The following is a 57,671-nucleotide window of genomic DNA, read 5'->3' as shown; positions in this document are numbered from 1 at the left end:
CCAAAATAGCCAATGTGACTACTCTCAGCGCATCATTTCTGACCCACAGCCACCGCTAAATGTGCGATCGGGCGCAGGACAGGACTTTGCGATCGTTGGCACGCTGGACAATGGCACGCAAGTAAAGGTGGAAGGCGAGAAAAAAGGCTGGTTACAAATCTCGACCCCGATCACTGGTTGGGTTGCCGCCAATCGCACCAAATCTCTTTGCCTCTAGTCAAGATCAAACCTTAGAAATTTTCTAAAAGACTTGCCTTGCAAGTCTTTTAGAAAATTTCTAAGGTTTTAAGAAAGCGCGAAGCGCTGTAATCCACTTGAAGGTAGCTATGCAAATCAAAACCCAGAAGACGAGTTGCGGCACTTCGCGCCGCAACTCGTCTTCTGGGTTTTGATTTGTTCTAATGCAAGTATCTAGCAATAAAATCTATTTAAAACACTCGTGATAAAGAAAATTGGATAGAGTAAAAGCAAAGAAGAATAGCCAAGATAAAGTCTAGATATTTCTCTAAATACTTATATTCATTGACCAAGAGAGCCAACATTATAAACAATGTAAACATTCCCGTGATATAGCGAGGAGCGCTCAAAGCCCAAGTCGGCGAGTAAGAGATGATAATGTAAAAGAAAGAAAAAGCTGTGTAAGACAATCTGATTTTATTGACTGTATAAATAAGAAGACCAAAACCCATAAAGAATAGAAATATGTGCGGTATCCATACATTTACAGCCATAACTTTATTCATTGTAAAAATACTAATGAAACTATTTTTTAAATTCTCCGTAAAAAAGCCAAGATTTTGTCCCCAATGCTCTTTTTGATAAGTTAAGAACATTAACCAGTTTCCAGACACCAATTTATTTATTAATAAGTATGTAAATGTACCGCATGGAATTAGAAGCAAACTAACTATAGTTCGTAAAGACATTAAATTACGTCTTTTTCTATGATTTGATTTTGATTTTATTTGATATTTTAAATCTCGATATTCATACAGTATTTCAATAAGAAGCGGTATTACTAGAAGTATTCCTTGAGATCTTGTGAGTGCAGCAAAAAAGCCCATTATTCCTGCTGATAGCCATCTCTTCTTTCTGGCGAAATAGAATGTCATAATACATAGATATATAAATAGGCTTTCTGTATAAACTATGCTAAAGAAAAAAGAGAGAGGAAAAAGCAACATATATTTTGCTGTATTAAACGCTATCTCTTTTTTCTGGAATTCTATTAAGACAAGCTTATAAATATAATACAAACTAAGAACTAAAAAAATATTTGATACAATTATTCCTGACAAAAAATAATCATTAATTATTTTATTAAAGATGCTTATTGTAACTGGATATAATGGATAAAAGACAATTAAAAATCTTTCATCTCCTTGACCTTGATACCAATTTTGAGCAATTGCCAGATAATTTACTGTATCCCACTTTCCCCATATTTCTCTTAAAATATTAAGTCCTGAAGTTTTGTTTTCGTTTTCTAAAATATAAAATACATAATTTGATATAAAAATCGAGGCTCTGTTAATCAATAAAAAAGGCAGAAAATCAATTAAAATTGAAATATTTTGGTAGAACTTAAAGTTAGTAATTGGTGAATTTAAATAATTTAGGCGTTTGACTATTTCTTTATCTCTCTGTTCTTTATTGATTTGATTAATATCTTTTTTGATTGATTTATCATCTAAGAAAAAAGTATATATCAGCCTATAAATCAATAAGATAAAGCATGTTATGGTAATAAGAAATGCTAGAAATGGAATGAAAACGGCAAAATTCTGCATGTGATTGCATAAAGTATAAAAAACATAATTCTAAATAATTTAAGAGAATACATTCCTTCGAGGCATATTTTCAAAATTTATTTAATCTTATACATGAAATAGAATTGATATATTTCAGCATTAAACTTGAAATATATCATGTCATAATTGCCATTTTGCTTTTTAGGTACTGACAGTTATAATTCTCTTACATTAATTTTTGATTGATTCTGTGACAGAAACTTCTGATTGGAGCGACTTAGAAACTCAACTCCAAGAAACTAAAAAACTATTAGCAGAAATCGAACAACGGTTTCTGCAAGTTCGGCGCGACTCTGTAGAACAGCAAGATTTGCTTAAACAGCAAGAGATTATCAAACAGCAATTGCAAGAAGATCCTATCGATCGCCTGAATGCGAATAATAACTTCAATAATAAAAGCAATAGTCAAAATTCCCAAAGCAAAATTCGCCGCAAGCCTTCTCCCACCGATCAAACCTCGACAGATTACCTTAAAGACGAACTTAATCTAAAGTTACAAGAAATTAGCGATCGCCTCGAACAAATTGAAGCTGATCTGGAAAGTCGGCTACTTTCATGGAGCAGTTTTCGGGAGCCTTTTTGGCAAATTGTGCGGTTTGGTGGGCTTGGTATAATTATTGGTGTAATTTTACGCAGTTGCGTTAATTAAAAAGTGCAAAACTTTGAACCTTTTGGTTTGGGCTATTGTCCAAACCCTCGTACAGATAATTAAGCCTTCCACAAAAAGGGGAAAACCAATGTTTCTTAATATCAAGCAAGACATTAAAAAAGTATTCGCGATCGCTTGTGTAAGTATGGCTGTAGGGGCAGCTACACTTCCCAGCCTCGTCTCGGCACAGAATTCTACCTCAAACAGCAATTCCACTCAAACCGAAAAGCGCAAACCTCGTCAAGGTGATGCTTTCAAGAAATTAAATTTGACCGATGCTCAAAAGGCGGAGTTGAAGAGAATTCGCGAGAGTGCCAAAACAGAGCGTCGCAATGTACTTACTCCCGAACAACGGGCAAAAATTGAGCAAGCTCTCCAATCTGGCGATCGTAAGGGAGTTCGTAAAGAGTTGAATTTGACCGATGCTCAAAAACAGCAAATGCGTACTATTGGTCAAGAAACCAAGAAGAAGGTTGAAGGTGTTTTGACTCCTGAGCAAAAGCAACAACTTGAGAAAATGCGTCAAGAACGCCAATCTCAGCGCAACAATCGTCGCGCTCGCTAATATCAAATGAAGAAATGGCGTAGCCATTTCTTCATTTGATATTAGCGTTGCGGCGCTTCGCGCCGCAACGCTAATTTTTCACTGGGAAGGAAGTAACTTATTTTGAAAATACGACTAAACCCCAAAAGCTGCGGCGCGAAGCGCCGCAGCTTTTGGGGTTTTAGATTATTCAGCTTGAGGAATTTCTTTCCATAGTGTAGAAACTTCGCGAATACTTGAAAAGGTTCCATTACCTAAGATCAAGTGATCTAAAAGAGGAATATTTAACATTCTGGCGGCTTCTAATAATTGGCGGGTGAGCGAAATATCCTCAGGGCTAGGATTCGTATTACCCGATGGATGATTGTGCGCCACAATTAGCCTCACTGCACCACTTTTTAAAACTTCCCGAAAAATATCACGGGGATGGGCGATCGTCTCAGTCGCCGTGCCGATGGAAATAATGCGTTGCGCGATAATGCGATTTTTATTATCGAGCATCACTACGGCTAAACGTTCCTGCTGTTGCCACATCAAATCTTGACTAAGCGCCGCCGCCGCAATACTCGGATCAGTTACCTCCGTTAAATCTGGGGGCTTGGCATAAAGGGCGCGTTTCCCCAACTCGATCGCCGCCAAAATCGTAGTCGCTTTGGCGGGTCCCACCCCCTCAATTTGCATTAACTCCTGTGGTGATACATTTTGCAAAGCGGCTACGGGATCACTGGTACGATCCTTGCCAATCGTCTGCAAAATTAACTGCCCCAATCCCACTGCCGATAGCTTACCTGCCCCCTGCCCCGTCCCCAATAAAATAGCAATTAACTCGGCATTAGATAAGCTGCGAACTCCTTGACTGAGTAGCCTTTCGCGGGGGCGATCGCTCTCCGCCATATCCGCGATCCGCAGAGAATAAGTCATTAAAATATTACCTAAAAATACAAAAGTTTTTATATTTTAGGATATAGCTATCCCTAGTTAAGCTAGAAAGCCCAAGGTAAAAATATGGCGCAAGCGCCACATTTTTACAAACTCCAGAAATAGGCGCACAAATATTCGCTGAGGGTGGGAATTGCAATCCCTGTTCTCTGAGCATCTATATTAAAAATTTGGGGTTGCAAAATCGTCTTGCATTGAGCAATATACTTTGGCTTTTCGGGAGCTTTTGTTTTTAACTGCTTCAATAGCGTCACGGTATTGGGATTAATATTTGCGGCGACTGTCTCCGATCGCTGCTGGATTTCTACCCATTTGCTAATTTGGACTAACTCATTGCGATAGGACTTGAGAAGAGTTTGGGCGTTAGGGTATAAAAGCGAATCTGGAGGGATTTCTCCTAAAAGCTTTAAAGCCTGTTGACGCTTTTCTTGAGCAGATTTCCACACTGTAGAGCGATGGGGAGGACTTTGGACTAACTTGGCGGCTTCAAGGGTGGTCATTTTAGCCGATTCCAATTTTTTATTAGCAACCTGCTCAAGCTCAACTTTGCGGTCAAAATCCGCTAATTTTGGACGTAAGTTTCCTAACTCAGATTGCGCTTCACCATATAAAGATGCGGGGCGATCGGGGATTTCATCTAATTGGGAAATTGCCGACTGTAATTGATTGCGGGTTTCGGTTAGCTCTGCTAAGTTGGTCACTTTTTGGGGATTGAGGGGTTGATTTTCCAAACGACGGGCTGATTCTAGATATTTTTGCTGAGAAGATCGATCTACTAATACCCATCCGCAAATGCCAAAGACAGCGATCGCCACCATTACAAATGCTCCTGATATTAACCAAGACTTTTGCTGACGCTCGGCTACCGTTTCCACTTGAGGTGTTGGCTCAGGTTCGGTCGTTGGTTTATTGACGATCCGCTTAGTGGGGGGCAAAGGTGGTGGTAAAGGCATCGGCATCGCTACCGTGGTTTCGTCTAGGTTAAAGTCTTCATCTCGCCAGCTATTGCCATTACTGCGCCCATTACCATTGCCATTAATATTGCCATTGCCATTTTTATTATTAGGCGATTGCCTTGCGGAGACTGGATGCTCAAGATCGAAGCTATCGGTATCTAGCTCCCCTAAATCAAAATCGCTGCTTTGCTTAAAGCTATCTAATTGAAATTCACTTAAATCTAATTCCCCTAGATCAAAATCCTCAACTTTGGGGCGATCGCGCTCTTCACTAGTTCTTTGGAGATCTTTCTCCAGACTCTGCTCAAAAGTGTCAAAAGTATCAAATCGAGCAGGCATAGGGGGATCAAAACTACCAATTTTGATATCTCCGTCCTCAATTTCAGACGGAATGCTTAAGCTGCCTAATTCGCCAATATCCCCAAAATCATCTAATTCTTCGAGATCAAACTCGATTAACGGCAGTGGCGGCTTTATCTCTACAGTCTTTTGCCATTCAGGATGTTTTGCTTTAGCCAGTCTGCCATAGACGACTAAAGTATCTACCCCATCGATTACAAAACTATCAATACGGCGTTTCACAATATCATAGAGAGAATCATAATCTGGCTGATCACCCTCTGCTCTCGTAATCAGAACGTGAAGTTGAGATTCTTTACGGCGGATTTGGGGTTTTACCTTATAGTTTTGAAGGTCTGACTGTAGCGCACTGACAATGCTATCCTCATCCATCTTGAGATCCTCACCCTTGCGTTTCGATCGCACATATTAAACGAAAAGCCATACAAATAAACCACAATGCCTACAAAAAGATGAACTTTTTGCTTCAAATTTACACAGCACCTCGACGTTGGTGGACAGAGTTTTCATTGCAAACCAAGCTAATGGCTCTGATTACGCTGTTAGTATCTTTGCTCATGAGTGCCGTCACATTTTGGGCAGTTAACGATATTCAAACCGATGCTCGTCTCAATGATACGCGCTTTGGCAAAGATTTGGGATTACTGCTTGCAGCTAATGTTGCCCCATTAGTCGCCAAAAACGATCTGCAAGAGGTAACTCGCCTATCTCAAGAATTTTACGACAGTAGTTCCAGTATTCGCTACATCCTCTATGCCGATCCTGATGGCGAAATTTTTTATGGGATTCCTTTTACCTCCAATGAGGTACAAAATTCGTTAAGTATCAGGCGACGCATTCAGCTACCTGAAGACCCCATGATGCGCCCCGATCGCCCGCTTGTGCGTCAGCATATTACGCCACAGGGTGAGGTGACTGATATTTTTGTGAATTTGCAGCATGATGGCAAATCTTTGGGGATTATTGCGATCGGGATCAACCCCAATCCCACGGCGGTTGCCTCTTCCAGCTTGACCCTAGATGTGACTACGGCAGTATTTGTGTCGATCTGGGCGATGGTAATTTTGGGCGCAGCCTCCAATGCCGTGACGATTACGAGACCACTCAAGGAATTAGTGGCAGGGGTGCAAAATATTGCTAGTGGCAACTTTAAGCAACGCATTGATCTACCCTTTGGTGGCGAGTTAGGGGAATTAATTCGCAGTTTTAATGAAATGGCTCAACGCCTCAAAAAGTATGAGGAGCAGAATATTGAGGAGTTAACGGCTGAAAAGGCAAAACTAGAAACCCTAGTTTCGACCATTGCCGATGGGGCTTTGTTATTGGATTCGGATATGCGGATTGTGCTTGCCAATCCTGCGGCGATCAAGATTATGGGCTGGGATCAAGATTTGGAGAAAAATGGCTGGCAAGGTAAAAGTATTCTGAATGTTTTGCCAGAACGCCTCAGCGAAGAATTGGGGCGATCGCTAATGCAAATTGCTACAGGCGATCGCGAGGGCGGCGAATTTCGGATCATGGCTTCGGGCGAAAAGGGGGACTCGGTATTAGCCCATGCTTTTAGAATTTGGATTACCAGTGTATTAAGTTCTAGCAATGCGATTAAGGGTATCGCCATCACGATCCAAGACATCACCCGTGAGGTAGAACTAAATGCGGCTCAAAGCCGATTTATTAGCAATGTCAGCCATGAATTACGCACACCTTTGTTTAATATCAAGTCCTTCATTGAGACTTTGCATGAGTATGGCGATGATTTGAGTGATGATCAGAAAAAAGAATTTTTGAGTACGGCAAATAATGAAACCGATCGCCTTACCCGTTTAGTTAATGATGTGCTAGACCTCTCGCGTTTAGAGTCAGGTCGTCAGTACCATTTCTCGGCGATCGACCTCTCGGAAACCGTAGAACAAACCGTCCGCACCTATAAGCTCAATGCTTCATCGAAGGGAATTGAGATTGTAAGTCAAATTGAACCAGACTTAGAAAGAATTTGGGGTAATTACGACTTAATTTTGCAGGTTTTATCAAACTTAGTGGGCAATGCGCTCAAATTTACAGAGATGGGAGGTAAGGTGATCATCCGCATTTATCCTTGGCAAGATCAAACCACCACCCAGCCCCATCGCACCGTTAATTATGTGCGGATTGAGGTGGAAGATACGGGCTGTGGCATTCCTGCCGAAGATTGCGATCGCGTATTTGACCGCTTCTTCCGCGTTGAGGATAAAGTCCACACCCTCGAAGGCACTGGCTTAGGTTTATCGATCGTCCGCAATATTATCGAGAAGCATCACAGTACCATTCATATCAAGAGCGAGGTCGGGGTGGGGACAACTTTCTGGTTTGACCTGAGCGTCTATCAAGATCGTTGTGATCTACCAGTTGTAGGCGCGATCGCTGCCCCCGTCCAAGCAATGTCAGTTTAGTTTTGATCTCTTTGCCTTAGGAGCTTAGCCAGTACAAACCAAAACCCCAAAAGCGAGTTGCGGCGCTTCGCGCCGCAACTCACTTTTTGGGTTTTATGTCCTAAGCAAAACTTACATTGCTATATCAAAGGAAGAAATGGCGTAGCCATTTCTTCCTTTGAAAACCTTTAGAGGTAGCGATCGCGATACCATGAAAAAAGTCAAAATAATCAAGCCAAACCAAAAAGCAATTTATGTCGAAAATTTGGGAGTTAGATTTTTATTCCCGTCCCTTACTAGATGCCAATAATAAAAAAGTTTGGGAACTGCTGATCTGCGATCGCGATCGCCAGTTTGAATGGGTACGTGAATGTCCACCCAACGAAGTTAACTCCGAATGGCTTGCCAAACAACTAACTGAATGTGTCGCGACTACGGGAGAAACCCCGATCAAGATTCGTTTCTTTCGCCCTAGCATGACCAACATTATTATTCGGGGCTGTACCCTTGCGGGGATCACAGGACAAGCCTCGCGGCGCGTATTTACGATGTCCTCATGGCTTGCCGAAAGAATGGCAAGTATTTATCCTAATCGCGAAGGTTTTCAGGCTGTCGATCCCAACCCTCTGCCCTTAAAAGTATTAGCCGCCCAAGATCCCAAACCTGTCCCCGATGCCTTATCGGGCGAGAGTTGGATTTTGGTGTCACTCAAGGCAAAAGACTTTGCGGACGCGAATGAATGGTCGATGGACTTTAGCGAACTACTGGATATCAGTAGCCTCGATCCTGAAACCCTTGTTTCGGGGATTATTATTATCTCGGCGAGAGCCACCGCGCTGGCGGCTTGGATGTCGGGAGTTGATCCTGTATTTATTAAGTTTGAGCGCTTATTAAGCGATCGCACCCAAATGTTGCTTGAGGCAAGTGCCGATGCGCGTTGGATTTTAGCGAACTTGCAAGCGCCCAAGGATAAACAGGCGATCGCGCAAGGTAACACCTTTGAATCTGCCAAACAGAAGGCTCAAGGCTTCCACTTTTTAGCCGTACAAACTAACCCCGACGAAGAACATTTTGCAGGTTTTTGGATATTAAAAGAGGCTATATAACAATCCTAAATGGCTTGTGGAAGCGCACACTTCCGCAAGCCTCATCCTTGGGGGGAAGGGAGTAAAAGTCTATAAATGATTTAGAAATGCTATATAACGATAAAATAAAAAAAATCCGATAATTTAAGGCAGAGTAGATGTTAGGCAATTGGATATTACAGAAAGGAGCTTTTAGATTTCTTATTCTCAATCTGTTAGTAGCAATTGCCTATGCCTATGGAGTGCAATTCAGCCATGAGTTTGCCACCTTGCGTGGCACTGTAGCATCGGTTTGGTTTCCATCGGGAATGACCTTAGCCCTCGTTTTTCTATTGGGAAAGCGCGTATTTTTAGGAATTATTTGTGGTTCCATCTGGGCAATTTCTCGAAGTCTATTTGAAACCACCACTTCATTATCTATTCCGAACTATGTATTGCTGAATGTAGCTTGTGCCTTAGGAAATACCCTCCAGCCCCTAATTGCCACATGGTTAATTAAAAAATTTGCTCCCCACCCCAATATTTTTAGTCATGTCCAAACGATTGTGGTATATATTATCGCCGCCATTGTTTCGCCCACAGTATCCGCTACATTTGGCATTACCAGTCTTGGTTTGTCAGGGCTAATTTCATGGAATAGTTATGGCATTAGCTGGACGACATGGTGGCTCGCCAGTGCCTTGGCGCACTTGATATTTACACCCACTCTCTTATTATGGAAAAACTTTAAACCGTTCCATCGTCAATCCAATATATTAGAAATTAGCTTAATATCCATCTTATTTGCGATCGTGAGCTTCGCAAGTTTTGGATTTAGATATCGTCTGGAATATTTATTTCTGCCTATTTTAATCTGGATCGTTTTCCGTTATGGTAGTTTTTTCGCCAGCTTATTTGTGAGCTTAGTTTCTCTGATTGCGATTTATGCTTCAGGGCAAGGTTATGGCTTTTATAATAGCGTCTCTCCCAACGAATCATTACTATTATTGCAATCTTTTATGGGGGTGTTTTCGTTAACTTCACTCATTCTCTCGGCTGTCATTGATGAGAGATCCACAGCCAGATTATCTCTCAGTCAAGCTATGGAAAATCTTGAAGCTCAAGTAATGGAGAGAACTCTGGAACTTCGACAAAGTGAAGCCCAGATCAATGGTTTTTTCTCGGCTGCACCGATTGGCATGGGCATCATTGATAGTGATCTTCGCTATATTCGCGTAAATCAAGTCTTAGCTAAGTTCAATAACAAGCCCATAAAAGCGCATATCGGACAAACTATTCACGATATTTTGCCTGATATCAGCCCCTTAATCAAAGTTTTTTTTCAGCAAGTCTTATCTACAGGCAAGCCTGTTTTAAACAAAGAGAATACTAGTAATGCTTATAGCCCTAATGGAATTGAGCAGACTTGGCTTGCCTCGTTTTTCCCAATTTTTGATATTCATGGAATTCCATTTCTAGTAGGATTTGTAGTGATTGATATTACCGATCGCAAAAAAGCCGAAGCCGATTTGCAATATGCTGAGTCGATTCTACGCAAGGCAAATTTAGAACTAGAAAAGCTCGTAAATATTGATGGATTGACTCAAGTTGCAAATCGGCGTTGCTTTGATGAAAGAATAGAATTGGAATGGGATCGATTACATAGGGAGCAGCGACCTTTATCTTTACTACTGTTTGATATTGATTATTTCAAACGTTATAACGATTACTACGGACATCAAGCGGGGGATGATTGTCTGACGCAGATTGCTCAAAATATCAAAAAAACTTTATGCCGACCTGCGGATTTAATTGCTCGCTATGGTGGAGAAGAGTTTGCGGTGATCTTGCCAAATACAGATTTACAAGGAGCCATCACTGTTGCTGAACAAATTCGGATGGCTGTTAAAAAACTCAGTATTCCTCACCAAAATTCTGATATCAGCGATATAGTTACGATTAGTCTCGGAGTTGCTAGTCTGTTTCCCAGCATCCTCGAAGCCCCATCATTGCTGATAAAGCAAGCGGATGTGGCGCTATATCGTGCTAAGCAACAGGGACGAGATAGTTTTTTCGTTTTCTCTCCCTGAGCTTTGTCAATTGCCATGTCACATTTGCGCCAAAACCTAATCACTAAAGACTGGGTGGTCTTTGCTACTGAGAGAGCGAAGCGTCCCCATGAATTTGCCCGATCGCAGGAAGATACTCCTCTCAAGTTACCGATTTACAAACATAATTGTCCTTTTTGTATGGGTAATGAAAACCCTTCAGAACCAGAGAGTTTGCGAATTACCGATGAAAGGGGCTGGCGCGTTAGAATTATTCCCAATAAATATCCTGCTCTATCACCGACGGGCGAACGCCTTCGCCAGAGCGAAGGGATTCATCGTTCCATTAATGGAGTTGGCTATCATGAAGTTATCATTGAGCATCCTGAGCATAATGCGAACTTAGCCATGATGGAAGTTTCTGATGCGATTAACGTCCTGCGATCCTATCGCGATCGCTATAACGTCATTAGCAAAGATTCGCGAATTGCTAGCATCATCATTTTTAAAAATCATGGAGAGAGTGCGGGCACTTCCCTAGAGCATCCTCACTCCCAAATAGCCGCCACCCCCGTTGTACCTTCCCAAATTCGCTATCGCATGATCGAAGCGACGAGCTTTTTTGATGATATGGGCGAATGTTTATTCTGTTATACCCTCAATGACGAGCTAAAAGCGAAGGAAAGAATTGTTTTAGAGACAGATCATTTCGTAGCTTTTATCCCCTACGCGGCTCTGTCTCCTTTTCATATATGGGTTTTTCCCCGTCGGCATAGTTCTAACTTTGGGGAAATCAATGACGATGAAGTAAATGACCTTGCCTATAATCTTAAGACAGTGCTTTCCAAGTTGTTTTATGGGCTGAATAATCCTGCCTATAACTACACAATTCGCTCAATGCCAACGGATGAGAAAAAATCAGATTATTTCCATTGGTATTTGGCGATCGTGCCTCGTGTGTCGCAGGCGGCAGGTTTTGAGTTGGGTAGTGGCATGTATATTAATACAGCCATGCCTGAAGATAGTGCTAAATTTTTGCGCGACTTAGAAATAGAATAAGGCGACGCAATGCGTCGCCTTATTCCAGAAAGTAATGATCACTTTCAAAAACCCAAGAAGCGAGTTGCGGCGCTTCGCGCCGCAACTCGCTTCTTGGGTTTTTGAATGGCAACAGCTATAAAACCCAAAATGGCTACGCCATTTTGGGTTTTAGAACTTAATTTGATAATTAGTGACACTGTTACTTCTCGCGATAGTTAATAGGGCGATCGCGGGACGTTGGGATAGATAGCTCGTGATTTGCTGAGGATCACGGATAGGCGCACCATTTAGCCCGATGAGGCGATCGCCTTTTTGCAGCCCCATACGGCTTGCGATGGAATTAGGCTGAACTTCATAAACCATCAGATTTCTAGGATTTAGAACTAGACCCAATTGTGGACGAGCCGCATTAATATCCGAATTGGCAACGGGAACTACTGGAGATGGAGCCACGGTCGTAGAAACTACTGGCGCAATGGTCGAAGTGCGGGAGGAATTGGGAAGACTGGCGATCGGGCTTTGGATGATGGCAGCACTGCGGGTGATGAAAGCCTTAGCAATAGGAGCGCTAGTAGCAAAGCCAATTCCTGAATTAGAGCGACCATCGGGGCTGAGAATTGCTTTATTAACGCCAATCATTTCACCACGGGAGTTAAGCAAAGGACCTCCTGAGTTGCCGGGATTGAGACGGGCATCGGTTTGGAGATCACCACCTTGGGCGACACGGCTCAGAATTCCTGTGGTGAGGGTTCCCGACAAACCAAAGGGACTGCCGATCGCAAATACCTTTTGTCCAACCAGAATATTATTTTGGTCAGCCAAGGGCAGGGTGGGAAAGCGATCGCTAGCCAGAATTCGCACCAGTGCTAAATCATTTTTGCGATCAATGGTGAGAACCTGCGCGTTATAAGTTTTACCTTGAGTATTAATGATACGAACATTGCCATTTTTTGCATCGCGAATTACATGCTCGTTTGTAATTACCAAGCCTTCAGGGGTGATGATGCTGCCTGAGCCTGTACTAGTTGCGGTTTTAATCGTGACGACCGCAGGATTTGCCGAGCGATAGACTTCCATCGTCACTTTTTCTTCGGAATCAAAATCTATGGGTGCGGCGGCGACTGGGCTAATTTTGCTAAAGCTGGGAATGCTAACTAAGACGGCGGAGAGGATACTTAAGGCGATCGCTTTTGATTTTGCTTGGGATGTCATTGGGTGGGTCATGGACTTAACTCGGCATACATAATTCCTGATAGCAGTTTTGACGCGAGGGGCGATCGGGCTGTTCCAGTAAGCATCTAGGCTATTTGTCGTAACTTCTAGCAGTTATAGCAAAGCAAGAATTAGCCAGCACAAACAAAAACCCAAAAAGCGAGTGGCGGCGCTTCGAGCCGCCACTCGCTTTTTGGGTTTTATGTCCTCAGCAAAACTTAAATTGCTATAGCACTTTGCCTGTGGCAAAGTGCCAACTGTTATAAGTTACGAGGATTGATTTTTTGTTTTCCTATGAGTACATATTCAAGGAAAATCCGCTATAATTCTCCCGAAGATGGTAGGGCAAAGCTCTGCAATCCTTTGGGAGTATAGAGTAAAATGTTTTTGCTGACAGTTAGGCTCACTTAAGGCTCTATCTATGCGAGTTTGTATCAACCCAGACTGCAATGGCGATCGCCAAAATCCAGACACAGCAGAGTTTTGCTTACAGTGTAAGTGTGAATTGATAATTGATGGTACTTATACTGTAAAAAAACTGTTAAGTGATAAAAGTGGTTTTGGAACGATTTATGAAGTAGAAGATCTTCACCAACAACCGAAAGTCCTCAAAATACTTAGCCACGAATTTAACAATCAGCCTAAAATAGTTTCCCTTTTCCAACAGGAAGCATTTTTGTTAGGAAAAATTGATTCTGCGGGTTTGCCTAAAATTGCAGCCTATATTCATCATAATTTGCCCAATAAAAAGATGCTTCATGGCATTGTCATGGAGAAAATCGAAGGAATTAATCTCTATGAATGGATACGGAGTCATAACCCACTCACCGAAAAGATGGCGATCGCTTGGATGCGTCAAATCACTAAAATATTAAAAGTAGTGCATCAAAATGGCTATTTTCATCGTGATATTAAACCTTCCAACATCATGATCAGACCCTCAGGACAGCTAGTACTGATCGACTTCGGCACAGCCCGCGAAGCTAGCTATACCTACCTTGCTAAAGTTGGGAGTGTGGGCGGCATCACTCAAATTACCTCCGCAGGATACACCTCTCCTGAGCAAGAGCGAGGTTTTGCCGTCCCCCAATCAGACTTTTATGCATTAGGGATGACTTTTTTACATTTAGTTACGGGCAAGTATCCCCTTGATATGCATGACTCCCATACTAATACCTATACTTGGCGAGATTTTGCGCCAAAGATATCTGAGGATTTTGCGAAATTCCTAGAGCAACTGATAGCCCCTAGACCTGTTGATCGTCCATCGGACTGTGAGATGATTTTACATACATTGGATGAGATTGATCGCTTGCAAAAAGAGCGTCAAACGAAGCGTCAGCAGGAAGCACAGCAAAAAATAAATCAACAGGAACAACAACTAAATTTTAATAAGGTATGGTTAGGAATAGCATTTATCTTAGTGGGCTTAACGACCTATGCGATCGCTATTTTCTATCGCATTTTACCTTCTCCTATTCCCTTAGCCACTCCTACAGTTCAAACCAAATAATCCTATGAGTCCTTTACCCATAGCCCATGGCGAAATTCTTCAGAAACGCTTTCGGATTGTTCAAATTCTTGGACAGGGAGGATTTGGGCGAACTTATTTAGCTTTGGACGAACAAAGATTTAATGAACAATGCGCCATCAAAGAATACATTCCCATTAAAGGAGATGAGTACACCCTCTCTAAATCTAAGGAACTATTTCAAAGAGAAGCGGCTACTCTCTATCAAATCCAGCATCCTCAAATTCCAAGTTTTCGAGCGATTTTTGAGGAAAATGCAAGGTTGTTTTTCGTGCAGGATTTTATCCAAGGCAAACCCTATAGTCATCTACTACAGGATCGGCTAAAGCAAGGTGAAACTTTTTCGGAAGAGGAAGCGTTACATTTTCTAGATCGCCTTCTACCTGTACTCTCCTATATTCATAGCCAAAATTTAATCCATCGTGATATCTCGCCAGACAACTTGATCCTCAGAGATAGCGATCGCTTGCCTGTACTCATTGATTTTGGCGTGGTTAAGCTAGCGGAGTTAGAAAAATCCCTTGCACCACAGGGAACAGCCGTAGGTAAATCTGGATATTCTCCTATTGAGCAGTTAAAAACGGGTAAAACCTATCCCAGTAGCGATTTGTATGCTCTTGCAGTGACAGTCATCGTTTTATTGACGGGCAAGCATCCTGAATATTTGTTTGATGAGATGACTTGCTCGTGGCAATGGGCAAAGTACTTGCCCACTCTTAATCCCCAGTTCACGAGTATTCTCAAAAAAATGCTCAGCGATCGCCCCCAATATCGCTATCAATCTGCCGATGAAGTCTTAGCCGCTTTAGCTCCATTACTTCAACAAATCCGTCAATTCCCATCAACCGATCTCATAACTGCCCTACCCCTTAATTCATCAAATTTGCGATCGTCAGTTATCACCGTGGCTCCTACGCAACCAGACCGTTCTGGCTATAAAACACAAAGGCGTAGTCCAGCGTCTACCGTGATGCAATCCCATAATTCCATAGCATCAAAGTCCTCTTCCCCTAAGAATTTAGGACTATGGATTGCTGCTATATCCCTAGGAATAATCACTAGTGCTTTATCTATTCTGTTCTTTATTAATGCAAATTCCAAGTCAAATCAAAAGAACAGCATCGCAGTTTCTAGTAACACAAGAGATTCAATTAACGAAACTTCGACTCAAAATGTGAATGCGATTTCCCCCTCACCCTCCCCAAGTAATACCGTAACATCGCAACCTAGTAAGGCGATCGCGCCGATAAGTGGAACTTCTTCTCAAAATGTAAATGTACCTACCCAAGCAACTCCCAAAAGTAATATCGCAACATCGCAGCCAACTATTATAAACACACCGCCTAGCGAAACGCTTCCCCAGAATTCTCCAGTTAATAACTCTAGTTACATCGTTTCTGATCAGATCTTTCCTAATCAGCCTAAGCAATATAATATAGAAGGTGCTTCAGGGAGGGGGATTTTTATTAAGCTTCTGTCAGGTAAACTGAGCAAAATTTCGATTCTGCATCCTGATGGAAGTGTTCCACCGGGAGATCCGAATCTATTAATGGGAAGTGGTCGATATTTTTTCCCCGATGCAGGAACCTATACAATTACTGTGCTATCCAATGAAGCAAGTAACTTTTCCTTTGAAGTATGGATGATTAAGGGAAAAGCGCCCAATAGACCCTGAGGTAATGGTGATTGCTAACTTGAAGCTTAGAGCCAATGCAAGCGCTGATATTTGTAAGTAAGTTAATGTAAGTTTTTTGCGGAAAAACTTTTGTGAATTGAAAGCCAAACCCCATAATACCAAAGCACAAAATGGCATAGCCATTTTGTGCTTTGGTATTACAATTCACCATCGCTATATATAAAAATTGAGAAAATTTATATGCTTGATGATGCCTTTATGCGATGATTTATAGCATTATCGAACTTATTCCGAGGTTATCCTATGCCAAAAGCGATCGCCGAAGCAGATACATTTCTCAAGAAAAAGCTGCTTGGGTCTACGGATTTAGCCGATTCCGAAAAAATTTTTATTAAGAAAGGGCAGACTTTTTTTGTCACTGAATATGGTCCTGATCGCAATCAACATTTGTCAATGACCTTAGCTTCCCCCCTTCCTGCCAAAGATGGGAAGACCATGTTGCAAAAGGTCTATGCTTACGATCCCCATGTCAAAATTGAGGGAGAAGACCTCAATCGTCTCATCAAGTTACCAGTTAAATACTGCTGCCAACTAGATAACGATGAAGCGGTTTTTGGTCCCGGATGGCGACAATGTAACACCACTAGCAATACGATGTTGGCTGACTTTCTGCTCGGTGGTGAATTAACCCGCCAAGCACAAGCACAGGGATTTCCTGAGCCTGAATCAGTTTATATGCGAATTGTGGGTAAGTATGGTGATACCACCGATCACGATGCTCAAACATGGGCTTTAAAGGAAATAGGGATTGATTCTTATTTCAGCTATTCTCTTTCTGCTAATGATTTACTGTTATCCCTAAAGGCAAATATTCCTGTAGTTGTAGGCTTTGCTTACAAGGGGAGTGGACATATTTGTATTATCGTTGGTCACGACCCTGACAAGAAAGTATGGCTAGTCCATGATCCCTATGGAACCCGTCATGGTGCGGATGATAGCTATGATGTTGGTGTGGGTGGGCAGTATGATCCCTATGACTATAGCGTGATGCAACAAATTTTCTGGGACAGTGGTGGTGAAGCGGGCTGGGGCAGAATTGTCACTAGTGTTAAAGGTAAGCCTACGGGTTTGCCCTCTGGTTTATAAAATAGAAAGTCCGCAGTATTGTTTATTAATTTAAAAATCCTTTCTGGGTTTTATTTTAATTCACAAAAGTGTGATCACACTTTTGTGAATTAAAACAAAAAAAATGCCGCTTCGCGGCATTTTTTTTGTTTTTTTAGTCAGCTTTAAACTTGTTGCGTAATTGGCTGCTGATTGCATCAATAGAAGTAACTACTACCAGCAAAACTAACATCATCGTAGTTGCCTTGTTATATTCAAATCCTCGGATATAGCTCACCAGTTCAAAGCCAATTCCTCCCGCACCCACTACACCTAAAACGGATGCGGCGCGAATATTGTATTCAAACATATAGAGGGTATAGCCGAGACAGAGGGGCAGAACTTGCGGCAAAATTCCATACTGAGCAATTTGCCACCACGAAGCTCGGCTGACTTGTAATGCTTCTAGCGATCGCCGATCTACTGCTTCGATCGCCTCTTGATAGAATTTTGCTAAATAGCCAATGGTGTAGATGCCCAGCGCTAAAGTACCTGCGGGAGCACCTAAACCCGTAGCGGCTACAAAAAATAATCCCAAAATAATCGACGGAACTGAACGCACGGCATTTTGTAAGAGGCTTGCTAGCCAGCGTAACCAGAGGGGCGATAAATTCCGAGCAGACAACAATGCAAGGGGAATCGATAAAATTGCACCGATGGTGGTTCCCCAGAGCGACATCTGCACAGTTTCGATCAGCGCCTTGATAGCAACATCTAAAATACTGAGATCAGGGGGCCAGAGCCGCATCAAAAAATCCGCCATGTAGGGCAGACTAGTTTTGATTAATTCAGGATTAACTTTAAGCCCCTTGAGCGACCAGATATAAGCCCACCCTAGAACTACTATTGCGATGCCTCTGATCAACCAAACATGATAGCGGCTAGAAGTGTAGGAGCGAATCTGATCGAGAAGTTTCATTAGGCGGCGCTAGCGGACTGGACTAAAGAAAGATTTTGCAGTCTCGCAAATTGCTTTTCAAGGTTTTGACAATCTCCATCATACCAGACCTGCCCTTCTTGCAATACGATCGCCCGCTCTGCGTACTGGGCGGCAAGGGCTAAATCATGCAATACGACCACCACGGTTAAGCCTTTGCGATGCATTTCGGCAAGGCTTTCCATGACTTGTTCGATTCCTGACACATCTAAGCCCGTCGTGGGTTCGTCCGCAAGCAGGATTTGGGGTGACTGGATGAGGGTACGGGCGATCGCTACTCGTTGACGTTGACCGCCACTTAGTTGTTTAGCTTTTTGGTAGATTTGCTCTTGAAGTCCAAGTTTTTGCAATAACTGCATGGCAAGGCGGCGATCGCGTTTCGGAAAGCCCCAAAGACTTTGCCATGTGGTCAATTCTCCTAAACAACCACAGAGGACATTATCTAAAGAGGAAAGCTGATCCACCAGTCCGCCCCCCTGAAAGAGAAAGCCAACATTTTTGCGAACTTCGCCAATATTCGCAGAGCTAACTGGATTTCCATAAACTTGAATTTCACCACGCTCGACGGGGACTAGCCCCACTAGCGATCGCAATAGGGTCGATTTGCCAGCGCCATTTAAACCAAGTAGAGCCACAAACTCCCCTTGGTTAATTTGCAAATCAATTCCATTTAAGATGGGGCGCTTTAAGGATGCTTGATAACCAGTACGCACATTTCGACAGGCGATCGCAGAGCTTTTAGGAGATTGATCCGAGCTATGGGAATGATCTTTAACAGAGTTAAGCATGATTTTAAATGGGAAGTAAAAAATTAAGGCTTCAGCCCAGCGCGTTGTAAGGCTGTTCGCATACTTGCTAAGTGGGTTTCATGGTCAACTTTGACTAGTTGCGTAGAGTTGTAGAGGCTACGGAACAACTCATTGTTTTGAGGCTCATTGAACTTCAAAAAAGCCGTAACTAGCTTTTCGCGCACATCCGCAGGCACACTGTCATCAATAGCAATCCCATGAGCAGGAACTTCGGAAACAGAATGCAGAACTCGCAATTTTTTACCTTCTTCTTCGGTAATCCAAGGCGGTAGCAAAGCGTATTCAGAAACTACGGCGACATCAGCTTGTTCGCGCAAAACTGCTTGCAAGGCGCTACTATAGCCATCCCCATAGGTAACTTGTCCAAAGAATTGATCTAGGCGATCGGGCCCATCAACTAGCTTGCGTCCAACTAATTCACTCACTGGGAAAATGAATCCCGATCCCGATGAGCGTGAAGTGAAAGCCATCCTTTTGCCGCGCAACTGTTCGACATTCTTTTGGGGATCGTCTAGAGTTTTGAGCGGACTATCGACAGGAACTACAAATATGGATTTATAGGTTTTGCCCCCCGAATAATCAGCACGGACTTCCGCTAAATACATTTTTGCGCCTGAGAGTTGTTCCGCCTTGAGCGCAGCACGACCACTGACAAAAGCGACATTCGCTCGATTAGCTCGGAGGGCTTCTACGGAAGCGGTTTCATCGCCAATTACTCCCTTCACGGGCATTCCTAGTTCCTTAGACAAAATCGCAGTTGCTTGATCGACTTTTGCTTGTAAATCTTTCGTATCACGCCGAGTCGCAAAGGCGATCGTAATTTCTTTGACAGGGACTGGGGCGGCTGCGGTAGTTGCTTTTACATCTTTGGCAGGATCTTTATCCGCAGCTTTAGTAACTGTCGTTGTGGGATTGCTGGGGGCTGTGGATTGCTGATTACTATCACCACAGGCTGTTAAACCTAGTAATACTAGTAAGCCTGCGGTTATAGATAGATTAACGGACGAAAATAAAACTTTTTTCATTAATTTCGGGAAACCAAACAATATACTAAGGAGGACACTAAAAGGAATTACTTGCAATAACTATTAAACATAGCTTAAACCTATTTGAGAATTTAAGTCAATAACTAAAGCAAAAATTGAGGAGATTTAGCTTTACCGTAACTTTCTTTGGGGGTTGCGATAAAACGATAAAATGAACTACAGCAACGCACTTGCCGAACAAACGAGCTATAAGAAAATTTTGGAAAGCGATGCAAAGCATCGCTTTCCAAAATTTTCTTGGCTTGGTGTTACTCACGAAACCAATTTATTTAAGTAGCCTAAGTACTGCTATGAGCGAAAATCAGACTCCTCAAGGAATAGAACGGGAAGTAAAAACGATGGGTGGTGCGGCGATCGATGGCGCACCGATCGCTTACATTATTGTGCTGGCATCTGTAGCTACCGTATTGGCTTTTATTCCCTTTTCGATTGTGTTAGGTTCAGGCAAAGGGATTCCCCTAAGCCAAAGCATTTATCCTTTGTTGGGTTGGTTGCTGGGCCCTTGGGCTGGGGCTTTAGCTAGTGGTATGGGTACTTTAATTGGTGTATTTCTTGCGCCCTATACGGCTGGTGTACCTGCGATCGCTATTTGGGGAGCAGCGATCGCCAGTTTTGCGGCAGGAGCGATGGGCGATCACCCTAAACGGAAATATTGGTATTTAGTTTTAACAATTTTATTTATTCTCGAACTTGCGGCTTATGCCTATTTGGCGATCGCCCGCAATGGGATTCCTGTAAATACTTTTATTCTCGGTGCTTTTGTCGATTGGTCAGCCGTAATTCTATTTGTGTTGCCAACACGGACATTATTTGCGCGGTTGATTGGCAACAGCAATTTTGTAGAAGTAGCGATCGGGATATTTGGTGGTACTTGGATGATTTGCGGATTGGCTCATCTTAGCCAAGTTCCATTTACCTATTATCTTTTCAACTGGCCAGAACCAGTTTGGAATATGTTGATTCCCGTTATTCCCATCGAAAATACGATGCGCGGTTTATCGGGTGCGGTGATTGGTACGGGGGTAATTTCAGGCTTGAGAGCGATTAATTTGGTCAAACCCAAGGAAGCTATTTATTAGGAGCTTGTCTTAGGATATAAAACCCGAAGACAAGTGGCGGCGCGAAGCGCTGCCACTCGTCTTCGGGTTTTGTGATTTAACCAAAATGGCAACACCATTTTGGGAATAGGGATTAAACGTTATGATGATAATGGTGGCTAATTTGTCCGAATTAATGATATGACTCAAACCTCCCTTCCCCCTTTACCAACCCAAGAACCTCAAGTTGAGCAAGTTACACCTTTAACTCCCCGTTCTTGGACTGCGGATTTTAGTCAAGAAGTGGCGGCTCTGACCACAAGGCTATTTATCCAATTGCGTCGCCGCCCCACTACCTTAATTGCTGGGGTATTACAGCCCTTGATGTGGTTGCTACTTTTTGGTGCGTTGTTTAGTGGGTTACCCAAAGGTTTAGTTGGCGATGATCAGACCTATGTGCAGTTTTTGGCGGCGGGGATCATTGTGTTTACAGCCTTTAGTAGTGCGCTCAACTCAGGCTTACCGATGCTATTTGATCGCGAGTTTGGTTTTCTCAACCGCATTTTAGTTGCCCCCCTTGCGTCGCGATTTTCAATTATTACGGCTTCGGCAATTTTTATAATTGTGTTGAGCATGGTGCAGACGGTGGCGATCGTCTCTGTGAGTGGTTTGATGGGGGCTGGTTTGCCAACTTTGAGTGGGCTGGCGATGATGGGAATGATTTTGACTTTACTGATTGTCGATTTCACGATGTTGAGTTTAGGGCTTGCCTTTGCGATGCCCGGACATCAAGAGATGCTTGCTTTTATCTTCTTGGTAAATTTGCCTCTCATGTTTTCTAGTACGGCCCTTGCACCTCTTACCTTTATGCCGACTTGGCTGCAATGGATTGCTAGCTTGAATCCACTTTCTTGGGCGATCGAGCCGATTCGCTATGTGTATAGCCACAGTACTTGGGCTTGGGATAGTGTCGTATTTACTGCGCCTTGGGGAGATATGTCGATCGCTAAGGCGGCGATCGCTTTACTTAGTTTTGGGGTGATTGTGGCGGGATTAATCCGTGGAACTTTGCGCCGAGGCGTAGCATGATTGGGGAAGTAGGTGAAGTTCCTTCTTTACCTGAAGTACAGCCCTTTGCGGATAACTGGTCATACCTCAAAGCAGAATTGGCATGGCTAGATCGTGTACTCATGCGATCGCTGTCGAAACAACGGCAGACTAATCAAGAAGTGGAGCGAGTAGCAAGAAATCCCGCCGATCGCTCCACTAGTCATTGGTGGAAAGGCTTTATTGCCCTTGATCCCTCTAAAGGTGGCAGCATCCCGCCTCAAAATCCTCCCGCTCAACATCCCCTTGGGCGCTATGGCAATCGCATCGAAGTTAGTCGATATCAGAATATTCGCTTAGCGATTCCTACCCTTTGCGATCGCCTTGAATTGGGACATTTTGAGCGTGATTTATTAGTGCTTTGTCTCGCTCCTGAGATTAGTCGGCGTTACGATCGCCTCTATTCTTTTTTGAATAATGATGAAACTAATTGCAAGCAACCGACGGTGGATTTGGCGCTAAGGCTATTTTGTCGCTCCGATGCGGAATGGCGCACTGCGCGGGAGACTTTTGTGGCGACTTCGCCATTAATTAAGCGCAAAATCCTTCAGCTTTATGTACCGAATTACAGCACGGCGCGATCGCTACTTTCGCAGGCGATGTTGCTGAGTCCTAAGGCGGTGACCTATCTCTTAAGTGAAGATGTCCCCATCGAAACGATTGTGGCAAAGCCTAGAACCAAGAAATAAAAAAGAGTCGCGTTGCGACTCTTTTTTATTTCTTGGCTAAGGTCGTTAATTTCCGATCAAAAAACTGTTGCTGAAATTTTAGTTCATTAACCGCTTGAATAAACTGGGATGTGGCGATCGCCTCACCCTCACCCCTAGCCCCTCTCCCGCAGGAGAGGGGAATAACAGAATAATATGGGTCTTGTTCCCCTTCTCCTGCGGGAGAAGGGGTTGGGAAATGAGGGCGAAGCTTCACATCAGTTAATGGATTAGTCGGCTCGATTTTATCTTCTGCAATCTGTACCTCATAGCCATAAACTGACAGTTCATCTAAGCCAATTTGCAAAACTTGCACATCATCAATTCCTAGCTTCTCAATTAGTTGCGATCGCCTAATTTTTTTGCCTGTGCGACTGAGGTATTTCGCCAGCCCGATCAGAGTTTGCCAAGCGATCGCCCCATTGAGCTTATCAGGATGAGCATAAACAAGGGCAAGGGCTTGCTGAGCTTGCGCTGCCTGATGGGTAATGCTATTGAAATCATGCCAACTATGGGGACAGCGATCGCATAGAATTGCGGCTTCCTGTTCTAATTCGGTAATATCACGACCTCGCCAATCAATGATTTGCAAATTTGAGGCGATCGTTAGCGAAGTTGTATCAAGACTGGGCAACTCGGCAGATAAGGGAACATTTTGAGCATGGACATCAATGAGGCGCACATCATAGCTGCGGCGAAAAGCATTATCCACTAGCTCAACTACAACATCGCAGGGCGTGTCAGGTAACTCATAGCTGTAATGTCCCCACCAATCGCCCCGAATTTGATTACCTTCGCGATCGCTTATGGTGAATTCTGTCTTGATATATTCAACTTTCTGTCCCTTTGCCGTGCGGATATTAGCATTGAATTTATGGATAAACTCACAATTCCGAACTAACAATTTTGGATAGGGATTACCCATACCAAAGGGTTCTAGCTGTTTTAGTTGATTAAATAAATCTTTATTCAAATCCGCGATCGTGACTTCTAAATCAACGATCACACCTTTATTTTGCAATTTCCCATATTGGCTCCAAAATCGCTGATCGAGTGCTTCCATTAAGACCTGCAAGTTCTCTAGTTTAAAGCTCAAACCTCCTGCGAGGGGATGTCCGCCAAAGCTCTCTAAAAGATGTTCTTGCCCCTTGAGTAACTCATAGAGATTGATACCCTCAAGCGATCGCGCACTCCCCTTTGCGATTCCATCCTCAACCGTACAGAGAATCGTGGGACGACCATATTCCGCCACCACCTGTCCCGCCACCAATCCCAAAACGCCCACCGACCATTGCGGATCAGCAAGGATAATAATTCCCGTTGTGGATAGATCGATCTGTTCGATTTTGGATTCTACCTGTTTAAACACCTTTTTCTGGAGCGCCTTACGCTGGGTATTCGCCAATTCTGTTTGTTCTATGAGATTCTTGCCAACCTTCTCATCTTTAGTTGTTAAAAGTTCCACACATTTACGCACATCGCCCCAGATCCGACTCACCGCATTAATGCGTGGTGCAATTCCAAAGCTAATATCAATCGGGCGATCGCCAACTCGTTTGCATTGATCTAAAAGCATCCGCACGCCGAGGCGCTTCCTTTGGCGCAATATATCAATTCCCTTTTGAGCCAAATAGCGACAATCTCCCGACAGATTAACTAAATCCGCAACTAAACCGATCGCCACTAAATCCAGCAAATCCTCTAGAGGTTTGGTCGGTACTTCGGGCAAAGTAGTATAGAGCGCTTCCATTAACTTATAAGCAACTGCTACTCCCGACAAATGGAACAATGGATGCTCTTTGCTTAAATAGCGCGGATTAATAATCGCCACCACGGGCGGACGCTGATCGGGTAAGGTGTGATGATCGGTGACAATCACATCAATTCCCAAAGAATTAGCGTACTTGATCGCCTCTAAGCAAGTGCTACCCGTATCACAAGTAATAATCAAATCTAGATTCTTTCCTGCTAAAGCGCATTGCGATCGCAGTTCATCCAAACCCCGTAAGGATATTCCATGCGACTCCTTCAGGCGATCGGGAATATAAAAAAACAGGCGATCACCTTGAGCAAAAAACTGTCCTAATCCCTCCCATAATACCGATGTCGCCGTAATTCCATCTGCATCAAAATCTCCCCAAATCGCGATCGTTTCTCCTTGAGCATAGGCTGTTTCGATACGGGCGATCGCTTGATGCATCTCTTCGCCAAACTCAAAGGCGCTAGTCGGTTGATAGGCTTCAATAGATAAAAAAGCTTCTACCTGTGCAGGTTCCACAATCCCACGCTGACAAAGTAACTGCGCGGCAAACTTACCAACTTTCTCAATTAACCAAGTCGGCGGCTCCACAGCCTCTAGAATTTGCCAATTTGTCTCTGTCATGTTTTATATTCTATAGCAATGGTTGAGTTACTGCGCTTTAAGAAGAAAATGCCAAAATCTATTACTACCTACTGGAACCCTCTGAACTCAGATAATAAAGCCCAATGGCAAGCGATCGCAGGACTAGAGGGCATGGTCGAAGAATTAACCTTAAGCGTAGATCAAGAAACTGGCGAATATACGCGCTTAACGAGATTTTATCCTCAAGCTGATACTAAGGATTTTGGCAGCAAAAGCCATAACTATCCAGAGGAAATATTTATTGTTAGTGGGCGGCTCTACGATCGCGCCTTTGAGATGTGGCTAGAGACTGGTCATTATGCCAGTAGACCACCTTATGAAGTTCATGGTTCTTTTTACACAGACATTGGATGTGTGGTTCTCGAAATCTCTTTTCCCAATCGAGTTGCCTAGAAATTAAAACTACAAATAGAGAGAAAATGCTTTGCATTTTCTCTCTATTTGTAGGCTGTCAGCACGGATCGTTTTGCTGCTCAGTATGAGGCTTTAAAGGCGGTTAATCGAGAGTTAATGGCGCTTTATTGGGATATTGGTGAGTTAATCGTTACTCGTCAAGAGATCGCTGGTTGGGGTAAGTCAGTAGTGGAACAATTAGCTCAGGATTTGCAGGTTAAGTTTCATGGTATGGCTGGGTTTTCGGCGCGGAGTATTTGGAGAATGCGGGATTTCTTCCTTACCTACCACGGCAATGAAAAACTGACACCATTGGTGGCAGAAATTGGCTGGACTCATAAGCTGGTGATCTTGGAGTCAAAGGATCGGACGATTGTGGAGTATGCGCTACGGTAGTCGAATCAGGCGATCGCGCTTTGCTACTTATCAAATTGTGTTGTCTTTGCCGTTGGCGATTCTAAAGTATTATGAAAGCTTGTAGTAGTAATAGATGAGGAAATAACTATGACTCTCACTCTTGACCTTCCACCAAATTTAGAAAGCTCGTTATTTCAAGCAGCTAATCAGCAAAGTCTTACTGTTGAAGAGTTTGTGATTCAAATGTTGACATCTGCTTTTATGCAGAAAGAGAGGCAAAAGAAAGCTGTAAGTTTATTAGAGTCTTGGTTAAATGATGCTGATATTGAAGAACAAAAAACAACGGGTGCATATTTGATTGAGGCGTTGGATCAAGATAGGTTATCCGATCGCTTGTTATTTCCTGATGCAATGAAAGGTAAGTCTTGGTGAAAAGGTCTATATCTAAATGACTAGGCTATATTAGATTTACAGTATATTCTTATTTCTCATTACAGTGAGGTTATCTAAATGAGAGCTTTAGAAGTTTCAGGTACAGTCGATCGTGAAGGGCATTTATTGTTAGATCATCCTTTTGATGGGAATATATCTGGGCGTGTCCGTGTGATTGTGCTTTTTTCTGAACCTGTTCAAGAGAGTGATCCTGATGATACGCCTATTGAGGAGGTGAAGGCGAGTTTGAAAAGGGCTTTTCAGCAAGCTAAGGCAGGACAAACCAGACCAATCTCTGAATTGTGGGACAGAATCGATGCTGAGTGAAAATAGTCTCGTTTCTATCAGGTTTGCTGATGAGTTTGAAGAAAATCTGTATCGCCTCTCCAAAAGATTTCGCAATATTCGTAAGGATATTGTGAGTGTGATTGAGCAAATTCAGTCTGGTAATTTTGTTGGCGATCGCATTGCTGGTTTGGGTGAAAATTATATTGTGATTAAGGTCAGGGTGAAGAATAGCAATATCCAAAAGGGAAAAAGCGCGGGTTATCGTTTGGTTTATCAAGTGGAGTCGCCGACTAATGTACTGCTGTTGACTATCTATTCAAAGAGCGATCGCGATGATATTAGTTCGGCTGAGATTTTGAGTATTTTGGCTTCTATTGCTGGGGATGACGAGTAATTTTTGATGAAATTCAGCTTTTTTAGATTGGGATGATCGCGAAGTATTATGCAAGTTCGCTGTAATGGTTAAGAATGGAGTTAATGCAATTCGGGAAAAGTTGGCAAGTTTTGAGGCGATTGGATGAGCTTACTTCTTTGCGTTTGACGGGGAAGGGAAGGATTTGGGGAAAGATTGATGAGGGGGTGATGGAGTTGAGATGATGGGATGCTGAACATCGGATTGGTAAATGTCTCAAAAGAGTTTGAGTAATAACGAGTTAGGTTATAATAATGCTTTAAAATTTCAAAGATAAATGTGTAAGGTCTTATGGCTACTGTACAAGACACAGTTATTATTCACGATATAGCCAATGTAAATATAAAAGCTACTGCCTATGATGTGGCGGCTTACATTGTGGATAAGCAAGTTTCTACTACTGATAGTGGAATACCAGCGATGAAATTACAAAAGTTGATATATTATGCTCAAGCTTGGAGCTTGGTTTGGGATGACAAGGCTTTGTTTATCGATCGCATAGAGGCATGGGCAAATGGTCCTGTTGTGCCTGATTTGTATAAGTCTCTTTATGGTCAGTTTATGATCGTGGGTGTTAAGGGAAATCCTAATGTTTTCACAGATGTAGAACGAGAGACTATTGATAGTGTTTTAAAATATTACGGTGATAAGTCTTCTCAATGGCTTACTGACTTAGTTCGTAATGAGGAGCCTTGGATTAATGCGAGAAGGGGTTTAGCAGTTGGAGAACGTGGCGATCGCGTGATTTCGTGGGCGGCAATGGCTGAGTATTATGGAAGTTTGCAGTGATGGTTAAGAATCCTAAACAGGCTAGAGAAGTATTTTCCACTAAAGACCCTCGAATAGCATCAGATCCTAATAGTTATTATCAGAAAAGACCTAGTTGGCGGGTTGCGAAGATGGAGTTTGTTGATCCTTTTGGTTGGCATACTCTAGATGCAAATGGAGTTAATGAAATTCGGAAGAAGCTGGCAAGTTTTGAGACGATGACTTGGCGGGAGATATTGCTTGATGCGAAGAAGCAGAATCACAATATTTCAGTGGAGGATTTAGCTAAAGAGGCTCAGGATCGTCTTCTTGAGATTTTTTCTGAGCAGTTAGATGAGCTTACTTCTTTACGTTTAACGGGTAATAAAAGAATTTGGGGCAAGATTGATGAGGGAGTGATGGAGTTAATATGGTGGGACCCTGAACATCGGATTTGTGAATCGAAGAAGAAGCATACTTAGTTAAATAATTCTTATATCAAAGAGATGCGGTGCGTTACATTCATGAACATACCTTACGAGATCAGCGATCGTACTTTCTCCTTGACTCTCCTCCTCTATTTTATACCTCACGCTTTTACTGTCCAGTACCTGATTGAAAAATCAAAATACGAACAAATAGGTACGTAAGACGCAAGCAACAAATGATCAATACTATTAATATAATGAGCGATAACCAATGAACTTCTCCAAGTATATTTAAAGCTATGGTATATGCTACTAGAGAGATTCCAGAGATATATAATGTGCCGAAAAGTTTATAAAAAATATTATTAAGATTATTCTGTCGCTCCGTTGTTCCAGAGATAAGAGTATTATTTGTCACAAAGTTGCTACTATTTACTGAAGATGCACTAACTGAGCTATGAGAAATTGAATTTGTATTACTTGAAGACATCGATGGATTTGTGTTTAATATAGGCTTCTCAACAGTCTTCTTTATCGCCGCAGGTTTCAGATGTTGCCCCGAACTAATCCCACCCAACGCAGGAAACGGATCGCGTCCCCCCAACTTCACAGCCCTCTCACACCAAGGACAAACACCCAAATGTCCACTGTAATAATGCTGACCATTTACCCCACACCTCACCAAACCATCCTCAGCCGCACCCAACGCCTTACTCCAAACATCCGCCGTAGGACGAGCCGCAGGATTGCCATGTCCCTGCTCAAAACAAAGCAGAAAAAGCTCCTGCAAAGCAACAGGTAACATCTCAAAAGAAGGAGCCAGAGGCATCGGCTTGTAAGGAACCCTGCGCCGACCATGAGGGAAATGTCCCGACTTAATCCGATCCTTTAACTCAGGCGCTTCACCCTGCCCCGTAAACACCCCACCAAAAGGATGCGTCCCCTCCATCAACAACTGATAAATCAACACACCTAAACCAAACAGATCATGCTCCACCGAACGATCTACATCCCGAAAACTCATACCCTGTAACTCAGGAGGCGTATACTCAGGCTTACCCACCGTACAGCGATAAACCGTAGTGCCATCATTCACCTGAAACGAATCCGTATCCACCAAAGTCACGATCGCATCTTCAGCCACCAACGCATTCGACTCATTCACATCCCCAATCACATATCCCCGTGAATGCACCGATCGCACCGCCCGCGCCAAATTTCTCGCAGTTCGAATCAAAGAGACATAGCTAAATTTAGGAGTTTGTTTTCGGCGAGTGGAAGGATTGTAATATTGAAAAATTGGCTTTGCCTTACTCGTATCCAGTTTAGGCATCAAAAAGCCTACCACCCGATCCAAATCCATCACCAACTCAGTCGCCCAAGCGATAGAGACCCGTCCCGAATTTGCTAAAGGATCAACAGGTGGATTCTCAACCATAAACGCTAACTTTCGCGCATAGTCCCCATGCGGCTGATGATAAATCTTAGCCACCAGTTCAGGTCTAATCCGCACCGTATAAATATTCGCTTCACCACCCGATCCAATCGGTGACTTTAAGAAGATGTAACTTTTATCCATAAATTTTGATGCTGTGCTTTTAGCTAATGGTCTCTAACCAAGAAAACCCTGTCAGATTTTGATCCACAGTCGCCAACGTGAGCTTGTAGAAAATAGCCGTAGCTGCAATAAATCGATCCGCAGGATCTTGATGAGGCAATGCAATTTCACGACTCAAAATTGCAATTTCATGATTTAGCGCGGCTTCATGGGTTTCTAATTTCTGAAGTGACAAGTTGATCCATTCATTCGTATTAGGTTGTAAAGATATTCGCCTCTTCTCAGCAAGAATGACCGTCTCCCAAATACTAATCGGACTTAACCAAAGCTCAGTGGTTGGGTCTGCAATCAGTGATTTTAGTTCACCAGATAGGCGATTATCTGCGAGTAAATACCATAGCCAAATGTGAGTATCAAGTAAAAGCTTCATTGCAGCACTTCCCAAACACTTTCAGGTAATGCTGGAGCAATTATATCTCCCAAAATTTCGCCACTTCCTTTCATGACACCAAAAGTAGGACGTTGATTTTGAATTATTTTAGGTTCAACATCAACAGACATCTCGCGTGATTTTTGCAAAGATTGAACGATCGCACTAATCAATTCAAGGCGATCGCTTGTCGATAATTGATAAGACTTTTCTTTAAGTTCTTGTAACAGCATGAGAGTAACCTCGATCATTCATTATGAATATTTTAGTACAAGTGCTTAGATAGAGTCACTCTAAGCCAATGAAGCCAGCAGCAAAGTCAAATCATCATCAGTGCGATCGCAAACTCTAGGCGATCGTAAAAATCCTGTTAACTCCTGATGGGCAGCATCTAAATCCTTCGCCTCAGCAATGAACTTAAATAACGGCGCAAAAAATGGTGCATGAGCTACACCTTGAGGCATTTGCAGAGCCAACATTTGCAACCCATCGGAAAACATTGCTAACTGAGCAGGTTTCCCTTCCCATAAACAAATCTGAGCCGAATCAATGCCATTTGGTGAAGTTAAAAACGTAGCTAAATCGAGAGATTCTTCAATGGGAGGAGCAGTTAAAGCGATCGCCGTTCCTTGCTGATTAGCAACCACAATCGCCCCATCTCCCACCTGAATCGCCGCTACAATATCAGGAGTTGCTACCACGATTAACAAAGTCGTTGATAGCTCACGCACATTTACCTGACGCGATTCTGCTTCAGTTTGAATGGCAACTAAAGCATCTTCTAAGCCACTGTTAAGCAGCACTTTCCATCCTTCATCACCATCAGGAATTGATGACTCTGCTATTTTAGAAGCAATTCCCTTCACCGCAGTTTTCACCGCCAGCAAAGATCCCACCTCTGAGAGCGAGACAGATCCCGCCCCATCCGCAACACCTGCTACTAAAATGCGATCGCCCACTACTTTCCAGAAATGAGCATCTTGACATGGCAAGTTCCGCTTTTGATGACTAGTCCCTTCTAGGGAAACCGCCACAACTGACCATTGAGCTAATTGTGCTGTATTTACAGAATTAGAAGAGTTATCAACATCCATTAAACTGTCATCCAATCAGGAGGTGGCAAAGGAACTTGTTCATCGGGCTTAGAGTGGGAAACGCGCTGCATACTTGCTGATAGCCACACAAACATCTCACGGAAACTTAATCCCTTGAGCTTAATCGGCGATCGCACAGACATGGTTTGCAACTGATTCATATCCGCTCCTTCCACACCCACCGCAAAAAAGGCAACCCGTTTATTTGTCTCTTCTTCCTTTACCCGTTGCGCCGCCTGAGTCAACACATAGGCTTCTTCTCCATAGGGCGCACCATCGGTAATCAAAAACACCCAAGGACGGTAGTAAGTAATGCCATTATCCTTATACTCACGCTTACGAGATTGCAACAGATCAAGGGCTTTGTTAATACCCGAAGCCGTATAGGTCAGACCCTGCGCCGTCAAAGTTGGTGCTTTAAAATGCTCAGCCGTAGCAAACTCATGCTCTACGCGCACCGTCGTATCAAAAGCCACGATCGCCACTTCCACTCGTTTACTCGCCAAATTATCCTGCAACAGGTCATCTCGAAAAGTTTGCAACCCTGCATTCAAAGCCGCAATTTTTTCCCCACCCATCGATCCAGAAGTGTCTAAAAGCAACACACAAGGGCAACGTGGCTCTGGATTTTCCGCAAACTCAATCGCATTAAGGCTCATGGCACTGAAATAAACCTAAAGTATTTATAATTAAACCATATCCAGTTGCTGATTATCGAAGGAATTAAGATAAAAATCTCATATAATAGATTTTGTCATGAATGGAACAACGCCGATGACAGTCGTAAATGCAGCGCCCTCTTTGAAGACAGTCTACGAACAAGACTACCTAATGTGGTTGGAAATGACTAGCGAACAACTTCGCATGGGCAAATTAGAGAACTTAGACCTTGAGAACCTTTTAGAAGAAATAGAAGCAATGGTGCGAAAAGAAAAAGTTGCTTTAGAAAGTAACTTAGAAATTTTATTGATGCATTTACTCAAATATCAATATCAAGTCAATAAACGTACTTCGAGCTGGCGATATACCATTGACGAACATCGTAGCCGCATTGTTAAAGCCCTAAAAGTAAGCCCCAGTCTAAAGCCATACTTCAAACAAGTCTTTGATGACTGTTATCAAGAAGGTCAAAGAAAAGCCGCCATTGAAACGGAATTAAATATCTCTACTTTTCCAATGCGATCGCCTTTTAGTCAAGAAGAAACGTTAAATCCAGATTTTTTACCTGAATAAGTCAAATTCTCACCATTACTCTTTTGGAGTTGTCGTTTTATTTTTCTCAGCTACAGAATTAGGACTATCGGGAGGATCTGATTCGGGATGAGGTGTGTTTGAAGTAGGAAGATCAGTTGCTTCTGGATCGGACACACTAGGAACGTGTAATTCAGCATCCGTGGATGCTGCTCCGCCAGAAGCATTGGGTGCTTTACCCTCACGAGCATTACGGGCTTGTTCAGCTTGTTGGGCGGCTCCGCCTGTAGAATTGGTACTTTTTTCCATGGTGCTATCCAGATATTTGCGAAGATTGATACGTTTGTGATATTTTACTTAATTTATAAAAAATTTACATCTGTCAAATGAATGATCCTTCCATTTGGGAAACTTTTTGTAAATTAGAATCGTCCTCTGCTATATCGAAGTAATATAGCTGTGGTCACTTGCATTAGGACACAAAACCCAAGAAGCTAGTTGCGGCGCGAAGTGCTGTAACTCCTCTTCTGGTTTTGTGTCCTAACAAGAAGGGCAACAGCTATATATTGCAGACAAATTAAAATTTGGACTAAATTTAGATTAAGTGTTGAAATTTAAGCCTGAGTCCTATTTGTTAAAATTTCTAGAAATACAATCTACTTTGCTAACTACCTATAGCCTGAGATTTTCGGGGAAATTTATGAAACCTCCTGTGAAACTTTTATTCTCATCCGTCTCTGCATCTCTCTTGGCAGCATTAGTGAGCGCAGTAACCGTGATGCCTAGCTTTGCCGCCGATCCTTTTCGTACTAGTAACGCTAGAGCGATCGGTAGTGAAACTCAGAAAGCCTTTGAATTGATGTTTAAAGAAGGTGATTATGTGTCGGCAGTCAAGCAATTAGACAAGGCTGTTAGGAACGAAGCTAATGAACCACTGGTTTTTGCGTTACGGGCTTCGACTTTCTATGCTACTGAAGACTTTGTGGGAATGCAGGTAGCAGGGAAGCGCGTGCGTGCCAATGCCGAGGCTTTGAAAGGGAAAGACAACCTGCGTGCTTATATTTATTTAGCGGCTAGCGACTTAATTGAGGCGGGCTATATTGTCAAAACCGAGGGATTGTCGAGTGCGCCAAGGGCTTTACCATTGGTGCAGAGCGTATTTGACAATATCAAAAAAGCACAGGATATCGATCCTGATGATCCTGAACTAAATTTAGTTAAGGGCTATATCGATATGCTGATCGCTTCGGTATTACCCCTATCGGATTTGGAATCAGCTTTGGCTAGCTTGAAGCAATATGCGGCTCCCGATTATTTGAAATGGCGTGGAATTGCTCTAGCCTATCGGGATGCTCGTAGACCAGATTTGGCTCTAGGTGCGGTGAATAAGGCTTTAACTACGGCTCCCAATAATCCTGATCTAAACTATCTCAAGGGTCAGATTTTGTGGATGCAGGGTGGTAATAATCTGCCTGCGGCTAAACAATTCTTTGAGTTAGCCCTCTCAAAGGGTAAGCAAATGAATCCGAGTATGTTGGCGGAAGTGCGTCAGCAATGCCGCAATTTAGCTGGTGGTGTTGCTTGTAAAGAATAAGAATCACATAAAAAAAGCTTGCTTCGCAAGCTTTTTTTATGTGATTTTCTGCGTTTTTCGGTACACTATTGCCACATTAGGCAGTACAACAAAGCGAAAAACTCATGGCTCAAGACATTAAACTGGTCGTGGTAGATATTGATGGCACGATTAGCGGTGATGCCAATCAGGTTAATGATGCGGTCAAGCAAGCAGTTAAGGCGGCTCAAGCAAAGGGTGTCAAGGTGGCGATCGCCACAGGAAGAATGTATCGTTCCGCCTTGCGCTTTCATGAGGCGATCGCCTCCGATATGCCCTTAATTTCCTATCAAGGCGCATTCATCAAAGATCCCCAAACCGATGAATTGGTAGGGCATTGGCCAGTGGAGTTAGGACAAGCTCTATCTTTGCTAGACGATCTGGGCGAGTTTGCGACTAATGACCAACTCTCGATTCACATCTATGTGAATGATGAACTGTATGTCCGCAAAATGACAGCACAAACAGAAGCCTATGCGGAACGCTCCAAGGTTGGCGTTAAGGTGGTGGGCGATTTACGCGAATTTCTAACCAGCGGTAGTACTAGCCATCCACCGACAAAAATCTTGGCCTTGAGTGATACTGCGGAATTGGTGACGGAAATGCTCCGCGTTCTGAAGGATCGCTATACGCCGCAACAACTGTACCTCACCAAGTCCGTAGCCACTTTTTTTGAAGCGACTAATCCGATCGCCAATAAAGGTACGGCAGTTAAGCATTTAGCCGAAAATATTTTGGGATTTGATCGCTCTCAAGTCTTGGCGATCGGTGACAACTTCAATGATTTGGAAATGATTGAATATGCGGGTATTGGTGTGGTGATGGGGAATGCTCCTGAAGGCTTAAAACCACTAGGAGATTGGATTGCGCCCACTGTCGAAGAGGATGGAGCCGCCGCCGCGATCGCAAAGTTCGTGTTATAAATTTTAAAGATAAAAGAGGGCTAGCACCCTCTTTTATCTTTAAAAAATTTAAGCCTACCGTTATGCTAGAACCTCAAGCCATTATCAATAAGCGCTATCAGTTAGAACGCCAGCTAGGACAGAATGCGGGGCGCGAAACTTGGTTAGCAAAGGATTTGCAGCAAGGGCATGAGCGTGTTGTGGTCAAGTTACTTGCCTTTGGCGGGAATATCCAATGGGAAGATTTGAAACTATTTGAGCGTGAGGCAAATGTTCTCAAACAGTTAGATCATCCAAGAATTCCTAAATATCGAGATTATTTTTCCATTGACGATCGCTCGTTATGGTTTGGATTGGTTCAGGAATATATTCAAGGAGAATCCCTCAAAGAATATCTCGCTAAAGGGCATAAATTTACGGAATCGCAGGTTAAGCAAATGGCGATCGCGATTTTAGAGATTCTGAGATACCTGCACGAATTAAATCCTCAAGTTCTCCACCGTGATATTAAACCTAGTAATTTGATTTTGACTGGTAGGGATGGAGAAACTCGCAATATCTATCTTGTAGATTTTGGCGCAGTCCAAGACAGGGCAAGTGCTGAAGGCAAATCTTTTACGATTGTGGGAACCTATGGCTATGCACCGATGGAACAATATGGCGGTCGAGCCGTAGCCGCTTCTGATCTCTATGCCTTAGGCGCGACGATGATTCATTTGCTGACAGGGATATCTCCTGCGGATTTGCCACAGGATGATGACGCAAAGATTGTTTTTCGCGATCGCACCAGTGCCAGTTTACATTTAGTGCAATGGATTCAGAAATTAGTCGAACCCACCGTCAAAAAACGCTATGCCACGGCGCGAGAGGCTCTACAAACTCTCCAAGAACCAGTTGCTTTAGCTCCTCAGGCAATCTCTAAGCCAGTAACTCAGTCAGTTCCCAAGTCCAGACCTAAACGCCGAGTCTATCCGCCCGACCAGACTAATATTCAAGTTGAGCAATCTCCCACTCAATTGCGGATCGTGATTCCCTGTAGTATCTGGATGGTGATCGTTTCTTGGGGATTGGTGATCGGAGTTATCCTCTTTTTACAGCCATTTTTTCCTGACATGGTTTCTGTGATTGCTATTTTAAAAAATTATGTTTGGACATATATTTTGACGGCTTTGTTGGTTGTGATCATGATATTGCTCACAATCAATCAGCTAACAAGTGTGATTCTCGAAATTGGTGAGCAGGAAACATGGCTAAGGCGATCGCTATTTGGGAAGATCTATTGGAAAGCCACATTTCCTACCCATGAATTAAATGGAGTTGTCCCTAAATGGAACATGATCGAAAAGAGAGATAGCAGTTTTATCAGTTGGTTGATGTGGGCTGGGAGTGAACATAGTGAAGACAATTCGATCAAATCTAATGTCGTTCTACAACTGCGAAATACCGAATACACTCTAGCTATTTCTAAAATCAGACCGACAGAGGTGAATTGGTTGATTGATGTAATCGAAGAATTTTTATACAGCAATAAAAGCTAACCCAAAAATAAAAGTGACGGCGCTTTGCACCGTCACTTTTATTTTTGGGTTTTAGTTGTCACACTTTTGTGGTTTGCTATAAGTTAAGGTAAATAGCTCTCTATTTTTTGCCCCTTATTTGGTATATGTAATTGACCAGTCAGTTTTTTGCATAGTTTTTAGTGGGCATCTAGTAAACATGAATAAGCCCCAGCCGCCAAAAGCACAGTTTATCCGCTTCGATCGCGGAATTAGTCAGTATAACCATGACTACTATGCTGCTTTGGGCTTACCACTTATTAGCAACTCTAACTACATTCGTAATGTCTATTTGCGGATTGCTCGGATTTTGCATCCCGATGTTTATGGTTTTTCGGCAGATGAAAAAATCATTGCTACGCAATATCTAGCTAAGTTAGTCAATCCTGCCTATAACGCTCTGATGAAGGAGCAAGATCGCAGTGCTTATCAAGAAATCTTTAAATTGCTTGCCAAACGCTTAATGCTAAGGTCACGCAATATTACAATTCATTCGGAGAGTGCCTGTGAGTTGATCATGACTCCCAGTGAGGATGTTTACGAGCGATTAGTTACGGAGATTGCCAAAGTCCAATATCAATCGCTTCCTCAAATTCTAGATTATACGGCTCAAATTAGTGAGCTAAATCTAGTTTACATTCTTTATAAAGCGGGCTATCGACATGGGGCAAGCAATATGCCCCCAGTTCTTGCCCCGAAGCTAACACCTACAAGCACCAAAATCCATACTAGTAACCCACTTCCGCCTCCCTCAAAACCTAGTTATGGATATAATCTTCAGTATGCCTTTGAAAAGGAGGAAATCAATCTGCACATTAAGTCGGAAGACACTGTAATTCAGGCTAGAGCGGATGAAACTTTGATTCAAGATGCGAGTGAATCTGGTGAGAAGGCAATGATTAACAATCGCATTAAAGTCTGTGAAATCTATATATTGCAGAGTAATTGGAAAGCTGCACTCCAAGATTTGCGAGAGATCTTGAGAATGGATGCAAATAATAGTAAATGTCTGGCTTTACTGGGCGTGGTTTATATAAATATCAATCAACTTCAAATGGCAAAGGCAAGCTTTAAGCGATCGCTTTATATTAATCCTCAAGAACCTCTAGCCCTAAAGCATCTTTTGGAATTGGAAGAGTCTGATAATCCTCCAAGTAGTACCGACAAAAATGCGAAAAATTCCGCGAAGCCTAAGCCTACTAAAATTAAGAAACCCAATATTCAACCAGAGCATGGATGGTTATCCCATTTACTCAAATGGATTTCTTCTCGGCGCTCCTAAAGGGTTAGGACTTACGCATCGGGTAGATGTGGCGCGGGCTTCGCCCGCGCCACATCTACCCAAAATCCAATAAATTATAGCTAAACGTATGTGGCGATCGCTTGTTAAATTTTTTCAATCTGTTAAAACTAAAAGCCCTGTAATTGCGATGCAGTGCTTTGCACCGCATTGCAATTACAGGGCTTTGGGCTTGGCAATCAATATTGTTATCGCCTCTGGCTGCTCCAATCCCCTTAATGCAAGTCTAACTGCAAGTTCCGATAAAATCCGTTTAGGAACCTTTAATTTAGAAAATTTTGACGGATTGAATAGTGAAAAAGTCGATACGGTGAGCCAAATTATTGAACGTAATTTTGATGTGATTGGTTTACAAGAAATTAGCCCGATCGCGGCGGATAAACTAAAAGAGAAACTTAATAAATCACAAGTATGGGAATTTATCTTAGGCGAGACGGGAAATAAACAGCGAGTTGCTTTGTTCTATCGCAAGGATTTAATTACCGCGCAAAAGGTGACGGAATGGAAGCAGGTAAATCTGACGGGGACATTGCGATCGCCTTTGGTGACTTATCTAAAGACTATGCCTGACGGTAAAGGTTTTGATTTTACTTTGGTGGTGGTGCATCAAAAAGGTGGTGGTGGTAAAGATGCTGATCGCTTACGACAAAATCAAAGCGATCGCCTCCGCAAAGAAGTGGATCAATACCAAAGTAATCCCCAGTCTGATCCCGATTTAATTCTAGTTGGCGATTTTAATAGTCCTACATGGGCTGACCAAAATCGCGGTTTGAGAGATGCGCCGCTTACTTTTTTAACGCGCAATGTGGAAACTGATGCAAAGGAAAATTGCTTAAAAAAGCGTGGTCTACCCAGAGCCATAGATGGTCGTCCCAGATTCTCTAATCGTGGGACGGGCTGTGTGATTGACCATATTGCGATTTCTCAGGCTCCCAAGGGTGCGGAAGAGGAATATATTCCGCAATCAATTCAAATACTCGATCCGCAAAAGGATTTGGGCTTTGATAGCGATCGCACCTATTTCTCTAAAGTCTCCGACCATTTACCCGTCAGAGCAATCTTTCGCGCTAAATAGAAAAGCAAGAGTTAGTCAATACAAACCAAAACCCCAAAAGCGAGTTGCGGCGATTCGCGCCGCAACTCGCTTTTGGGGTTTTATGTTTAGAGCAAGGAAAGAGGGGCTAAGGATGTGTTTTCGCTTATTTGATTTGGCACAGGTAATAAAGCCACATATCAGCATTAGCGTTCAAATCCTCTGGGGTAGTGATTTCTAAACCACTTTTCCAAGAATATATTTTGATATTGTCGAAAGCCGCTTCTAATTGATTGAGTTGCTCTTGCGGTCTAATGTAATACTGTTTCAATCGAAAATTATGGGATTCATCTTGAATGATCTCATAATTGGTAGATTTGATTCTTTTTAAAGAGATAGAACGATTAAAGAAGCGTAGAAGCCCAAGCATAACCAAGTTTACATAGGTTGTTAATGGATTGAAGCTGATCTGATTTAGCCAGTTAAATTCTCGCTCTAGTCCTTGCAAGCTATGGCTTGAAAAAAAGAAATATCCTCCCGACTTCCCAATACGGCTGATTTCTTGAAATACCTGTAATCGCTCCAGATGCGATAGCGTGTCTAAACCATTAAAGCTAAATAAAATAAAGTCAAAAGAATTATTGGCAAATTGACTCATATTTCTAGCATCTCCTAGTTCAAATTTTCTTGATCGAGAAGATAATTGAGTAGAAGCTGGAAAGCGTTTCTGGCAAGCCGTAATCATCTCCTGAGCATAATCAATTCCCATATATTCTTGAACAATTTCCGAGAAATGTTGAGTAGTGCGTCCTCCCCCTACGCCAATATCGAGCATTTTGATCCTTGACCATTCATTCCTGAACAGATTGAGAATAGTTTGTTCGGCGGGTTGTAATTGGCATAGCTGGCGGTAATGATTAACAATCTCACTAGCCGTATAAACTTGATGATTACGATCAACCATGAGGATTCACGGCTAAAGGAAAATTGGGGCTGATTACTGGCATTTTAAAATCAAAAGAGTCGGGCTTATCAACATATCATTTTGCTAGACTAATAAGTAGCTAGGAATAATTACAGCAAGCTTGTGAACTGGATTTCATGACCGAATTTACTTCTGATTCAATTGGTTGCCCGATCGCCGATCGCCTCCATCTAATTCGCGCAAATATTCCACCAGAGGTGAAACTTGTTGCGGTTAGTAAATATACGACTACGGATGCAGTGCGGGCTGCCTATGCCGCAGGAATCAGGAACTTTGGCGAATCGCGCGTGCAGGATTCTAAGATTAAGCAAACGGAATTAGCGGATTTAGCGGATATTACTTGGCATATGATTGGTTCCTTGCAGAGTAATAAAGCAAGGCAAGCGATCGCTCAATTTGATTGGATACATTCGATTGATCGCCTTAGTTTGGCGGAACAATGCGATCGCTTAATTCAGGAACTAGGAAAATCTCCAAAGCTGCTATTGCAAGTGAAGTTAGCGGAAGATCCGAATAAATCAGGTTGGACAGAAGCGGAACTATTGGCGGATTTGCCCGAATTAAAGAAACTGCAAAATCTGAATATCGTAGGGCTAATGTCAATTTTGCCTTTGGGCTTAAGTGAAGCCCAAGCCTACGAAGTCTTTGAGAGCGTGGGGAAATTAGCCGCAAAACTGCGATCGCTTGGTTGGAATAATATTCAAGAACTCTCAATGGGAATGTCGGCGGACTATGCGATCGCCGTTAAAGCAGGTGCAACGATGATTCGGGTAGGTAGCCAAATTTTTGGCGTTGCACCTATTCATAATGACAGGGAAAAATAGGGCAGGATTTGTGAACCTCGAAATCTATAAATACTCCGCCCAAATATCCACTACTTCTTGGGAGCCATACCACTTTCCCGATCGTGGAGAATGATAGACCCCATCGATCGCCATATTCTTCGCTCCCTTCAAATAAGCCGCCTCAATGGGAATGATCCCATCGCCCCAGACATCACCTTGACCGATGGTGAGTTCATAACTACTGTAGGCAAGCCATTTTTTAGGTGTGGATTTTTTACCCTGCACCACATTTCCCGCTATACAGATATATTCAATATCATCATAAAAAGCATCAGGATAGTTGTCATTGACAAAGCCTAAATTTGGCAGTGACCAAGGTTCAAGACTACGTTGGGGAGTTCCCAGACAAACTAGTTTTGCAACTTTAGAACGTGCATTCCAAACCTTGTCATAATAAGGGCGATCGCCTAGATAAATCCGTGAGAGCCACCCCCCTGCGGAATGGGCAATGATATTTACTTTGGATGCGCCAGTTTTGGCTAATTCCTGATTTACGGTTTGGTCAAGTTTTTCTAAGATCGGCGCGATCGATCTTCCGCCCACCGTGGGAACCCAGTCCCACCACTTCAAAGGAACTACGGTTGCCGATAAATTTTTGTGGTGTAATTTTTGGGCGATCGGTATGTAATCCGATGCACCTGCGAGATATCCCGCCAGAATAATATTGGGAGTAGTCATATAAAGCCCAGAATGGATACCCGAATATATAAAAAGTGCTTTGCACTTTTTATATATTACTTTTCATCAGGGCGTTGACTCAGGCAACTGCCCCCGCGTGCAGCATTGCGAAAAGTTTGCACAACTTCCACACTATTCACATAACCACAGTAAGGGCAATAAACCTGTTCCCCCACTTGTGGCTCAATGTCCGCACGGCTCCACCATTTACGACAGCGATCGCAATGAAAGTGATAGAGAAATTCGAGAGAAACTTTCATAGGCTTGAGCGCAATGATTGCCGAAATATTTTCAAGGCTTCAAGGGGTGATGCACTTAGAATACAGCGCTGTAATGTTGCCATGTTGAGATTCGGCAAAAATTTGCTAGTTGAGGATTTGCAATACTGGCGATCGCCTTGAGAATCTAGATGATAAATATCAAGAACGCCATCTTCCCATAGCCAAACTTCAGGGACTCCGAGCAAATAATATTTCTTTAATTTCTCCGTATTACCGCTAGTCAAAATTACTTCTATGACAAGATCAGGAACCTTTTTAGGGCTACTAAAGCTATAGGACTCATCGGGCTGTAAAGAGACTTGTGCTACTTTTTCTTGAGTGGCTTGCCCCATCGGGAAAAACTCAATTTCCATCTCTAAAAAATACAATTCCAACAATGCGCCAATAATCGTTTTAATTAGCTCATGATCGACTGAGGTAGACACAATCTCTAAAATTCCTTCGTAATAGGCCAGCCGAATTCCCCTAGCATCCGCAAAACCACGCTGAATCAGCTTGAACTGTTCCCATGTGATTAAGGGCTGTTCAATTCTAATCTCAGGATTTGGTTTGGGCTGAGTTAGTAACATTTCGATAGGCGGCATACACACCTTTAACGTTGTACCAATTTAAGAAAATTCTAGCGATTTTTAGGACTGGTTAGAGATTTCCGCGATCGCTTAGTTATTTTGGGGCGCAGCGATCACTCAAGCTTCTTGCTGAATCACCAACACGCGCACTTTTGACTCAGTTGTGGCAATATCTGAATCTACAGGATCATTTTGATTTTGTTTTAAATCAAGCTTTAATCCCAGAAATTCCAAGGATTGACATACAAGCTCACGGATGATCTCTGAATTATCACTTGATTCTGACGTAAACACGATCGCATCCATACCGCCTAAAACCATCAGCATCGAACCTAGGCAAGATCGCAAGCGGTGAAGATAGATATCCAAGGCTTGCTTTGCTCTCAGGTTATCGGTATCAATTGCTGAGCCGACGGATCTCGGCTCTGAGGAAACCTCAGAAGTACCAACTAAACTGGAGCTTGTATCAATTGATGCCCCAGAATCTGGTTGGTTGTCCTTTCGCATCATTTCATTTAAGACTTTAGAATCAATGGAGCCAGAACTGTAATCAATCATCAAACCTTCTAAAGGTGTAAATCCAGTAGCCGTATCGATTATTTGACCATTGTGAATGGCGGCAAGAGAACAACCATTATCTAAATTGCAAGTAATCAATCTCAGTTCTTTGATATCCCGCTCTAAGACTTCAGCAGATCGTTGAGCGCAATAATAATGGCTACTTTCATTAAGTCCATAATGTCTTTTATCAACTTCCGCGGGAACGCTCGAGACAGTAGAGACGCTAGCAATCTCTGAGTTATGAGAAATGGTTTCTAGCTTATTCTTAGCAGGATCATCCCTTTTTAAGGAAGGCTTCTCAACAATTTCTTGCCAATCCAAATCGAGACTTGCACAGATTTCAAAAAATGTATATCGCTCAATTGGTTTGCCAGCAAAAAATCGCCAGATTGGTTGGCGCGTTTTGACACCCACTTCAATGGCTAAATATTCTTGAGTCCAACCCTTGTAATCAAACTGCTTCTTGGCTTGTCTGATTCCTTCTGGTGACGCTTTCAACGATCGCTTAGAAATAGTAAAAACTCCTGTTCCTAATTTGGTAATACTGTGTTGATTTTAGACAAAAGCCACTAACTCTGACATATATATTTGTAATAAAATCAAACGGTTGATATAAATTCAGTATTTTTTAAGTAAAATGTGCAATTTTTAAAGAAGAGTGTTTGATTTAGTTAAAGCTGCCTCACGATAAGCGGCGTATACGCCTTTAACGTTGTACCAATTTAAGAAGATTCTAGCAATTTCAAGGGCGAGTTGGGGCTTGCCGTGATTGATAAGCCATGTGAGTAATGGACGTAGCGATCGCTCATTTAATAAACCACCTACCGACAATACGCCCCAAAGAACCACATGGAACCAAGTCATCTGAATCATCATTCTTACTTCCCATGTGGGATGTTTTTGATAAAACACAACCCCCATGCGTCCGCGTTGCTCTTCCACATCCACCAGTCGCGGTAATTGCTCAATCGTAAAAGCGGGATGCCAATGGTAGCCCACGGCTTCAGGACATTTGATCAGCTTTAAGCCTAAATTCTTTAGCCTTACGCCTAGTTCGAGATCTTCCCAGCCATATTGACGGAAGCTAGGATCAAATTTTCCCGCCTCAATCAACCAATGCTTAGCGATCGCCACATTTCCCGTTGCAAAGAATGCTGTAGAAATATCTTGGATCTTGACCTGTGCGGAAGTGGGATCTTCAAAATTGCTGGTATTAATCACTAAGCCATAGGTAAAGGCGCGATCGCTATTCTCTAAAGCCTTGGCATGGGCGGACAAAAATACAGGCGTAACCACTAGATCGCTATCAATAAATACAATCGTTTCGCCATTTGCCACATCAATACCTGTATTGCGGGCGATCGCGGCTCCCTCATGGTTTTGCTGAAATAGCCGCACATGGGGAAAATGATCGGCATGGCTTTGCAAAAATTCTACCGTGCCGTCGGTGGAGCCATCATCCACCACGACTATCTCGTAGGGTTGGGTAAAATCTTGAGCTTCCATAGCTTGCAAACATTTTTGCAAGATGGGCAAGCGATTATAAGTCGGAATAACAATTGACCACATAATCCTCATTATAAAAAGAAGAGGGTGCTAAGGCACCACCAAAAATAAAAGAGGGCGCTAAGCGCCCTCTTTTATTCTGTTATAGCTATAGTCCCTGTATTAGGAAATAAGTGTAAGGCGGCGCGAAGCGCCGCCTTACACTATCTGGTTTTTATGCCCTAACAACAATGGCGACAGCTATATTTTAGTTGCGGGATTGTTGCCAGCTTTGCCAGAGGGTCAGACCACCCACATAGCCATAGCTCAAGGCATATAAGACCATAAATGGCAGAGTCATATATAGCCCCTTATTAAGCGCAATCACACAGGCGATCGCACTGTAAACACATAGCCCCATCTCAATCCAAGCAGTGGCATCTAGAGGGATTTTATAAGCCTTATTGTCCCAGCGATCACTCTTGTACTTAATGTCAAATTTGGGCGTGCGGCGGAAATTTGCCCCAGTATTCGACAAACCAGCAAACACCGCACGGCTATTACTCCAAGAAATGCCTGTACCGAGAATAGCTAATAGGAAAATGCGCCCAAGGCGGCGATACCAAGACTTGGGATATAGATCACGCTGAGCATGGAAATATAAAAATGGGGGGCCAAAAGTTGCAGGTAGCATAAACACTGACCACACACTTTCAAGGGAGATCCGCAAGGCGATCGCATCGTCAGGGGTCACGAGCATCAAAGGAATGGAGATCAAAATCAACATCAGCATCAAAGGATGCGCCGAATAGCCCGTTAAATGCATGGTGGCTTGAAATTTCACCCCAAGACCTATATCCTCAGCTTGCCAGATTGTGCCAATTAACTTTTTCGCACATTGGATGCTGCCTTTTGCCCAACGGAACTGCTGCAACTTAAACGCCAGCATGGCAACAGGCAACTCCGCAGGAGCGACAATATTATTGTCATAGACCACTTGCCAACCCTTAAGCTGAGCGCGATAGCTCAAGTCCATATCTTCCGCTAGTGTATCAGCGTGCCAACCACCCGCATCAAGGATGGCTTGGCGATTCCAAATCCCCGCCGTACCGTTGAAATTTAGAAAATAGCCATTATTGCATCTTGCCTCTTGCTCGATCGCAAAATGTCCGTCAATACCCGTCGATTGCAACTTCGTCAATAACGAATATTCCGAATTGATATGCCCCCAACGGGTCTGCACTACCGCAACCTTAGCTTCAGGCGATTCCACATAATGACGGATCGTATCCTTGAGCCAATTTGCCGAAGGAATAAAATCAGCATCAAAGATAGCAATGTAATTTGCCTTGACCAAGGGCATCGCATCTTGCAAAGCTCCCGCCTTGAAACCAGTGCGATTTACTCGATGGATATATTCAATCCAAAAGCCCTTGCTTTGATATTCGCGAACAGTTTCACTCAGAATATCTTGCGTGTCGTCAGTGGAGTCATCCAGTACTTGAATTTGCATCCGATCGCGAGGATAGTCCAGATTGCAGACAGCATCTACTAATCGGCGCGATACATAGCGCTCATTAAAAATCGGTAGCTGTACGGTGACCACAGGCAAGTTATCGGTCACGGTGAAATGCTCAGGCGGATCGACTGCCAAAACATAACTATTGAAGTTATTGTTAAAGCTTTTGTCGAGGCGAAACTGGTCAAAATTGTCGAAATTATTGACAGCGATCGCACCTGAACTTGATGATGGCGACGCTGTAACTTGGGCTGTTTGATATTCTCTGGCAGGATTGAGCTTAGGAAAAACAATTTGTTTCCTTAGAGAACGTCTCAGCTTATGGACAGCAGTGAGCCAATAAGCATTTAGCCCATAAAGTAGTAGCCACACTGCTGCCACAGTGTTAATGATGGCTAGGATCGCTATTAGTATCAGAATGACTCTTGACTCCTTCTTACCACACGAAGCACCAATCCTAAAGATTGATTAAACAAATTAAAGTAGCACACTAAGAAATATTACGATGCTAGCCCCATATTTGTAGAAAAATTTACGATTTGGCACTAAGTATTTATACACTTACCTGAGAGGCTTAATAAATATCTGAGGACATAAAAATAAGAAATCATGGCTTTGCCCTCCTTTCTTATAACAATTTACGAAAGTGTGACAACACTTTTGTAAATTAAAAACCAAACCCCGTAAGGATTTTAAAAGCCAAAAATGGCTACGCCATTTTTGGCTTTGGTTATTGGTCTTGAGACATTTGCTGCAAGGCGATCGCGGCGGCTTCCTGTTGGGCAGCTTTGATACTTTTGCCCTGCCCCGTTCCCCAGCAGCGATCGTCAAACCAAACTTCGACATGGAAAATATTGTTTTGATTATTTGGAGGATTATTTGAGGAATTATTTTGCTCTGGGCTTGGCACGTTGCGATACTCTGGCAAACGCTTCCACCTGCCTTGGGTGAGTTCTTGCAACGCAACTTTGTAATTACCCAAGGCAGGAATAGCCAGCAAAGCCTCTGCAAAGCGATGCATATGCGGATCGAGCCAATTGCGAATAAAGGCTAAGTCTTGAGTATTAATAAATAAAGCTGCCATTAAAGCTTCGAGCGCATCAGCAAGAAGCGATCGCAAAGCCTGCGAGTCATTTTTAGCGGCATTCGACACCACTACATATTTCTGTAATTCATAAATACTCGCGATTTCGGCAAGGGTCTTGTCACTGACTAGATGCGATCGCAAAGCCGCTAAATCTCCCACCGAGCGATCGCCATAGCGCTCTTGCAAAAATAAACTGACCGACAACCTGAGAACGCTATCACCCACAAATTCCAATTGATCATTGTTATAACTAGTCGAAAAACTGGGATGCACTAAAGCGCGATCGATTAATAACCAATCAAAACCTTGAGAGTTGCCCCGTTCTAACTTGGTTTGATCTAGCCCCATTTTCTCTAATAAACGGACTAGCTCCCTTTGGCGGCGAGGATCAATGGTAGATGACATGGCATTTTAATCAATTACAGATACAGTCAAAGATACAATTACAGCAATTTGATAAACATCATCGTAGTTCATCGTAACCATGACTAAAAGGTTTTTTTCCACACTTTGTCTAGCTTTGCTAGCCACAGTGACCACGATTTGGATAGTAGCCTGTCAGCCTAGCACCACCACTCCTAGCTCTGACTCCACCAGCACCACAAAGACCTCGACCGCACCTTCAACAGCCACAGGTTCAGGTGGTGGTGTCAAAGATAGCCTGCGACTCGGTGCATTGCTACCGATTACGGGCGACTTGTCCTCCATTGGCTCGCCGATGATCAAATCTATTGATTTTTTAGTAGATACAGTTAATAGCTGTGGCGGTGTGCTTGGTAAGCCCATCACCTACATTAAAGAAGATGATCGCACCGATCCTCCCGCAGGAGCTGAGGCAATGACTAAACTAGTCAAGGTCGATAATGTGGGCGCAGTCGTTGGTTCTTTTGCCAGTAGCGTATCCACCGCCGCCCTCGCAATTTCCGTACCTAACAAAGTTTTGCAAATTTCCCCTGGTAGCACCAGCCCTGTATTTACCGAACGCGCCAAAAAAGGTGAATTTAGTGGCTACTGGTATCGCACTGCGCCCCCAGATACCTATCAAGCCCTAGCTCTAGCTAACCTTGCCTATAAAAAAGGCGCGAAAAAAGTAGCAACCTTAGTAATTAATAACGACTATGGTGTTGGTTTTGAAAAAGCCTTTGTGGAAGCCTTTGAAAAACTCGGCGGCACAATCGTAAACAAAGCCAAACCCACCCGCTACGATCCCAAAGCAACTACCTTTGAGGCGGAAGCAAAAGGCGCATTTGGTAGCAAACCCGATGCGGTTGCAGCAATTCTCTATCCCGATTCTGGTGGTGCTGTCATCAAGGCAGCCTTTGAGCAAGGTTTAACTAAAGATGTCAAGATTCTGCTCACCGATGGTGTAAAAACCGAAGATTTCCCTAAGTTAATTGGTAATACTCCTGAAGGCAAACTCATCCTTGCGGGGGCGATCGGCACAGTCCCCGGAGCCGATGGCAAATCCCTCGACACCTTTACCAAAGCTTTTAAAGAAAAGACAGGTCAAGAGTTGGGCGCATTTGTTCCCCATTCCTATGATGCCGCCGCCCTTGTAGCGATCGCTGCCGAAGCCGCCAAAGATGGCACTGGCGAAGGCATCAAGAGCAAAATCCGTGAAATCGCCAACGCCCCCGGACAAGAAGTCAGCGATGTCTGCGAAGCAATCAAACTAGTCAAAGCAGGTAAAGACATTGACTATCAAGGCGCAAGCGGTAACGTTGATTTGGATGAATATGGCGATGTCAAAGGTAGCTATGACGTATGGGAAGTTCAGCCCGACGGCAAGATCAAAGTAATTGATCGCGTATCTCCTTAATTAAAAAATTTCCCAGCCTACGGCTGGGAAATTTTTTAAATTGCGTATCTCCTTAGTAAAAAAAATTAAAAATTTCCCTCACCGTAGGTGGGGGAAATTTTTAATTAGACAAAAACCTGCTAATCTTTTTGTAAAAAATCAGGCATCTACAACCTATAGAGTCTCTATTTCTATGACGATTGAACTCAAAGCTGCGCCTCCGCAAGAAGTTTCCATCTACATGCCCTACTATCGCGAGCCAAACAAGCGACAAACTCTACCCTATGCCATTTCCTTATATAAGCAAGGAGAAATCGCGGGCGAGCGACGTATTGAAGGTAGTCCTGCGGTGTCTTTTATGGCAGTATGGCGGGTGGCGAACCTGCCCTCAGATTTAGCTTTATGCCGTCTTACCTTTGATGGAGACGCGGATATGAGTTATGAAATGACCTTAGAAAACTCAGAATTTGTGGGCTACTTAATTGATGTGGTTTCTAGTATTCGCGATAAGGGTTACGTTGACTTTCCCCAAATTTTTTACAGCAAATTGTTTCGGATGAAATTGGCTAGTTCTGAAGGCAATTAAATTATTAATTGTTTTTTTAGCCAAGGGCATCCCAAAAAATATCAACTAATGTATAATCCTATGCTCAAATCTTGCTAAAAAAAACAAAGTCAGCTAAAGTCCTGAAGCAACTTTGTGTAAGGCAAGATAATAGTCAATTTTAAGGGGACTACATTGTGACATATGCCGCCCAACGCCTCGAATCCGAGCGACAGTCAGAGTCTGTCGCTAAAAAAGTCGATCCCATGATTGTGAGAGCTGCTAAGCAGATTTATCGATACTATGCTGATTCCTATGCCGCCCAACTACCGCGACCTATGGGAATAGCCATCAATCGTATAGATATGTCAGGGAAGCTTATTTATTCTCAATTAATTTTGCTGCCACAGGAAAGTTTTGTTCCTATGGAATTAATCGAGTTATCGGACTATCACTAAATTTTGAATAAAAAATTATGCAATTATTCAAAATTGTTTATTCAAAATTTGAATAAATTTCTTAAACCCCTCTAGTTATAATTAATTTTATACAAGTTAGTTTCTGAAAGTTCGGCTGCTAGAAATAACGAAGATTTTTGCAGCTAAAGTCGCCAATCCTCAAACACAACTCTTAACTACAAGTTACATTGGGTATCTATTTATGACGTATACGAGTTCTTCTGTATCAGTGACAGCTTCGGTACGTTTCCAAACCAAGCTAAAGGAAACTAAAAATTTTGGCGATGCTTTAGTGGAAATATTTTCGGATCTTGTGCAGTTAGAGATTGTAACGTGGGTAGCCCATGAGGGAGACACCTCCCATAAGGCTGGTAATCGTTTGAAAACAACGATTAATTTGATCGATGGCGACATCGAAAACGAGCTAGGAGCAGATTTTCTCCAAGGTTCACCTTATGCCGAATTGCGTGAATTTCACGAAATTCAGGTGGCTAAGGGTTCGGAAACGATCGCCAATAATTTAAAGACTTTGGTAGATATTGGGCAAAAAGTAACAGGTATGCTCGCAGGTGAATCTGAAGATCAAGAGGTTTCTGCGATTGGTGTGAGTAGCGATCGCCTACCAAGCTTCGTCTAAATGTAGAAATCTAAATTTAGAAATCTAAATTCTGCACCTAGTAGCGCTTAGGTAGCTGTATGCAAGTTGATAAGTCTGCCGATCATAAAAGTAAAACCTCAGATGACACCATTCAGTTAAACCCTAGGCGCAAAATGGCTTCTAATAAGCAATCATTAAATTCTTCTCCCATATCCAGTGACCAAAATTCATCTCCTAAGCCTAAGGATGGTGAGGGTCAAAGCGCTTCTCTAAATAGCTTTAGAGAAACCATGAAGGATGTTTTAGAAGAAATTACTTCCCTTGAAATCAATACGATGATCGTCGGTCAAATTCCGATGAAAAAGTTTGATATCAAAGATTTCTACATGGAACTTGTTGAAAATATTATGTATAAAACTGAGGAGGGGCTGCAAGATGTTAAGGAAGCCCTCCTCGGACGTAGTGCCAAACTAAAGCAGAAGGGGTTATTACTGCCTCAGCAAAGTACCACACCACTCTTGCCAAAAGAAGCTCTGCTTATCGAAGAATATCGCGCCGAGCTAACTCAATATAACCAAGATTTAGAAACCTATAAAGAAGCAGAAAGAGTTTTTAATGAATACAAAAACTCTTCCGATCCCCAGAAAAAGGATAAATTTGAGTTAGAGCAATCTTGCTATCGAGAATTGGCTAAGCGCATCTTTAAATTAGATATTAAAAAAGATGAACATGGAGAAATCGTTCCTGATGGACAGATGATTCGCTATTTTCGGAAACTCTGGGAATTTGAGCAATATGTTTTAAATGGGGAGCGGATTTATGCCCAAACAAAATTTCATCTTGATGGGGATTTGACTAATAGATTTTTGGATGATCTTTTTATTCCCAGCAAAAGTAAAATCGATCCGAAGATGGCTCAACTTGTTTTTGACTTACATCGTCAAGGGGTGGAGAATGCTCAGAAGCAATGGTCTGGGCTCATTGAAACCTGTGTAAATTTGGTTAAGAGTCTAATGCCATTTCGCACTACAAAATAAGGGGAGTGATGCGTAGGTGGCTACACCTGATTGGTTATCTATTGACGATGATGAAATTGTGTTACAGCTCAACCCTGATGTGTTGAGTCAAATTGAGCAAGACTACAGAGCGGCTAGAGGGAGCCAAAATAATTGGAATGAAAAGGTTGTTTATAAATACTTTAATAGTCGGGAATTGCTGAAGGTTTTAGGCTCCAGTATGGGTATGTCTTCCTATCGTCAGGGGGCGATCGTTTTTCGGACTTATTACCAAGACAACTCCTTGAGGTCTAGTAATCATGAACAAAATTATGGGCAAAAAAATATTGATACTCAAGGATTGCCAATCTTGCGAACCTTAATGCATCTCGATGGTGATGTGGCTCAAAAGGTTTGTCACGATATCTTAAGTCATCCAGTTGGCGATCGCATTGTAAAAGCCCATACCTTTGTCATTAGGCAAATTTCTTCCCAATTTTTAACGGTAATTAATGATTATGTAGAGGAAAAATTACGCCCTTACGCGATCGCCTTAATATCCATGATCACCGTATTGTCTTGGTGTACACCAATTCAAAATCTCGGCAGAAGTTTAAGGTTGCCAGAGCTTTTAATTAGCAATTGTTGGTTTATGAGTTTAGTCATTTTTGTGACTTTACTGCTGCTTTGGTGGGGAGTAACTAAGTTACCTTGGCAAATGCCATCTCTCCCTCGCTCAAGACAATCATTACTGAGAGACTTAGGTACATATTTGCTGGGTTTATTAGAAAATCCTATTTTGCAAATAATAGCGATCGCCATTATTGGATTTTTATTATTGAGTTGGCTGGCGATCGCCTTGGCAGTAATTCCCATAGATGCTCAATTTGGGCGCATCATTCAAAACACTCAAAATTATGTCGAGCCATCTTTACCCGTCGCGATTATCAGTCTCCGTAAATTAATCATCAACAATCTCAGCAAAATCTTGACGCGCTATTCCTTTGTTCTGAAATTTATCTTTGGGCGCTTCATAAAATAGTCAATAATTAGTGGTGCGCGGCTTTGTCGCGCACCACTAAGTTATTACATTTTTGAAAACGATGAAACAAATTGAGATTTGGCGATCGCAAGCAGCCGCAACCTTAGCTTTTCTCGTTCCCAAAATTGGGGGGACAGCGCCCAATGAACGCGATGGATTAGTCGATGATTTGGTACGAGCACTCAATAATTTACCCGCACGCCCAGCTATTCGCCAACCCTATGCTGGCATTTTTCCTGCGGCGGACTTAACTACATGGCGCAATCGGGCAGCCGCCAGCCTGAAGGCTTCCGTACCTAAGATTCCCAATGTCGAAGGGAGCATTTATGATGGGGCGATCGATGACTTAATTCGATTTATCCGCAAATTACCCGCTAGACCCACGGGGCGATCGCCCTATGCGGGGCTATTTCCTGCCGCCGATCTTGCCACATGGCGCAAGCAAGCCGCCCAAACCCTCGCTGCGGCGATTACATCAATGGTTGAATCAACTCCTACGGCGGCAGATGGGCGAGTGGATGATTTGATCCGCGTGATGAGTAGCTTACCCCTGCGTCCAATTTTGCGGAAACCCTATGAAGGGCTTTACCCGGCCCCTAATTTAAATCAATCTCGCAAACTAGTCGCCCAAAGATTGACCCAGTTAATTACCGAACTCAAGGATGATTTCAATCCCAAAGATATCTTGGTCGATCAAACAATTCGCGCCTTAAATAATTTGCCTCCAAGGTTAGCGAATCAAGAACCCTATGCAGGCTTATATCCTCCTACTACCTCCGATCTGATTACAAGGGAGCAATTGTTTGCGATCGCTCCTATTGCCGATCGCGATCGGCTAAGTCAATTATTGCCACATCTCAATACGTCCATGCAGCGCTATGAAATTAATACACCTCTTCGCAAAGCCCATTTCCTGTCTCAAACCGCTCATGAAAGTGATGGGTTTAACACGAATGAGGAATATGCCTCTGGAGCCGCCTATGAAGGGCGTAGAGATTTAGGTAATACCAAGTCAGGTGATGGCGTTAGGTTTAAAGGTCGGGGCTTAATCCAAGTTACAGGACGCTCTAATTATGCAGAATGTGGTCAAGCCCTAGGCGTAGATCTGATTAACAATCCTCAAAGGTTAGGCGATTTTGAGCTAGCTTGCCTTAGTGCGGGCTGGTATTGGGATACTCGCAATCTCAATGCTTACGCCGATCAAGATGATGTTCTCAGAATTACCCGCATTATTAATGGTGGGCTGAATGGACTAGAAGATCGCCAAGCCTATCTAGCCAGAGCTAAGCGGGTATTCGGGATTTAGAGTGGTTGTATGTAAAATAGAGCAAATATCTAAGCAAATATCTATAGGTTTTGGCGAGGGCAAATCTATGACTCTGCAACCTTTAACCGATGAAACAGCTATTCCAGAAGGGATGCGTACCGCCACGCCAAATATTTTTCCAGAAATTGACTATCCCGATAGTGATGGTAACCCTATGGCTGACAATACCGAGCAGTATCGCTGGATTGTATTCATTAAAGAAAACCTAGAAATCATGTTTGCTGATGATCCTAATGTGTTTATTGCAGGTGACTTGCTATGGTATCCCGTGCGACATACCCAAAAAAGGGTTGCCCCTGATGTGATGGTGGCTTTAGGTCGTCCCAAAGGTCGCAGGGGATCTTATAAGCAATGGTTAGAAGATGATATTGCCCCACAGGTCGTTTTTGAAATCCTATCGCCCAGCAATAAAGATCGGCGCGGGCAAGATTCCCTTGAAGATAAATTGGAATTTTATCAAGACTATGGCGTTCAAGAATATTACATTTACGATCCCGACGATCTGATTTTAGAAGGCTGGCAGAGATTAGGCGATCGCCTAGTACAAATTCCCTCAATGCTCAATTGGATCAGCCCCCTATTAGGAATCAGATTTGATTGGGCAAGGGGACAGGAAGTAATCCTCTCGCGTCCTGATGGACAGAGGTTTTTATCGACCATAGAGCTAGATCGGCGTTTACAGCAGTCAGAAATTCAAGTGTGGCAAGAGCAGCAACGCACCGCCCAAGAGCGGAGACGCGCCGAATCACACCAACAACGCGCCGAACAAGAAAGCCTACGCGCAAATCGTCTTGCAGAGCGTTTACGAGCTTTGGGTATCAATCCAGACGATGTTTAGACTTAACGGCAATTTAGGTCTCTGCGGGGCGCACCGCACTGGCAAAACTACCCTAGCGATCGCCCTAGCCGAGCGTCTCAATATTCCCTTTGTGCGTACCACCACTAGCCAAGTTTTTGCCACTTTAGGGCTAGATCCTGCGGAACCAATGGACTTTGACACCAGATTATTTGTGCAGAATCACGTTCTTGATGCTGCGGAACAAGTTTGGAAAAATTCCTCTAGCCCGTTTGTTAGCGATCGCACTCCCATCGACATGATTGCCTATACCCTCGGTGACATTCAGGGACGAACCGAGGTCAACTTTACGCAACTTAACAATTACATTGATCGCTGTTTTACTAGTACAAATCAATTTTTTCAGAAATTAGCAATCATTCAACCCGGAATCCCACTGGTCTATGAAGAGGGCAAAGCCGCCCTCAATGCCGCCTATATCGAGCATATTAATGTTTTAATTGTCGGGCTATGTAGCGATCGCCGCCTTAATCTGCCTGTGATCATTTGCGATCGCGCAAATCTTGACCTAGAAACTCGTATCCAATCGATAACCAGCTGTAAATTCCAAAATTGAGAGGCAAAGCGAAGAGTCCCCTCTCAATTTAAAAGCAAGTGGCGAAGGCTAGATGGCGGCGATCGCTACTTTGCAAAAATCTTTTCCGAAAAAAATTTTGCAAAGTGATAGCATCTCGTTTTTTTGTGGGTAAGTTACTTTCACAAGCAACCAGCTAACGTTCTTGACATACACGGGAAAAGAATCATGAAATCTGAATTTAAGACAAAGCTAATTCAACACCTCCTCAACAGAAAGGATTCCGAAAAGGGCTTCACCTTGATCGAACTCCTCGTAGTTATCATCATCATCGGTATTCTTGCAGCGATCGCACTTCCTTCCTTCCTAAACCAAGCTAATAAAGCCCGCGAATCCGAAGCCAAAACCTACACGGGATCTATAAACCGTGCTCAACAAGCTTACTTCCTCGAGCAACGCGGTTTCACTGGGCTCATCCCAACCCTCGGTCTAGGTCTTGCTACACAAACTACAAACTACAACTATTCTGCTTCAACTTTATCTGGTACTTCTGCTGGTGCTGGTGTTGGTACTGCTGCTAAAGCTGATTTTGCAAATTCAACTATTACAGTTCCTACATCTGTTAACTCATTCATAAATTCTTATGGTGTTCCTGTAGCTCCTGCTATTAAAGGATTTTCAGGCACTGTTTATGTTTCACAAACCATTGGTGGTGAACAAACTACATTTGCTATTCTTTGTGGGACAAAAGTAGCTGATGCAGTAAACGTTACGAACACCCCAGTTTACGGATATACAGCAGCCAATGCTACTACTTCTATATCTGGCAGCGTCAATTCTACTGCTCCGTGTGCGAACACAACCTTTATGGAAAATCTAGGCAAGTAATAGGTAATTAATTATGTATTTACTGGATTGATCTAGTAAATACATTTTCGATCCACCGACATTTCCTAATGTGGCATTGCTGACTTTGACATGAAATAGATATTTCTAAAATCATAGAAACACGATTAGGTCTACTTGCCTAATTTCTAGATCTTACCTATTTCACACTCAAAAACACCTCTAACGTTTATAGCCCAAAAAAGTCAGATGTTATCTAACTTTTTTGGGCTATATTTAATTGCGCCCAGATACTTAGGCACTAAGATAATATTTTCTTGATGATACTAGTTTTTTAAGATATCTTTATATTTTAAAGATCTAAGGTATAGGCTAAAAAGATTACAATACTTTTACAGTCAATTACAGTCAATAACTGAAGGTTGTTAATTATTCCTTACTAATTTTTGGCTTTTAGCCACGTCCTTATGATTTATGAATGGAAAACCTGCTCTAAGGTTTTGCTAATTTTTAATAAGGTACTTGATAGAGTATTTAAACTGTAAACATACAAATGAAAGCATACCATCAGCTAATTCAAGGAAATTACTCACAAGCTATCCAGCTTTATGAGCAGGAAATATCAAAAAAGCCAGATCGGATGGATAATTATGGCTATCTAGGCTTGACTCTTCTATTGCAGAAAAGAGAAGCTGAAGCACATATAATTTGGTCAAGCGTTATAGACTCCCTTGAAGACGTCGAATCATGGATTTTAACTCTAGAAAAAATATTAAATTCCGAAGCCAATCGTTTCACTACTCAATCTGATTTAGCTATAGCCTTACTAATTCGCCAGCATTTAAATGAAGTTTGTCCTGATAGTATTGGGAACCTGAGTGCATTGATCCAGATTAGCTTAGATCAAACTTTAGGGATTATCCCTGATGAATATATTTATCAATTAATCGAAATTCTTCAACAGCATGATGGCAATTTTAGTGACAAAGAAATATTTGCTCTCAAGTCCTTGCTTCAAACAGTAATAACTGATACGCCGAAAAAGAAGGTAGATAATAGTTCTGCTACAGATCAAGAAATTAAGGAGTTACAGAAAATTTGTACTATTGATTTCAATGTTCATGTCCCTTATGAATTTCTCGATTTTCTAGAAACTAAATTAGATTTAGAAATTAGTTTAATAAAGTTAGTTCTCGAAAAAGTTGAATTAGATTTAAAGAATGAAATAGTTTTTTCTATTTTAAAAGCAACATATCCAATTCCTTTGCAAATTCAATCTGTTTATATTAGAGCTTGTCTCGGAGTTCTTCCAGATTCCATCTTACTTCTAAAAGCCTTAAGCTCTACATATCAGAACATACAGCTAAATCTAGAAGCTGCGAAAATTGCTAAATCCTTAGCGCAAAAAAGCAATAATGACTTAGGGAAAATGGCTGCTTACTATGCAGTTACCAGAAGTTATTTAAACTCTGGAGTCAAATGGCACGATGCATACAATGCCTATGCTCAATATAAAACTTTAGCTAATATCATGCTAGAA

General features: G+C 42.7%; 59 protein-coding genes and 1 pseudogene (2 of these 60 cut by a window edge). 38 read left to right on the top strand and 22 right to left on the bottom strand.

What is annotated here, in order from left to right:
* Positions 1-217: the 3' portion of a YARHG domain-containing protein gene (locus H6F42_RS11065; protein WP_190399409.1), read on the top strand. Its footprint begins 1,457 nt before the window's first position; only the last 217 of its 1,674 coding nucleotides appear in the window; its start codon lies off the left edge, out of view; the stop codon is at positions 215-217.
* Between the two features lie 211 nt (positions 218-428).
* On the opposite strand, the gene H6F42_RS11060 is transcribed toward H6F42_RS11065, so the two are convergent.
* Complete coding sequence (locus H6F42_RS11060; protein WP_190399408.1) at positions 429-1,790, bottom strand: glycosyltransferase family 39 protein; 1,362 nt, start codon at positions 1,788-1,790, stop codon at positions 429-431.
* A gap of 211 nt (positions 1,791-2,001) precedes the next feature.
* On the opposite strand from H6F42_RS11060, the gene H6F42_RS11055 reads away from it, so the two are divergent.
* Entirely contained in the window at positions 2,002-2,460 is a 459-nt protein-coding gene (locus H6F42_RS11055) for a hypothetical protein (protein ID WP_199288985.1), read from the top strand.
* Between the two features lie 88 nt (positions 2,461-2,548).
* Positions 2,549-3,025: a hypothetical protein gene (locus H6F42_RS11050; protein ID WP_190399406.1), complete on the top strand. Its 477-nt coding sequence runs from the start codon at positions 2,549-2,551 to the stop codon at positions 3,023-3,025.
* Positions 3,026-3,190: 165 nt separating this feature from the next.
* On the opposite strand, the gene radC is transcribed toward H6F42_RS11050, so the two are convergent.
* Together radC and H6F42_RS11040 are read right to left on the bottom strand one after the other, a co-directional pair.
* Positions 3,191-3,925: a DNA repair protein RadC gene (radC, locus tag H6F42_RS11045; protein ID WP_190399405.1), complete on the bottom strand. Its 735-nt coding sequence runs from the start codon at positions 3,923-3,925 to the stop codon at positions 3,191-3,193.
* Positions 3,926-4,029: 104 nt separating this feature from the next.
* Entirely contained in the window at positions 4,030-5,664 is a 1,635-nt protein-coding gene (locus H6F42_RS11040; RefSeq protein WP_190399404.1) for a hypothetical protein, read from the bottom strand.
* 47 nt (positions 5,665-5,711) lie between these two features.
* On the opposite strand from H6F42_RS11040, the gene nblS reads away from it, so the two are divergent.
* From nblS to galT, 4 genes are all read left to right on the top strand, one after another.
* A complete protein-coding gene (nblS, locus tag H6F42_RS11035) occupies positions 5,712-7,688 on the top strand; it encodes a two-component system sensor histidine kinase NblS (RefSeq protein ID WP_190399403.1) in 1,977 nt (658 codons plus the stop codon).
* A gap of 233 nt (positions 7,689-7,921) precedes the next feature.
* On the top strand, positions 7,922-8,773 hold the full coding sequence (locus H6F42_RS11030) for a Tab2/Atab2 family RNA-binding protein (RefSeq protein ID WP_190399402.1): 852 nt from the start codon (positions 7,922-7,924) through the stop codon (positions 8,771-8,773).
* A 137-nt stretch (positions 8,774-8,910) separates the two neighbouring features.
* On the top strand, positions 8,911-10,821 hold the full coding sequence (locus tag H6F42_RS11025) for a diguanylate cyclase (RefSeq protein ID WP_190399401.1): 1,911 nt from the start codon (positions 8,911-8,913) through the stop codon (positions 10,819-10,821).
* A 15-nt stretch (positions 10,822-10,836) separates the two neighbouring features.
* Positions 10,837-11,838 (top strand): galactose-1-phosphate uridylyltransferase, encoded by a 1,002-nt coding sequence (gene galT / locus H6F42_RS11020; RefSeq protein WP_190399400.1) that lies wholly within the window; start codon positions 10,837-10,839, stop codon positions 11,836-11,838.
* A gap of 150 nt (positions 11,839-11,988) precedes the next feature.
* Here the strand turns inward: galT and H6F42_RS11015 are convergent, their stop codons facing one another.
* Positions 11,989-13,044: a trypsin-like peptidase domain-containing protein gene (locus H6F42_RS11015; RefSeq protein ID WP_242018407.1), complete on the bottom strand. Its 1,056-nt coding sequence runs from the start codon at positions 13,042-13,044 to the stop codon at positions 11,989-11,991.
* A 409-nt stretch (positions 13,045-13,453) separates the two neighbouring features.
* On the opposite strand from H6F42_RS11015, the gene H6F42_RS11010 reads away from it, so the two are divergent.
* The 3 genes from H6F42_RS11010 (at position 13,454) to H6F42_RS11000 (ending at position 17,345) form a co-directional block, all read left to right on the top strand.
* Positions 13,454-14,545: a serine/threonine-protein kinase gene (locus H6F42_RS11010; RefSeq protein ID WP_190399399.1), complete on the top strand. Its 1,092-nt coding sequence runs from the start codon at positions 13,454-13,456 to the stop codon at positions 14,543-14,545.
* 4 nt (positions 14,546-14,549) lie between these two features.
* Positions 14,550-16,238, top strand: a complete 1,689-nt coding sequence (locus tag H6F42_RS11005) for a serine/threonine-protein kinase (protein WP_190399398.1) — start codon at positions 14,550-14,552, stop codon at positions 16,236-16,238.
* A gap of 264 nt (positions 16,239-16,502) precedes the next feature.
* A complete protein-coding gene (locus H6F42_RS11000) occupies positions 16,503-17,345 on the top strand; it encodes a C39 family peptidase (RefSeq protein WP_190399397.1) in 843 nt (280 codons plus the stop codon).
* Positions 17,346-17,478: 133 nt separating this feature from the next.
* On the opposite strand, the gene phnE is transcribed toward H6F42_RS11000, so the two are convergent.
* The 3 genes from phnE to phnD are packed head-to-tail and all read right to left on the bottom strand — an operon-like array spanning position 17,479 to position 20,134.
* The gene (phnE, locus tag H6F42_RS10995) at positions 17,479-18,282 is read right to left on the bottom strand and encodes a phosphonate ABC transporter, permease protein PhnE (RefSeq protein ID WP_190399396.1); all 804 of its coding nucleotides are present in this window, start codon (positions 18,280-18,282) and stop codon (positions 17,479-17,481) included.
* Positions 18,282-19,088, bottom strand: a complete 807-nt coding sequence (locus tag H6F42_RS10990) for an ATP-binding cassette domain-containing protein (RefSeq protein WP_190399395.1) — start codon at positions 19,086-19,088, stop codon at positions 18,282-18,284. Before H6F42_RS10990 ends, phnE begins: the two co-directional genes overlap by 1 nt.
* A gap of 23 nt (positions 19,089-19,111) precedes the next feature.
* Positions 19,112-20,134 (bottom strand): phosphate/phosphite/phosphonate ABC transporter substrate-binding protein, encoded by a 1,023-nt coding sequence (gene phnD, locus H6F42_RS10985; protein WP_190399394.1) that lies wholly within the window; start codon positions 20,132-20,134, stop codon positions 19,112-19,114.
* Between the two features lie 311 nt (positions 20,135-20,445).
* Here phnD and H6F42_RS10980 point away from each other — a divergent pair, with 311 nt between their 5' ends.
* From H6F42_RS10980 to H6F42_RS10970, 3 genes are all read left to right on the top strand, one after another.
* Entirely contained in the window at positions 20,446-21,234 is a 789-nt protein-coding gene (locus tag H6F42_RS10980; RefSeq protein WP_190399393.1) for a hypothetical protein, read from the top strand.
* 159 nt (positions 21,235-21,393) lie between these two features.
* Positions 21,394-22,281 carry an ABC transporter permease gene (locus tag H6F42_RS10975; RefSeq protein WP_190399392.1) on the top strand — a complete coding sequence of 296 codons (888 nt, stop codon included), beginning with the start codon at positions 21,394-21,396 and terminating at the stop codon, positions 22,279-22,281.
* Entirely contained in the window at positions 22,278-22,988 is a 711-nt protein-coding gene (locus tag H6F42_RS10970; RefSeq protein WP_190399391.1) for a hypothetical protein, read from the top strand. Before H6F42_RS10975 ends, H6F42_RS10970 begins: the two co-directional genes overlap by 4 nt.
* A gap of 25 nt (positions 22,989-23,013) precedes the next feature.
* On the opposite strand, the gene recJ is transcribed toward H6F42_RS10970, so the two are convergent.
* Positions 23,014-25,389, bottom strand: coding sequence for a single-stranded-DNA-specific exonuclease RecJ (recJ, locus tag H6F42_RS10965; protein WP_190399390.1), 2,376 nt, complete (start codon positions 25,387-25,389; stop codon positions 23,014-23,016).
* 48 nt (positions 25,390-25,437) lie between these two features.
* On the opposite strand from recJ, the gene H6F42_RS10960 reads away from it, so the two are divergent.
* From H6F42_RS10960 to H6F42_RS10930, 7 genes and pseudogenes are all read left to right on the top strand, one after another.
* A complete protein-coding gene (locus H6F42_RS10960; protein ID WP_190399389.1) occupies positions 25,438-25,803 on the top strand; it encodes a cupin domain-containing protein in 366 nt (121 codons plus the stop codon).
* A gap of 75 nt (positions 25,804-25,878) precedes the next feature.
* Positions 25,879-26,199, top strand: a pseudogene (locus tag H6F42_RS10955) (DUF1016 N-terminal domain-containing protein); the annotation flags it as partial.
* A gap of 108 nt (positions 26,200-26,307) precedes the next feature.
* The gene (locus tag H6F42_RS10950) at positions 26,308-26,592 is read left to right on the top strand and encodes a hypothetical protein (protein WP_190399387.1); all 285 of its coding nucleotides are present in this window, start codon (positions 26,308-26,310) and stop codon (positions 26,590-26,592) included.
* 78 nt (positions 26,593-26,670) lie between these two features.
* On the top strand, positions 26,671-26,919 hold the full coding sequence (locus H6F42_RS10945) for a hypothetical protein (RefSeq protein ID WP_190399386.1): 249 nt from the start codon (positions 26,671-26,673) through the stop codon (positions 26,917-26,919).
* Entirely contained in the window at positions 26,909-27,274 is a 366-nt protein-coding gene (locus H6F42_RS10940) for a type II toxin-antitoxin system RelE/ParE family toxin (protein WP_190399385.1), read from the top strand. The genes H6F42_RS10945 and H6F42_RS10940 overlap by 11 nt, the downstream gene beginning before the upstream one ends.
* A gap of 309 nt (positions 27,275-27,583) precedes the next feature.
* Positions 27,584-28,081, top strand: coding sequence for a type II toxin-antitoxin system antitoxin SocA domain-containing protein (locus tag H6F42_RS10935; RefSeq protein ID WP_190399384.1), 498 nt, complete (start codon positions 27,584-27,586; stop codon positions 28,079-28,081).
* A complete protein-coding gene (locus H6F42_RS10930; RefSeq protein ID WP_190399383.1) occupies positions 28,081-28,521 on the top strand; it encodes a hypothetical protein in 441 nt (146 codons plus the stop codon). Before H6F42_RS10935 ends, H6F42_RS10930 begins: the two co-directional genes overlap by 1 nt.
* A gap of 115 nt (positions 28,522-28,636) precedes the next feature.
* Here the strand turns inward: H6F42_RS10930 and H6F42_RS10925 are convergent, their stop codons facing one another.
* From H6F42_RS10925 to H6F42_RS10905, 5 genes are read right to left on the bottom strand one after another with little or no spacing between them, the layout of a single operon-like run.
* Positions 28,637-30,046 carry a protein kinase gene (locus H6F42_RS10925; RefSeq protein ID WP_190399382.1) on the bottom strand — a complete coding sequence of 470 codons (1,410 nt, stop codon included), beginning with the start codon at positions 30,044-30,046 and terminating at the stop codon, positions 28,637-28,639.
* Between the two features lie 19 nt (positions 30,047-30,065).
* Complete coding sequence (locus tag H6F42_RS10920) at positions 30,066-30,455, bottom strand: PIN domain-containing protein (protein ID WP_190399381.1); 390 nt, start codon at positions 30,453-30,455, stop codon at positions 30,066-30,068.
* Positions 30,452-30,706, bottom strand: coding sequence for a hypothetical protein (locus H6F42_RS21645; RefSeq protein ID WP_199288984.1), 255 nt, complete (start codon positions 30,704-30,706; stop codon positions 30,452-30,454). Before H6F42_RS21645 ends, H6F42_RS10920 begins: the two co-directional genes overlap by 4 nt.
* 42 nt (positions 30,707-30,748) lie before the next feature.
* A complete protein-coding gene (locus tag H6F42_RS10910) occupies positions 30,749-31,549 on the bottom strand; it encodes a PP2C family serine/threonine-protein phosphatase (RefSeq protein ID WP_190399380.1) in 801 nt (266 codons plus the stop codon).
* A complete protein-coding gene (locus H6F42_RS10905) occupies positions 31,549-32,208 on the bottom strand; it encodes a VWA domain-containing protein (RefSeq protein ID WP_190399379.1) in 660 nt (219 codons plus the stop codon). The genes H6F42_RS10910 and H6F42_RS10905 overlap by 1 nt, the downstream gene beginning before the upstream one ends.
* Positions 32,209-32,305: 97 nt before the next feature.
* Here H6F42_RS10905 and H6F42_RS10900 point away from each other — a divergent pair, with 97 nt between their 5' ends.
* Positions 32,306-32,782: a DUF29 domain-containing protein gene (locus H6F42_RS10900; protein ID WP_242018406.1), complete on the top strand. Its 477-nt coding sequence runs from the start codon at positions 32,306-32,308 to the stop codon at positions 32,780-32,782.
* Between the two features lie 15 nt (positions 32,783-32,797).
* Here the strand turns inward: H6F42_RS10900 and H6F42_RS10895 are convergent, their stop codons facing one another.
* Positions 32,798-33,049 carry a hypothetical protein gene (locus H6F42_RS10895; RefSeq protein WP_190399378.1) on the bottom strand — a complete coding sequence of 84 codons (252 nt, stop codon included), beginning with the start codon at positions 33,047-33,049 and terminating at the stop codon, positions 32,798-32,800.
* A gap of 391 nt (positions 33,050-33,440) precedes the next feature.
* On the opposite strand from H6F42_RS10895, the gene H6F42_RS10890 reads away from it, so the two are divergent.
* From H6F42_RS10890 to H6F42_RS10870, 5 genes are all read left to right on the top strand, one after another.
* The gene (locus tag H6F42_RS10890; protein WP_242018405.1) at positions 33,441-34,334 is read left to right on the top strand and encodes a Sll0314/Alr1548 family TPR repeat-containing protein; all 894 of its coding nucleotides are present in this window, start codon (positions 33,441-33,443) and stop codon (positions 34,332-34,334) included.
* A gap of 104 nt (positions 34,335-34,438) precedes the next feature.
* Positions 34,439-35,275: a Cof-type HAD-IIB family hydrolase gene (locus tag H6F42_RS10885; protein ID WP_190399377.1), complete on the top strand. Its 837-nt coding sequence runs from the start codon at positions 34,439-34,441 to the stop codon at positions 35,273-35,275.
* A gap of 62 nt (positions 35,276-35,337) precedes the next feature.
* Positions 35,338-36,792 (top strand): serine/threonine-protein kinase, encoded by a 1,455-nt coding sequence (locus tag H6F42_RS10880; protein WP_190399376.1) that lies wholly within the window; start codon positions 35,338-35,340, stop codon positions 36,790-36,792.
* Between the two features lie 178 nt (positions 36,793-36,970).
* The gene (locus H6F42_RS10875; protein WP_242018404.1) at positions 36,971-38,092 is read left to right on the top strand and encodes a DnaJ domain-containing protein; all 1,122 of its coding nucleotides are present in this window, start codon (positions 36,971-36,973) and stop codon (positions 38,090-38,092) included.
* Positions 38,093-38,282: 190 nt separating this feature from the next.
* Positions 38,283-39,185 carry an endonuclease/exonuclease/phosphatase family protein gene (locus H6F42_RS10870; RefSeq protein ID WP_190399374.1) on the top strand — a complete coding sequence of 301 codons (903 nt, stop codon included), beginning with the start codon at positions 38,283-38,285 and terminating at the stop codon, positions 39,183-39,185.
* Between the two features lie 124 nt (positions 39,186-39,309).
* On the opposite strand, the gene H6F42_RS10865 is transcribed toward H6F42_RS10870, so the two are convergent.
* On the bottom strand, positions 39,310-40,107 hold the full coding sequence (locus H6F42_RS10865; RefSeq protein WP_190399373.1) for a class I SAM-dependent methyltransferase: 798 nt from the start codon (positions 40,105-40,107) through the stop codon (positions 39,310-39,312).
* Positions 40,108-40,244: 137 nt separating this feature from the next.
* Between H6F42_RS10865 and H6F42_RS10860 the strand changes: the two genes are divergently transcribed.
* Positions 40,245-40,952, top strand: coding sequence for a YggS family pyridoxal phosphate-dependent enzyme (locus H6F42_RS10860; RefSeq protein ID WP_190399372.1), 708 nt, complete (start codon positions 40,245-40,247; stop codon positions 40,950-40,952).
* Between the two features lie 24 nt (positions 40,953-40,976).
* On the opposite strand, the gene H6F42_RS10855 is transcribed toward H6F42_RS10860, so the two are convergent.
* From H6F42_RS10855 to H6F42_RS10825, 7 genes are all read right to left on the bottom strand, one after another.
* On the bottom strand, positions 40,977-41,651 hold the full coding sequence (locus tag H6F42_RS10855) for a lipase (protein WP_190399371.1): 675 nt from the start codon (positions 41,649-41,651) through the stop codon (positions 40,977-40,979).
* A gap of 56 nt (positions 41,652-41,707) precedes the next feature.
* Positions 41,708-41,911, bottom strand: coding sequence for a hypothetical protein (locus H6F42_RS10850; protein WP_190399370.1), 204 nt, complete (start codon positions 41,909-41,911; stop codon positions 41,708-41,710).
* The gene (locus H6F42_RS10845) at positions 41,908-42,516 is read right to left on the bottom strand and encodes a Uma2 family endonuclease (protein ID WP_242018403.1); all 609 of its coding nucleotides are present in this window, start codon (positions 42,514-42,516) and stop codon (positions 41,908-41,910) included. The genes H6F42_RS10850 and H6F42_RS10845 overlap by 4 nt, the downstream gene beginning before the upstream one ends.
* A gap of 102 nt (positions 42,517-42,618) precedes the next feature.
* Entirely contained in the window at positions 42,619-43,560 is a 942-nt protein-coding gene (locus H6F42_RS10840) for a hypothetical protein (protein WP_190399369.1), read from the bottom strand.
* 150 nt (positions 43,561-43,710) lie between these two features.
* Positions 43,711-44,640: a glycosyltransferase gene (locus H6F42_RS10835; RefSeq protein WP_190399368.1), complete on the bottom strand. Its 930-nt coding sequence runs from the start codon at positions 44,638-44,640 to the stop codon at positions 43,711-43,713.
* 175 nt (positions 44,641-44,815) lie between these two features.
* Positions 44,816-46,447, bottom strand: a complete 1,632-nt coding sequence (locus tag H6F42_RS10830; protein ID WP_347272302.1) for a glycosyltransferase — start codon at positions 46,445-46,447, stop codon at positions 44,816-44,818.
* A 349-nt stretch (positions 46,448-46,796) separates the two neighbouring features.
* Positions 46,797-47,558, bottom strand: coding sequence for a ribonuclease III domain-containing protein (locus tag H6F42_RS10825; RefSeq protein WP_190399367.1), 762 nt, complete (start codon positions 47,556-47,558; stop codon positions 46,797-46,799).
* Between the two features lie 79 nt (positions 47,559-47,637).
* On the opposite strand from H6F42_RS10825, the gene H6F42_RS10820 reads away from it, so the two are divergent.
* From H6F42_RS10820 to H6F42_RS10770, 11 genes are all read left to right on the top strand, one after another.
* Entirely contained in the window at positions 47,638-48,972 is a 1,335-nt protein-coding gene (locus tag H6F42_RS10820; protein WP_190399366.1) for an ABC transporter substrate-binding protein, read from the top strand.
* Between the two features lie 172 nt (positions 48,973-49,144).
* Positions 49,145-49,537, top strand: coding sequence for a type IV pilus biogenesis protein EbsA (gene ebsA, locus H6F42_RS10815; protein ID WP_190399365.1), 393 nt, complete (start codon positions 49,145-49,147; stop codon positions 49,535-49,537).
* A gap of 155 nt (positions 49,538-49,692) precedes the next feature.
* A complete protein-coding gene (locus H6F42_RS10810; RefSeq protein ID WP_190399364.1) occupies positions 49,693-49,953 on the top strand; it encodes a hypothetical protein in 261 nt (86 codons plus the stop codon).
* 202 nt (positions 49,954-50,155) lie between these two features.
* Complete coding sequence (locus H6F42_RS10805) at positions 50,156-50,590, top strand: hypothetical protein (RefSeq protein WP_190399363.1); 435 nt, start codon at positions 50,156-50,158, stop codon at positions 50,588-50,590.
* A gap of 59 nt (positions 50,591-50,649) precedes the next feature.
* Positions 50,650-51,588, top strand: coding sequence for a hypothetical protein (locus tag H6F42_RS10800; protein ID WP_190399362.1), 939 nt, complete (start codon positions 50,650-50,652; stop codon positions 51,586-51,588).
* 16 nt (positions 51,589-51,604) lie between these two features.
* The gene (locus tag H6F42_RS10795) at positions 51,605-52,588 is read left to right on the top strand and encodes a hypothetical protein (protein WP_190399361.1); all 984 of its coding nucleotides are present in this window, start codon (positions 51,605-51,607) and stop codon (positions 52,586-52,588) included.
* Between the two features lie 61 nt (positions 52,589-52,649).
* Entirely contained in the window at positions 52,650-53,894 is a 1,245-nt protein-coding gene (locus tag H6F42_RS21640; protein ID WP_199288983.1) for a glycoside hydrolase family 19 protein, read from the top strand.
* 112 nt (positions 53,895-54,006) lie between these two features.
* On the top strand, positions 54,007-54,753 hold the full coding sequence (locus H6F42_RS10785) for a Uma2 family endonuclease (protein WP_190399498.1): 747 nt from the start codon (positions 54,007-54,009) through the stop codon (positions 54,751-54,753).
* Positions 54,746-55,327, top strand: coding sequence for an AAA family ATPase (locus H6F42_RS10780; protein WP_190399360.1), 582 nt, complete (start codon positions 54,746-54,748; stop codon positions 55,325-55,327). The genes H6F42_RS10785 and H6F42_RS10780 overlap by 8 nt, the downstream gene beginning before the upstream one ends.
* Positions 55,328-55,513: 186 nt before the next feature.
* Entirely contained in the window at positions 55,514-56,173 is a 660-nt protein-coding gene (locus tag H6F42_RS21895; protein WP_190399359.1) for a type IV pilin-like G/H family protein, read from the top strand.
* A gap of 511 nt (positions 56,174-56,684) precedes the next feature.
* Positions 56,685-57,671 carry the 5' portion of a tetratricopeptide repeat protein gene (locus H6F42_RS10770; protein WP_190399358.1) on the top strand. The gene runs 3,600 nt beyond the window's last position, so the window shows 987 of its 4,587 coding nt (coding positions 1-987); the start codon lies at positions 56,685-56,687; its stop codon lies off the right edge, out of view.

The sequence above is a fragment of the Pseudanabaena sp. FACHB-1998 genome (assembly GCF_014696355.1).
GTDB lineage: Bacteria > Cyanobacteriota > Cyanobacteriia > Pseudanabaenales > Pseudanabaenaceae > Pseudanabaena.
The sequence above is the reverse complement of the archived record's forward strand: the minus strand, read 5'-3'. Positions and strand labels throughout refer to the sequence as shown.

Bases quoted from the DNA above. Each gene is read 5' to 3' on its own strand.
- H6F42_RS11060 (WP_190399408.1), bottom strand. From the start codon at position 1,790: ATGCAGAATTTTGCCGTTTTCATTCCATTTCTAGCATTTCTTATTACC.
- H6F42_RS11050 (WP_190399406.1), top strand. From the start codon at position 2,549: ATGTTTCTTAATATCAAGCAAGACATTAAAAAAGTATTCGCGATCGCT.
- radC (WP_190399405.1), bottom strand. From the start codon at position 3,925: ATGACTTATTCTCTGCGGATCGCGGATATGGCGGAGAGCGATCGCCCC.
- nblS (WP_190399403.1), top strand. From the start codon at position 5,712: ATGAACTTTTTGCTTCAAATTTACACAGCACCTCGACGTTGGTGGACA.
- H6F42_RS11030 (WP_190399402.1), top strand. From the start codon at position 7,922: ATGTCGAAAATTTGGGAGTTAGATTTTTATTCCCGTCCCTTACTAGAT.
- H6F42_RS11025 (WP_190399401.1), top strand. From the start codon at position 8,911: ATGTTAGGCAATTGGATATTACAGAAAGGAGCTTTTAGATTTCTTATT.
- galT (WP_190399400.1), top strand. From the start codon at position 10,837: ATGTCACATTTGCGCCAAAACCTAATCACTAAAGACTGGGTGGTCTTT.
- H6F42_RS11015 (WP_242018407.1), bottom strand. From the start codon at position 13,044: ATGACCCACCCAATGACATCCCAAGCAAAATCAAAAGCGATCGCCTTA.
- H6F42_RS11010 (WP_190399399.1), top strand. From the start codon at position 13,454: ATGCGAGTTTGTATCAACCCAGACTGCAATGGCGATCGCCAAAATCCA.
- H6F42_RS11005 (WP_190399398.1), top strand. From the start codon at position 14,550: ATGAGTCCTTTACCCATAGCCCATGGCGAAATTCTTCAGAAACGCTTT.
- H6F42_RS11000 (WP_190399397.1), top strand. From the start codon at position 16,503: ATGCCAAAAGCGATCGCCGAAGCAGATACATTTCTCAAGAAAAAGCTG.
- phnE (WP_190399396.1), bottom strand. From the start codon at position 18,282: ATGAAACTTCTCGATCAGATTCGCTCCTACACTTCTAGCCGCTATCAT.
- H6F42_RS10990 (WP_190399395.1), bottom strand. From the start codon at position 19,088: ATGCTTAACTCTGTTAAAGATCATTCCCATAGCTCGGATCAATCTCCT.
- phnD (WP_190399394.1), bottom strand. From the start codon at position 20,134: ATGAAAAAAGTTTTATTTTCGTCCGTTAATCTATCTATAACCGCAGGC.
- H6F42_RS10980 (WP_190399393.1), top strand. From the start codon at position 20,446: ATGAGCGAAAATCAGACTCCTCAAGGAATAGAACGGGAAGTAAAAACG.
- H6F42_RS10975 (WP_190399392.1), top strand. From the start codon at position 21,394: ATGACTCAAACCTCCCTTCCCCCTTTACCAACCCAAGAACCTCAAGTT.
- H6F42_RS10970 (WP_190399391.1), top strand. From the start codon at position 22,278: ATGATTGGGGAAGTAGGTGAAGTTCCTTCTTTACCTGAAGTACAGCCC.
- recJ (WP_190399390.1), bottom strand. From the start codon at position 25,389: ATGACAGAGACAAATTGGCAAATTCTAGAGGCTGTGGAGCCGCCGACT.
- H6F42_RS10960 (WP_190399389.1), top strand. From the start codon at position 25,438: ATGCCAAAATCTATTACTACCTACTGGAACCCTCTGAACTCAGATAAT.
- H6F42_RS10950 (WP_190399387.1), top strand. From the start codon at position 26,308: ATGACTCTCACTCTTGACCTTCCACCAAATTTAGAAAGCTCGTTATTT.
- H6F42_RS10945 (WP_190399386.1), top strand. From the start codon at position 26,671: ATGAGAGCTTTAGAAGTTTCAGGTACAGTCGATCGTGAAGGGCATTTA.
- H6F42_RS10940 (WP_190399385.1), top strand. From the start codon at position 26,909: ATGCTGAGTGAAAATAGTCTCGTTTCTATCAGGTTTGCTGATGAGTTT.
- H6F42_RS10935 (WP_190399384.1), top strand. From the start codon at position 27,584: ATGGCTACTGTACAAGACACAGTTATTATTCACGATATAGCCAATGTA.
- H6F42_RS10930 (WP_190399383.1), top strand. From the start codon at position 28,081: ATGGTTAAGAATCCTAAACAGGCTAGAGAAGTATTTTCCACTAAAGAC.
- H6F42_RS10925 (WP_190399382.1), bottom strand. From the start codon at position 30,046: ATGGATAAAAGTTACATCTTCTTAAAGTCACCGATTGGATCGGGTGGT.
- H6F42_RS10920 (WP_190399381.1), bottom strand. From the start codon at position 30,455: ATGAAGCTTTTACTTGATACTCACATTTGGCTATGGTATTTACTCGCA.
- H6F42_RS21645 (WP_199288984.1), bottom strand. From the start codon at position 30,706: ATGATCGAGGTTACTCTCATGCTGTTACAAGAACTTAAAGAAAAGTCT.
- H6F42_RS10910 (WP_190399380.1), bottom strand. From the start codon at position 31,549: ATGGATGTTGATAACTCTTCTAATTCTGTAAATACAGCACAATTAGCT.
- H6F42_RS10905 (WP_190399379.1), bottom strand. From the start codon at position 32,208: ATGAGCCTTAATGCGATTGAGTTTGCGGAAAATCCAGAGCCACGTTGC.
- H6F42_RS10900 (WP_242018406.1), top strand. From the start codon at position 32,306: ATGAATGGAACAACGCCGATGACAGTCGTAAATGCAGCGCCCTCTTTG.
- H6F42_RS10895 (WP_190399378.1), bottom strand. From the start codon at position 33,049: ATGGAAAAAAGTACCAATTCTACAGGCGGAGCCGCCCAACAAGCTGAA.
- H6F42_RS10890 (WP_242018405.1), top strand. From the start codon at position 33,441: ATGAAACCTCCTGTGAAACTTTTATTCTCATCCGTCTCTGCATCTCTC.
- H6F42_RS10885 (WP_190399377.1), top strand. From the start codon at position 34,439: ATGGCTCAAGACATTAAACTGGTCGTGGTAGATATTGATGGCACGATT.
- H6F42_RS10880 (WP_190399376.1), top strand. From the start codon at position 35,338: ATGCTAGAACCTCAAGCCATTATCAATAAGCGCTATCAGTTAGAACGC.
- H6F42_RS10875 (WP_242018404.1), top strand. From the start codon at position 36,971: ATGAATAAGCCCCAGCCGCCAAAAGCACAGTTTATCCGCTTCGATCGC.
- H6F42_RS10865 (WP_190399373.1), bottom strand. From the start codon at position 40,107: ATGGTTGATCGTAATCATCAAGTTTATACGGCTAGTGAGATTGTTAAT.
- H6F42_RS10860 (WP_190399372.1), top strand. From the start codon at position 40,245: ATGACCGAATTTACTTCTGATTCAATTGGTTGCCCGATCGCCGATCGC.
- H6F42_RS10855 (WP_190399371.1), bottom strand. From the start codon at position 41,651: ATGACTACTCCCAATATTATTCTGGCGGGATATCTCGCAGGTGCATCG.
- H6F42_RS10850 (WP_190399370.1), bottom strand. From the start codon at position 41,911: ATGAAAGTTTCTCTCGAATTTCTCTATCACTTTCATTGCGATCGCTGT.
- H6F42_RS10845 (WP_242018403.1), bottom strand. From the start codon at position 42,516: ATGCCGCCTATCGAAATGTTACTAACTCAGCCCAAACCAAATCCTGAG.
- H6F42_RS10835 (WP_190399368.1), bottom strand. From the start codon at position 44,640: ATGAGGATTATGTGGTCAATTGTTATTCCGACTTATAATCGCTTGCCC.
- H6F42_RS10825 (WP_190399367.1), bottom strand. From the start codon at position 47,558: ATGTCATCTACCATTGATCCTCGCCGCCAAAGGGAGCTAGTCCGTTTA.
- H6F42_RS10820 (WP_190399366.1), top strand. From the start codon at position 47,638: ATGACTAAAAGGTTTTTTTCCACACTTTGTCTAGCTTTGCTAGCCACA.
- ebsA (WP_190399365.1), top strand. From the start codon at position 49,145: ATGACGATTGAACTCAAAGCTGCGCCTCCGCAAGAAGTTTCCATCTAC.
- H6F42_RS10805 (WP_190399363.1), top strand. From the start codon at position 50,156: ATGACGTATACGAGTTCTTCTGTATCAGTGACAGCTTCGGTACGTTTC.
- H6F42_RS10800 (WP_190399362.1), top strand. From the start codon at position 50,650: ATGCAAGTTGATAAGTCTGCCGATCATAAAAGTAAAACCTCAGATGAC.
- H6F42_RS21640 (WP_199288983.1), top strand. From the start codon at position 52,650: ATGAAACAAATTGAGATTTGGCGATCGCAAGCAGCCGCAACCTTAGCT.
- H6F42_RS10785 (WP_190399498.1), top strand. From the start codon at position 54,007: ATGCGTACCGCCACGCCAAATATTTTTCCAGAAATTGACTATCCCGAT.
- H6F42_RS10780 (WP_190399360.1), top strand. From the start codon at position 54,746: ATGTTTAGACTTAACGGCAATTTAGGTCTCTGCGGGGCGCACCGCACT.
- H6F42_RS21895 (WP_190399359.1), top strand. From the start codon at position 55,514: ATGAAATCTGAATTTAAGACAAAGCTAATTCAACACCTCCTCAACAGA.